General features: G+C 37.4%; 47 protein-coding genes, 2 tRNA genes and 2 pseudogenes. 36 read left to right on the plus strand and 15 right to left on the minus strand.

All coding sequences use genetic code 11. The features are described from left to right. Positions 1-721: 721 nt before the first annotated feature. From DW152_RS12900 to dnaA, 13 genes are all read right to left on the minus strand, one after another. A tRNA-Ser gene (locus tag DW152_RS12900) sits at positions 722-809 on the minus strand. A gap of 187 nt (positions 810-996) precedes the next feature. Then, positions 997-1710 carry a lysophospholipid acyltransferase family protein gene (locus DW152_RS12905; RefSeq protein WP_117538463.1) on the minus strand — a complete coding sequence of 238 codons (714 nt, stop codon included), beginning with the start codon at positions 1708-1710 and terminating at the stop codon, positions 997-999. Between the two features lie 152 nt (positions 1711-1862). After that, positions 1863-3362 carry a DUF4153 domain-containing protein gene (locus DW152_RS12910; protein WP_117538464.1) on the minus strand — a complete coding sequence of 500 codons (1500 nt, stop codon included), beginning with the start codon at positions 3360-3362 and terminating at the stop codon, positions 1863-1865. 32 nt (positions 3363-3394) lie between these two features. Next, a complete protein-coding gene (locus DW152_RS13215) occupies positions 3395-3586 on the minus strand; it encodes a hypothetical protein (protein ID WP_117538465.1) in 192 nt (63 codons plus the stop codon). Between the two features lie 101 nt (positions 3587-3687). Further along, on the minus strand, positions 3688-3894 hold the full coding sequence (locus tag DW152_RS12915; RefSeq protein ID WP_117538466.1) for a helix-turn-helix domain-containing protein: 207 nt from the start codon (positions 3892-3894) through the stop codon (positions 3688-3690). Between the two features lie 11 nt (positions 3895-3905). Continuing rightward, a complete protein-coding gene (locus DW152_RS12920; RefSeq protein ID WP_118288800.1) occupies positions 3906-4355 on the minus strand; it encodes a DUF2975 domain-containing protein in 450 nt (149 codons plus the stop codon). 263 nt (positions 4356-4618) lie between these two features. Then, positions 4619-5065, minus strand: a complete 447-nt coding sequence (locus tag DW152_RS12925; protein ID WP_118288801.1) for a C-GCAxxG-C-C family protein — start codon at positions 5063-5065, stop codon at positions 4619-4621. Positions 5066-5368: 303 nt separating this feature from the next. Beyond that, positions 5369-7894 carry a DNA gyrase subunit A gene (gene gyrA, locus DW152_RS12930; protein WP_118288802.1) on the minus strand — a complete coding sequence of 842 codons (2526 nt, stop codon included), beginning with the start codon at positions 7892-7894 and terminating at the stop codon, positions 5369-5371. Positions 7895-7910: 16 nt separating this feature from the next. After that, positions 7911-9845 carry a DNA topoisomerase (ATP-hydrolyzing) subunit B gene (gene gyrB / locus DW152_RS12935; RefSeq protein ID WP_021859828.1) on the minus strand — a complete coding sequence of 645 codons (1935 nt, stop codon included), beginning with the start codon at positions 9843-9845 and terminating at the stop codon, positions 7911-7913. A 10-nt stretch (positions 9846-9855) separates the two neighbouring features. After that, positions 9856-10941: a DNA replication/repair protein RecF gene (gene recF, locus DW152_RS12940; RefSeq protein ID WP_117538469.1), complete on the minus strand. Its 1086-nt coding sequence runs from the start codon at positions 10939-10941 to the stop codon at positions 9856-9858. Continuing rightward, complete coding sequence (locus DW152_RS12945; protein WP_118288803.1) at positions 10931-11140, minus strand: RNA-binding S4 domain-containing protein; 210 nt, start codon at positions 11138-11140, stop codon at positions 10931-10933. Before DW152_RS12945 ends, recF begins: the two co-directional genes overlap by 11 nt. An 11-nt stretch (positions 11141-11151) precedes the next feature. After that, on the minus strand, positions 11152-12261 hold the full coding sequence (gene dnaN, locus DW152_RS12950) for a DNA polymerase III subunit beta (RefSeq protein WP_021859825.1): 1110 nt from the start codon (positions 12259-12261) through the stop codon (positions 11152-11154). Between the two features lie 287 nt (positions 12262-12548). Continuing rightward, entirely contained in the window at positions 12549-13943 is a 1395-nt protein-coding gene (gene dnaA, locus DW152_RS12955) for a chromosomal replication initiator protein DnaA (RefSeq protein WP_021859824.1), read from the minus strand. A gap of 407 nt (positions 13944-14350) precedes the next feature. On the opposite strand from dnaA, the gene rpmH reads away from it, so the two are divergent. The 8 genes from rpmH to rsmG all read left to right on the plus strand — a co-directional run bounded on the left by rpmH (position 14351) and on the right by rsmG (position 21284). Continuing rightward, positions 14351-14485, plus strand: a complete 135-nt coding sequence (gene rpmH, locus DW152_RS12960) for a 50S ribosomal protein L34 (protein ID WP_021859823.1) — start codon at positions 14351-14353, stop codon at positions 14483-14485. Between the two features lie 49 nt (positions 14486-14534). After that, the gene (gene rnpA, locus DW152_RS12965) at positions 14535-14870 is read left to right on the plus strand and encodes a ribonuclease P protein component (protein WP_021859822.1); all 336 of its coding nucleotides are present in this window, start codon (positions 14535-14537) and stop codon (positions 14868-14870) included. A gap of 11 nt (positions 14871-14881) precedes the next feature. Continuing rightward, positions 14882-15094, plus strand: a complete 213-nt coding sequence (gene yidD / locus DW152_RS12970; RefSeq protein WP_021859821.1) for a membrane protein insertion efficiency factor YidD — start codon at positions 14882-14884, stop codon at positions 15092-15094. A gap of 29 nt (positions 15095-15123) precedes the next feature. After that, on the plus strand, positions 15124-16185 hold the full coding sequence (locus tag DW152_RS12975; protein ID WP_021859820.1) for a YidC/Oxa1 family membrane protein insertase: 1062 nt from the start codon (positions 15124-15126) through the stop codon (positions 16183-16185). Between the two features lie 11 nt (positions 16186-16196). Next, the gene (jag, locus tag DW152_RS12980) at positions 16197-17045 is read left to right on the plus strand and encodes an RNA-binding cell elongation regulator Jag/EloR (protein ID WP_117538470.1); all 849 of its coding nucleotides are present in this window, start codon (positions 16197-16199) and stop codon (positions 17043-17045) included. Positions 17046-17126: 81 nt separating this feature from the next. Then, positions 17127-18548: a tRNA uridine-5-carboxymethylaminomethyl(34) synthesis GTPase MnmE gene (gene mnmE, locus DW152_RS12985; protein ID WP_118288804.1), complete on the plus strand. Its 1422-nt coding sequence runs from the start codon at positions 17127-17129 to the stop codon at positions 18546-18548. Next, a complete protein-coding gene (mnmG, locus tag DW152_RS12990; RefSeq protein ID WP_118288805.1) occupies positions 18514-20424 on the plus strand; it encodes a tRNA uridine-5-carboxymethylaminomethyl(34) synthesis enzyme MnmG in 1911 nt (636 codons plus the stop codon). The genes mnmE and mnmG overlap by 35 nt, the downstream gene beginning before the upstream one ends. 143 nt (positions 20425-20567) lie before the next feature. Then, entirely contained in the window at positions 20568-21284 is a 717-nt protein-coding gene (gene rsmG, locus DW152_RS12995) for a 16S rRNA (guanine(527)-N(7))-methyltransferase RsmG (protein ID WP_117538473.1), read from the plus strand. Between the two features lie 84 nt (positions 21285-21368). Here rsmG and DW152_RS13000 read toward each other — a convergent pair whose 3' ends face one another. Then, on the minus strand, positions 21369-22343 hold the full coding sequence (locus DW152_RS13000) for an alpha/beta fold hydrolase (RefSeq protein WP_118288806.1): 975 nt from the start codon (positions 22341-22343) through the stop codon (positions 21369-21371). 816 nt (positions 22344-23159) lie between these two features. Between DW152_RS13000 and DW152_RS13005 the strand changes: the two genes are divergently transcribed. The 27 genes and pseudogenes from DW152_RS13005 to DW152_RS13150 all read left to right on the plus strand — a co-directional run bounded on the left by DW152_RS13005 (position 23160) and on the right by DW152_RS13150 (position 47103). After that, positions 23160-23921 carry a ParA family protein gene (locus DW152_RS13005; RefSeq protein ID WP_021859814.1) on the plus strand — a complete coding sequence of 254 codons (762 nt, stop codon included), beginning with the start codon at positions 23160-23162 and terminating at the stop codon, positions 23919-23921. A gap of 31 nt (positions 23922-23952) precedes the next feature. Next, positions 23953-24867 carry a ParB/RepB/Spo0J family partition protein gene (locus DW152_RS13010; RefSeq protein WP_021859813.1) on the plus strand — a complete coding sequence of 305 codons (915 nt, stop codon included), beginning with the start codon at positions 23953-23955 and terminating at the stop codon, positions 24865-24867. Positions 24868-24873: 6 nt separating this feature from the next. Then, the gene (locus DW152_RS13015) at positions 24874-25401 is read left to right on the plus strand and encodes a DUF4446 family protein (RefSeq protein WP_021859812.1); all 528 of its coding nucleotides are present in this window, start codon (positions 24874-24876) and stop codon (positions 25399-25401) included. 90 nt (positions 25402-25491) lie between these two features. After that, on the plus strand, positions 25492-26778 hold the full coding sequence (gene serS / locus DW152_RS13020) for a serine--tRNA ligase (RefSeq protein ID WP_021859811.1): 1287 nt from the start codon (positions 25492-25494) through the stop codon (positions 26776-26778). Positions 26779-26855: 77 nt separating this feature from the next. Continuing rightward, positions 26856-27734, plus strand: coding sequence for a DUF3881 family protein (locus tag DW152_RS13025; protein WP_118288807.1), 879 nt, complete (start codon positions 26856-26858; stop codon positions 27732-27734). Positions 27735-28110: 376 nt separating this feature from the next. After that, a tRNA-Arg gene (locus DW152_RS13030) sits at positions 28111-28184 on the plus strand. Positions 28185-28534: 350 nt separating this feature from the next. After that, on the plus strand, positions 28535-28783 hold the full coding sequence (locus tag DW152_RS13045; protein ID WP_117538435.1) for a hypothetical protein: 249 nt from the start codon (positions 28535-28537) through the stop codon (positions 28781-28783). Positions 28784-28796: 13 nt separating this feature from the next. After that, complete coding sequence (locus tag DW152_RS13050; RefSeq protein ID WP_330411929.1) at positions 28797-29195, plus strand: hypothetical protein; 399 nt, start codon at positions 28797-28799, stop codon at positions 29193-29195. Positions 29196-29259: 64 nt separating this feature from the next. Continuing rightward, positions 29260-29784 (plus strand): flavodoxin family protein, encoded by a 525-nt coding sequence (locus DW152_RS13055; protein ID WP_118288808.1) that lies wholly within the window; start codon positions 29260-29262, stop codon positions 29782-29784. A 127-nt stretch (positions 29785-29911) separates the two neighbouring features. Next, positions 29912-30349: a radical SAM mobile pair system MarR family transcriptional regulator gene (locus DW152_RS13060; protein WP_008392846.1), complete on the plus strand. Its 438-nt coding sequence runs from the start codon at positions 29912-29914 to the stop codon at positions 30347-30349. Next, entirely contained in the window at positions 30346-31008 is a 663-nt protein-coding gene (locus DW152_RS13065) for a radical SAM mobile pair protein A (protein ID WP_118288809.1), read from the plus strand. Before DW152_RS13060 ends, DW152_RS13065 begins: the two co-directional genes overlap by 4 nt. 14 nt (positions 31009-31022) lie before the next feature. Continuing rightward, entirely contained in the window at positions 31023-31931 is a 909-nt protein-coding gene (locus tag DW152_RS13070) for a radical SAM mobile pair protein B (RefSeq protein ID WP_117538433.1), read from the plus strand. 363 nt (positions 31932-32294) lie between these two features. Beyond that, complete coding sequence (locus DW152_RS13075; protein ID WP_243059954.1) at positions 32295-33539, plus strand: site-specific integrase; 1245 nt, start codon at positions 32295-32297, stop codon at positions 33537-33539. An 87-nt stretch (positions 33540-33626) separates the two neighbouring features. Beyond that, complete coding sequence (locus DW152_RS13080; protein WP_242992997.1) at positions 33627-34727, plus strand: Fic family protein; 1101 nt, start codon at positions 33627-33629, stop codon at positions 34725-34727. 721 nt (positions 34728-35448) lie between these two features. After that, positions 35449-35688 (plus strand): hypothetical protein, encoded by a 240-nt coding sequence (locus DW152_RS13840; protein WP_330411928.1) that lies wholly within the window; start codon positions 35449-35451, stop codon positions 35686-35688. A gap of 293 nt (positions 35689-35981) precedes the next feature. Beyond that, positions 35982-36170 (plus strand): annotated as a pseudogene (locus tag DW152_RS13090) (linear amide C-N hydrolase); the annotation flags it as partial. Positions 36171-36320: 150 nt separating this feature from the next. Further along, on the plus strand, positions 36321-37001 hold the full coding sequence (locus DW152_RS13095; protein WP_117538431.1) for a GTP pyrophosphokinase: 681 nt from the start codon (positions 36321-36323) through the stop codon (positions 36999-37001). Between the two features lie 35 nt (positions 37002-37036). Beyond that, entirely contained in the window at positions 37037-38596 is a 1560-nt protein-coding gene (gene cls / locus DW152_RS13100) for a cardiolipin synthase (protein ID WP_117538430.1), read from the plus strand. Positions 38597-38794: 198 nt separating this feature from the next. Continuing rightward, the gene (locus tag DW152_RS13105; RefSeq protein WP_117538429.1) at positions 38795-40228 is read left to right on the plus strand and encodes a phospholipase D family protein; all 1434 of its coding nucleotides are present in this window, start codon (positions 38795-38797) and stop codon (positions 40226-40228) included. 18 nt (positions 40229-40246) lie between these two features. Further along, positions 40247-40918 (plus strand): response regulator transcription factor, encoded by a 672-nt coding sequence (locus DW152_RS13110; RefSeq protein ID WP_117538428.1) that lies wholly within the window; start codon positions 40247-40249, stop codon positions 40916-40918. Then, entirely contained in the window at positions 40918-41961 is a 1044-nt protein-coding gene (locus tag DW152_RS13115) for a sensor histidine kinase (protein ID WP_117538427.1), read from the plus strand. The genes DW152_RS13110 and DW152_RS13115 overlap by 1 nt, the downstream gene beginning before the upstream one ends. 33 nt (positions 41962-41994) lie before the next feature. Next, positions 41995-43059 carry an FUSC family protein gene (locus DW152_RS13120; RefSeq protein WP_117538426.1) on the plus strand — a complete coding sequence of 355 codons (1065 nt, stop codon included), beginning with the start codon at positions 41995-41997 and terminating at the stop codon, positions 43057-43059. Next, the gene (locus DW152_RS13125) at positions 43049-43621 is read left to right on the plus strand and encodes a CDP-alcohol phosphatidyltransferase family protein (RefSeq protein WP_117538425.1); all 573 of its coding nucleotides are present in this window, start codon (positions 43049-43051) and stop codon (positions 43619-43621) included. Before DW152_RS13120 ends, DW152_RS13125 begins: the two co-directional genes overlap by 11 nt. Before the next feature lie 52 nt (positions 43622-43673). After that, positions 43674-44186: pseudogene (locus DW152_RS13130) on the plus strand (ParB/RepB/Spo0J family partition protein); the annotation flags it as partial. A 454-nt stretch (positions 44187-44640) separates the two neighbouring features. Further along, positions 44641-45066 (plus strand): GNAT family N-acetyltransferase, encoded by a 426-nt coding sequence (locus tag DW152_RS13140; RefSeq protein WP_118288810.1) that lies wholly within the window; start codon positions 44641-44643, stop codon positions 45064-45066. A 25-nt stretch (positions 45067-45091) separates the two neighbouring features. Beyond that, positions 45092-45535, plus strand: a complete 444-nt coding sequence (locus tag DW152_RS13145; protein ID WP_117538423.1) for a GNAT family N-acetyltransferase — start codon at positions 45092-45094, stop codon at positions 45533-45535. A 314-nt stretch (positions 45536-45849) separates the two neighbouring features. Next, on the plus strand, positions 45850-47103 hold the full coding sequence (locus DW152_RS13150; RefSeq protein WP_118288811.1) for an ATP-binding protein: 1254 nt from the start codon (positions 45850-45852) through the stop codon (positions 47101-47103). A gap of 188 nt (positions 47104-47291) precedes the next feature. Here DW152_RS13150 and DW152_RS13155 read toward each other — a convergent pair whose 3' ends face one another. Continuing rightward, positions 47292-47645 (minus strand): cupin domain-containing protein, encoded by a 354-nt coding sequence (locus DW152_RS13155; RefSeq protein WP_118288812.1) that lies wholly within the window; start codon positions 47643-47645, stop codon positions 47292-47294. Positions 47646-47785: 140 nt separating this feature from the next. Here DW152_RS13155 and DW152_RS13160 point away from each other — a divergent pair, with 140 nt between their 5' ends. Next, entirely contained in the window at positions 47786-48118 is a 333-nt protein-coding gene (locus DW152_RS13160; protein WP_008373705.1) for a winged helix-turn-helix transcriptional regulator, read from the plus strand. Positions 48119-48252 lie beyond the last annotated feature (134 nt).

Genomic DNA, 48252 nt, shown 5'->3' on the forward strand with positions numbered 1-48252 from the left:
TTTCAGGGTTGTTGTCTATTGTTTAATTATCAAGGTTCTTATCTGTTGTCTCATCGACAGCTATATTAGATTATCACATCTTCAAGCGTTTGTCAACAACTTTTTAAATTTATTTTGCTATTCGTTTGAACCGTTGTTCTTGCGAGTCAGCTTAGATATAATACCATTTACGCAATTACATGTCAATAGTTTTAGTAATTTTTTTTACACTTTTTTACATTTTCTTTTCTAATGCTGCACAAAGTATTAATTTAATGCTTTTATACTATATATAGGTCTTTATATTCCCATATCATAACTGTACACTCTACATTCTTACTTCTTATTTTATATATCTTTTCACATTATATTTTTGTAACACAATTTTTTGCATTCGATTATTTATAATAATACATATAATATTATATTTTCTATAGCTTTCATTTTATTTGCCATTACAATTAATGATGCTTTCTCTGTTAAATAATAAAACCGGTAAACCTGACATTAATAATTCTAAATTCTAGTGCAAATCAACTTCATATGAGATATACTTTAAAAATCTTATTCTGATTAGATGGCGCAGAATGAATCTACATATATGTTTTTTCCTGTTTCCATAGAAAACACTTTGCGAGTTTTATTCGCTGATTAGCGGTCGACAAATGCTGTCATAAAAGCATGGCGTATTTTCCTCATCGCATAACAAAAAATCGCAATTCAATGAATTGCGATTTTCTTACGGAGAAAGAGGGATTTGAACCCTCGCGCCGGTCACCCGACCTACACCCTTAGCAGGGGCGCCTCTTCAGCCTCTTGAGTATTTCTCCAGCACGCATTATTATACTAGAGTTTATATTTATTGTCAATATAGTATTTCCATTTTTTTATTTTTTCTCAATTATGTCATTGTGAAACTAAATAAGCCCTTTTTACTTTCCCATTTGTAAAACCAACTTCTACTCTTTTTCTTCACTTCGTAGAAAAACAAGTTTCTTTACGTTGCACTATTTCTATTTAAAATCCAGCTTCTCTAATTGTACTCTGAATTCTTTCTCTGACTAGCGCTGCTATTTCTTTTGTATTCATATCTTTATAATCTTCATAATAAAGAGGTTTCAGAAAATGTACCTGAACTGTTACCTGACTTGTAGTATTTGTGTCAAATGGTTTAAATGAATCTATTAAAGCTACCGGAATGATTGGACATTTCGCTTTTGTAGCAGCTTTAAAGCTTCCACCTTTAAACTCCAGAAGCTCATTTCCATTTTTAGATCTTGTTCCTTCTGGGAAAATTAAATAGTTTCTTCCCTTTTTTACTTCATTTGTTACATTGATAATTACCTGAAGTGATTGCTTAATGTCATCTCGATCTATCATATATGCTTTCATACAGGCAAATACTTGTTTCAAAAACTGAATGTTCGCAATTTCCTTCTTAGCTACAACTGAAAATGGCTTCGGGCATACATCCAGAATAGCCAATACATCATAAAGCCCCTGATGATTCGGAAAGAACATAAATCCATTTTCATCCGGAATATTTTCCACACCGTATGCATCAATCGTAACGTTTCCACCTTTATTTGCTCTGTGAGTAATATACTTTAGTAACTCGTAATGTTGTTCTTCTTTGTATTTATCCACATGTGATGCATGATAGCACAATCTTATCCACATATAAGGAACTAGAAACAGATTCCGAAATACCATCATTATGATCCTTTTCATTGTAAACTCCTCTCCTTATTCGTTTCCCCACTGTTGGGGAATATTATCTATTTTAGTATAATGTTTTGTGGATAAAATGTAAAGTTAGTAAAAAGGGGACGGGGATTTTTTTTAAAGTGCCAGGTGCATGTCCAAAAGGGGACGGGGATTTTCTAAAAAATCCCCGTCCCCTTTTGGAAGTTTTCTACTGCTTTTTTCGCTTTATACCTTCCTAAATTCCAATTTCTTAAATTTAGATCACTTTGGTCTTTTTTCACTTCCCGGAAATATTCCGCCAGTACATCTTTTACATTATCTCTGTCTTCACTGTCCAGATCTTCCGATTTCAGATCTGCTAATACAGGAGCAGCATCTTCTGACCACATATCTGTCAGCTCTGCTATATCATTAAATTTCAGTTTTTTATTTTCTGCCTGTATATGAGCAATGTTATATTTTGAAATCATCCAGTCCGGTTGGCTGAATGACAAAAAAATATATAATCCAAATGCAATCACCATTGTATAACGAAACATTGGAAAGTTTCTTTTATATATCGAAATCACGACGCCACACATAACAAGTCCAAGTACCAACAATGACCATAATACAAGTATTCTTAAAAATGTAAGATGATAAACTCCGATATAAAGTAACATCCGGTATGCCGCTGAAATGATCATTATAAATGTACAACTGCAGACTATGGTTAGTATAATATTTAAAATTTTATTTTCTTTGAATATATAAAGGCATAATATAACAATTATAAAATTAAGTGCACTGACAAACAATAACTGCCAGAAGCCGCCTCTTGCATATTCCGCATAGGTTGTATTTGCCGGAAGACCTTTTTGCACTCCGATGAATAGATAAAAAATCTGTATTATACAATATAATACATAAATTGCGCTGATGATTCCTGTGAATGTGATCGCAATTACTGCATTTCCATTTTTCTTCTTTTCTTTATCCGTTTCCGCAAAATTTTTCTTGCTTGCTGTATAGAAAAATGTGTAGCATAAATGTACACCTGCTATAAATAAAACGATATATCCAGGTACCCTGCCTATTTTTATATGCTTTAATACATTCCCAAATATCCCTGCAAATATTGCATCCGAACTGAACAGCACCGGAAATATGATGAGAAGCAACAATGCTGCAATTACTATTCCAACTAAAACTGCAATCAACATATTTTTCTTTTTTGCTTTATCTTCTCCGGTGTGATCTCTTGTTAGATATCTTACTCCTCCAACATACAGGGCTGGCGTACTTTCGATCATTCCAATTCCAAGTAAAATGATTCGTTTCAGATAGCCGCCGAAATTCCAGCTTGTATCATCATAAAACTGATGCAGCATAAATACGGTTAATAAAATTGCTGTTCCTACCCAGTTGAAAAATATAAAAAAGTACGATGTTGTACATGCAGTTGATATTCCTAAAAGCAACATTCCTGTTATGTATATCCAGGAATCCTTTTTTAATTTCAGACCCAGTTTCTTTAAAAAAATTTTTATAAAAATAATTGTGATTCCGATGCATATTGGAAATGTGATTCCGGAAATATTTTCATACAATGATACTGTGAAAATAATTCCATATAATAAACTTAATGCTGCAAAAAACGGATATTCTTCTTTTATTTTTTCAATATATCGATCCATATTAAACGCTCCTTCAATATCCACAATCTTAATTACCAATTTTCGTAAAAATATACAATTGTATGAATTTCATCATTGGCTGCCCATCCACATACATAACCATGATTCCATTCGTATTCTTTTTCTTGTGTTCCACTACATTTTACAAAACTATATGTCCACTTTACTTTTGTTTTTGGCACATGGAATCTTCTCTGGGAAACTTTCTGATACTTCTCCGCCATATGTCTTAATAATGCTATTGTAATTTGTTTGATAAATACCCAATAGAACAGCAAAAAAGAATATTACAATTAAAATGGCCGAAATTAATTTCTTTCGCATATTACTCCTTCGTATACTCGATAATATCTCCTGGCTGGCAGTCGAGCTCTCTGCAGATAGCTTCTAATGTTGTAAAACGAATTGCCTTTGCCTTGTTATTTTTCAAAATTGACAGATTTGCCGGCGTAATTTCAATTTTATTCGCCAGTTCAACGAGTCCGATTCCTTTTTGTGCCATCATTACATCCAAATGTACTTTAATTCCCATTGTGACACCCCCTAAATCGTAAAATCATTTTCTTCTTTGTATGCGATTGCCTGATTGAATACACATGCAAGTACCTGACTGAACAGAGCTGCGATAAAGAAAACGATTATAATTACAAGTGCCGCCGGTGTCGGATTGAAAAATAGTTTTATAATCCATAAAATTGTAATTCCAAAACTTAATCTTGCCATATGTCTGAGGTTCGTTACATTAGCGGTTACAAAACACTCTTCTTCCATTACGGTTTTCATCATTCTGCGGAGTTCATATATGATCGTCACTCCAAGGATTCCTGATATTCCGAAAATAATAAGCATTGGTATATACTGATTCATAAATACCTCAATCTTGAACTTTGCAAGATATCGTAAACTGATTGGCAATGTCAGAATTACAATAATTCCACTTACAAACATTACATCCAGAATATGTTTTGTAAATTTAACTGTCTTTGTATTCATAATTAGATTGCTCCTTCTTATTTTATTTTCTATAAAATAGCATATTGTTTATTGTTTTTCAATATGTCTTTATTGTTTTTCAATATTTTTTTATCTTTTTTCGATATTTAAAGGGTGGATTTTGGGTAAATAGCTTTTTATATTTTTATATTTTTATATTTTTATATTCAACAAAAAAGACCTACCTCTGCAGGTAAGCCTTTTTTATACTCGCTTCTTAAATTTATCTTTGCTAAAAAGTGTAACTTTAATCTTTCCAGAATCTATGCTTCCAGTTCTCGCAGAATAATTTCTGCTGTTTTCTTTACAGTTGCTGCTACAAAGTCTGTACACTGTGCCTTACGTTCCGGAGAATTTTTCTCTTTTCCTTTTGTAAGTACACGACAACAGGTTGCTCCGCAATATTCTTTGAAGAAATCATGTAATTCATTTGTCAGGGCAAAACATTTGTTGATCTTTGGATCTCCCGGTGTGGTACGTCCAAAGAAATACCCAATCATCATTGTTGCTCCGGCAAGCGCTCCGCATATACAGCCGCCTCCTCCAAGTCCCCATGGAAATCCTGAGCTCATCGCAATTGCATCATCCGACATATCCAGATCAAAATTCTTGCGGATAGCATAGATCAGCGATTCTGAACAGGCGAACCCCTGATTGAAAATCTCTACTGCATCCTTCTGTAATTGCTCCATATTAATATCCGTAGTCATAATAACGACCTCCTTTATTTTCCTCTTTTTATCTTACATCATTATTGATAAAAATTCTACGAAAATAAAATGTTCTCTTCCTTTCACTCTATTTTCACAGATTTTATGTACTATTGACAATCAGGGAATATTAAGAGGCGAAGTCCCATAACAACACTGTAGTGGAATCCGGATTCCAGAGGATTTTTGCAGAATATGACAGCAGTCATAATAAAATAAATAAAACTGACGTACTTCAGATCTTCCTGAGATTCTTTCTGCAGATACGTCAGTTTTTCTATTTACTTAATCAATATAATATTTCTATTCTTCAGATGTATCGTTTTCTGTTACATCTGCTTCTTCAGATTCGGAAGTGCTCTCCTGCTCCTCCTCAGAATCGTCCTCGTCGCCTTTTCTTACTTTCGCAATACTTGCAACGATGTCTTTATCTTTAAGATTGATGAGCTTCACTCCGGATGTAATTCTTCCAAGTACGGAAATTCCTTCACACTTCATACGGATGATAATTCCTTCCGTATTGATGATCATGATCTCATCTTCTTCGTTGACAGCTTTTACGCCAACTACGTTACCTGTCTTTTCTGTGATCTTATAGCATTTCACACCTTTACCGCCACGGTTCTGTGGTGTAAATTCATCCATGTCAGTACGTTTTCCCATACCTTTTTCAGATACAAACAGAAGCTCACTTCCCTGGGAATCTAACTGCATACCGATGACTTCATCTCTGTCAGAAAGATTCATTCCGCGTACTCCCATAGATGTTCTTCCGGTAGAACGGACATCTGTTTCTTTGAAACGGATACACTGACCATACTTGGTAACAAGCAGGATATCCTGATTATTGTCTGTGTATTTTACTTCAATCAATTCATCTTCTTCACGAAGAGTGATTGCTGCAAGACCTGTCTTTCTTACATTTGCATAATCTGTAATAGGCGTCTTCTTAACAAGACCTTTCTTCGTAGCCATGAACAGATACTCACCTTCTCTGTACTCCTCAATCGGAATGACAGCACTGATCTTCTCACCCGGCATCAACTGCAGCAGATTGATGATCGCAGTTCCTCTTGAAGTACGGGAAGCTTCCGGGATTTCATAGCCTTTCAGACGGTAAACTCTTCCGGTATTTGTAAAGAACATGATGTAATGATGTGTATGCGTCATAAACAGTTCTTCTACATAATCTTCATCCAGTGTCTGCATTCCCTTGATACCTTTGCCACCACGGTTCTGTGCTTTGAATGTATCATTGGACATTCTCTTGATATATCCTAATTTGGTCATTGTAATAACAACATCTTCTCTTGGAATCAGATCTTCCATGGAAATATCAAACTCATCAAATCCGATGGATGTTCTTCTCTCATCACCGTATTTATCACGGATAACAAGAATCTCTTCTTTGATCACGCCAAGAAGTAACTTTCTGTCAGCAAGGATTGCTTTTAATCTGCTGATCTGCTCCATCAGTTCTTTGTATTCAGCTTCAATCTTCTCTCTTTCCAGACCTGTCAGCGCACGCAGACGCATATCTACGATTGCCTGTGCCTGTACTTCGGAAAGTCCGAACCGTTCAATCAACTCTGCTTTGGCGATCTGGACATTCTGCGAACCTCGGATGATATTGATTACTTCATCGATATTATCAAGTGCGATCAGCAGTCCTTTTAAAATATGTGCTCTTTCTTCTGCTTTGTTTAACTCATACTGTGTACGTCTTGTCACTACTTCTTCCTGATGATTCAGATAGTGATTTAACATCTCAAGAAGATTCATGACTTTTGGCTGGTTGCCGACAAGTGCCAGCATGATCACACCAAAAGTATCCTGTAACTGTGTATGTTTGTATAACTGATTCAGGATGACATTTGCATTGACATCTCTTCTGAGTTCAATGACAATTCTCATTCCTTCACGGCTGGACTGGTCACTCAGATCTGTAATTCCATCGATTCTCTTATCTCTGACCATCTCTGCTATTTTCTCAATCAATCTCGCTTTATTTACCATAAACGGAAGTTCCGTTACAATAATACGGCTCTTGCCATTTGGCATAGCTTCAATATCTGTGATTGCTCTGACACGGATCTTGCCACGGCCGGTACGATACGCTTCCTCGATTCCTCTTGTTCCAAGGATCATACCGCCTGTCGGGAAATCCGGTCCTTTGATGATTTTCAGGATCTCTTCAATCGTTGTCTCTTCTCTGTCTTCGATCTGATCATCAATGATCTGAACAACTGCATTGATGACTTCTTTCAGGTTATGCGGCGGAATATTTGTTGCCATACCTACCGCAATACCGGAAGTACCATTTACCAGAAGATTCGGAAATCTTGCCGGAAGTACTGTCGGCTCCTTCTCTGTCTCATCAAAGTTCGGCGCAAAATCAACGGTATTCTTGTTGATATCTGCTGTCAGTTCCATGGAAATCTTACTTAATCTTGCCTCTGTGTATCGCATGGCGGCTGCACCGTCACCGTCTACAGAACCAAAGTTTCCATGACCGTCTACGAGTGGATATCTGGTAGACCACTCCTGTGCCATATTAACGAGTGCTCCGTAAATAGAACTGTCACCGTGCGGGTGATATTTACCCATGGTATCACCAACGATACGGGCACATTTTCTGTGTGGTTTATCCGGACCGTTGTTCAGCTCGATCATAGAGTATAAAATTCTTCTCTGTACCGGTTTCAGACCGTCTCTTACATCCGGAAGTGCACGTGAAGCAATAACGCTCATCGCATAGTCAATGTAAGATGTTTCCATTGTTTTTTTCAAATCCACTTCATGGACTTTGTCAAAAATATTATCTTCCATTTATCCTTTTCCTTTCCTACACGTCCAAATTCTTCACGTATTGTGCATTTTCTTCGATAAACTCACGTCTTGGCTCTACTTTATCTCCCATCAAGGTTGTAAATGTCAGATCCAGTTCACTTGTTGTCTCTTCATCCATCTTAACTTTCAGAAGTATTCTGTGCTGCGGATCCATTGTTGTATCCCAGAGCTGTTCTGCATCCATCTCTCCAAGACCTTTGTAACGCTGAATCTTGTTGTTTCCGTCTCGTCCAACTTCCTGCAGGATACTGTCTAATTCTTCATCGCTGTATGCGTACCATACTTTTTTGTTCTTCTCCAGCTTATAAAGCGGCGGCTGCGCCAGATATACATATCCTTCTTTGATCAGATCCGGCATAAAACGATACAGGAATGTCAGAAGCAGTGTACTGATATGTGCACCGTCGACATCGGCATCTGTCATGATGATGATCTTGTGATAACGCAATTTTGAAATATCAAAATCATCATGGATACCTGTACCAAATGCAGTGATCATTGCCTTGATCTCGGCATTGCCATAAATCTTATCCAGTCTTGCTTTCTCAACATTCAGAATCTTACCACGCAGTGGAAGGATTGCCTGTGTCGCACGGTCTCTCGCTGTCTTCGCAGAACCGCCGGCAGAGTCTCCCTCTACGATATATATCTCACAGTTTTTCGGATCTTTGTCAGAACAGTCAGCCAGTTTACCGGGAAGCGACATACCGTCTAAAGCAGATTTTCTTCTCGTAAGATCTCTTGCTTTTCTTGCTGCTTCTCTTGCACGCTGCGCCATCACAGATTTCTCGACTGTCATCTTTGCCACAGATGGATTCTGCTCCAGATAAATCTCAAGCTGTTTGCTTACAACACTGTCAACGGCACCTCTTGCTTCACTGTTACCTAATTTCTGCTTTGTCTGTCCTTCAAACTGTGGATCTTCAATTTTTACACTGATGATTGCAGTCAGTCCTTCACGGATATCTTCGCCGGACAGATTCGGCTCGCTGTCTTTTAGTAATTTATTCTTTCTTGCATAATCATTAAATGTCTTTGTAAGCGCATTACGGAAACCAACTACATGGGTTCCTCCTTCCGGAGTCGTAATGTTATTTACAAATCCATACGTATTATCGCTGTAAGAATCATTGTGCTGCATTGCAACTTCCACAGATACATTGTTGACATTTCCTTCGCAGTAAATGATATCTTCATACAGCGGAGTCTTGCTCTTATTCAGATATTTTACAAATTCGCGGATACCACCTTCGTAGTGGAATGTCCGTTCTATCGTTTCTTCTTCCGGACGTTCATCTCTTAATACAATCTTCAGTCCGGCTGTTAAAAATGCCATCTCGCGGAAACGCTGTTTTAAAATATCATACTCGAAAACAGTCTCTTCAAAAATCGTATCATCCGGTAAAAATGTAACCTTTGTTCCCGTCTTTTCCGGAGCACAGGAACCGATCACTTCCAGCTTCTGAACGACTTTTCCTTTCTCATAGCGCTGTTTATAAACCTTGCCTTCTTTACAGATTTCAACTTCCAGCCAGTTGGAAAGCGCATTTACGACAGAGGCTCCTACACCATGAAGCCCACCGGATACTTTGTATCCTCCACCGCCGAATTTACCACCGGCATGCAGCACGGTAAATACAACTTCAACTGCAGGAAGACCCGCTTTATGATTGATTCCGACAGGGATTCCACGTCCATTATCTACAACGGTAATCGAATTATCTTTATTAATGCTCACAAAAATCGTGTCACAGAATCCTGCAAGTGCCTCATCTACGGCATTGTCTACAATCTCGTATACGAGATGATGTAAACCTCTCGATGATGTACTTCCGATATACATTCCGGGACGCTTTCTGACAGCTTCAAGCCCTTCCAGTATCTGGATTTCATCTGCACCATATTCGTGCTGTACTTTTTCTGTACTCATTCTATTCCTCCTAGTTTTCTTTCTTTACCTGTCCGCTCTGGACATGGAATACTTTATTTATAGAAAATCGATGATTTACAAACTCATCCATCCCCGTACAGGTAATGAGCGTCTGTATATCATGAATACTATCCAGTAAATAGTTTTGCCTGTGTTTGTCAAGTTCAGACAATACATCATCCAGTAAAAGAACCGGCGTATCATGAATCGACTGTTTTACCAGCTCTATTTCTGATAATTTGAGGGACAATGCCGCAGTCCGTTGCTGTCCCTGGGAACCATATTTACGAATATCGATATCGCCGATCATAAATGCAATATCATCCCGGTGCGGACCTACAGATGTGCTTCTGATACGCAAATCTTTTTCTTTGTTCTTGTTCAGCGCCTGCTCCAGCGTCAGATAGCTATTGCTTGGCTCATATAAAATCCGGATGGATTCTTTTCCTCCGGTCAGTTTGTTATGGATTCCGGAAATGATCTCATTCATCTGTTCTACAAATTCCTGCCTTCTCTGAATGATCAGATTGCCATAATGAACAAGCTGCATATCCCAAATATCCAGTGTTTTCAGTACATCACTGTTGTATGCCGCCTCTTTCAGCAGATGATTCCGCTGATTCACAATTCTGTTATAATTTGCAAGATTGCTCAGATATACTTTATCCAGCTGAGAAAGTTCCAGATCCACAAACCTTCTTCTCTCTCCGGGACCATTTTTAATAATATTCAGATCTTCCGGCGAGAAAAATACAATATTGACAATTCCGAATAATTCACTGGCTTTTCTGATCGGCATCTTATTGATCGCAATTCCTTTTGGACTGTTCTTCTTCAGATGCATGTCGATCTGATAATTAATGCCGTTCTTCTCTACAACTGTCTCAATGTGGGACTCATTCTGTTCAAAACGAATCAGATCCTTGTCTTTGGCTCCTCTGTGGGATTTTGTTGTTCCTGAAAGATAGACAGCCTCTAAGATATTCGTCTTTCCCTGGGCATTATCACCGTAAAAGATGTTTGTTGCTTTGTCAAATTCAAGAGATAACAGCTCATAATTTCTGAAATTTTTAAGCTTTAAAGACTCAATCTTCAATTCTTATCTCTTCTCCACCAAATAATACCATATCCCCGGCATATAATTTTCTGCCGCGTCTGGTATCTGTTTCTCCATTTACTGTTACGAGTCCTTCTGTGATTACTTCCTTTGCTTCCACTCCGGACTCAACAAGACCGGCAGCTTTCAGTGCCTGTCCGAGTTTAATATATTCATCTCTCAGTCTTATAACTTCCATCTTTTCACCTCTTAACCAGCCGCATTAAAGTTTACCGGAAGAATCAGGTAAATATAAGTCTCATTGTCATCCTTGATGAAGCACGGAGCTTTCGCATTCATCAGATAAAGTGTTACTTCCTCGTCATCAATAACTCTTAATGCATCAATCAGAAACTTCGGATTGAATCCGATCAACAGATCCTTACCTTCTTTGTTGATCATAATCTCTTCATTCATGGAGCCAATCTGTGATTTGATCTTCAGTTCCATGATCTCATCACCAATATTGATGATAATTGGCTTCTTATCACCTTCTTTGACGAGAAGAGTAGCACGGTCAATACAGTTTAACAATTCTTTTTTGTTAATTCTGACCTTAGTATCATAATCGCTGGATAGCATCTGATCAATTTTAAAATATTCTCCCTCCAGAAGTCTGGATACAACAACTGTATTATCAAACTCAAATACAATGTGATTGCTTGTGTAAGAAATATTTACTTTGCTTTCAGCTTCTCCGGATAAAATCTTACTGATCTCGATCAGTGTCTTACCTGGAACAACAAGTTTCTTGTCTGTAACATCTGCATCCAGAGCAATCTTACGGATGGAGATACGGTGCCCATCCAGAGATACAACCCGAAGCATATTATTCTTAATCTCAAAAAGTTCTCCTGTCATCAGTTTATTACTGTCAGAATCAGCAATAGAGAAAATAGTCTGTCTGATTACTTCTTTCAGCGTAAACTGTGATACTTCAATCGATTCGTCTTTTTCGATGATTGGAAGATAAGAAAATTCATCGCCCGGTTTACCGGAAATATTGAATTTTGCTTTCTCGCAGACAATCGTAGTTTGTAAAGATTCGTCTGTTTCGATAATGACATCACTGTCTGGAAGTTTTCTTACGATTTCGGAGAAAAACTTCGCGTCAATAGCGATCATACCTCTTTCGATGATCTCACCTTCTATGTCTGTCTGGATACCAAGTTCCATATCGTTGGCAGTCAGACGGATAATATCTGTTGTAGCATCGATCAATACACATTCAAGGATTGACATTGTTGTTTTTGAAGGTACCGCTTTTGAAACAATGCTAACCCCTTTTACAAGATTACTTTTCGTGCAAACAATTTTCATGTGTGTAAAACTCCTTTCGCGGTGCGCAATATATATTATGTCTATGAAATGCTTCCGTATCCGTCGCCTTAGGGGGTGTGGAAAAGGGGAAAAACCCTTCAAGCCCTCTGTTTATCGGCGTTTCCGGAATTAAAAACTCTGTGGATTTCGATGAGAATTCATGGGGATTGCATTGGGATAAAAAAATTCTATCCACCGCGTTGGTTAAAAATCCACATATAATCCCATAATTATCCACAATTATATGAAAGTTATCCCAAGCCAGTCCACATAATAATTCACATAAACTAAGCCGGATTGATTTTCTTCTTAATGATATTGACAGTATTTGCCAGTGTTTCGTCGGTCTCCATCTCGGATTCTACCTTTTCAATACCGTATTTGATAGTAGAATGGTCCTTTCCACCAAAAATAGCACCAATTGCTTTTAAAGAAAGCTCTTTGGTAGACATCGTACGCATCAGATACATCGCTACCTGACGAGGATTGGCAATTTCTGCGTTTCTTTTTTTGCTCTTAAGATCAGCAATACTGATATTGAAGTGCTCTGCAACAATATCCAGTATGAGTTCCGGTGTAACTTCTCGGTTATTATCAGAAGAAATAATATCTTTCAATGCTTCGGCAGCGAGAGATATGTCAATCGTTCCTTCATTATTATTCAGTCTGTAAAGAGCAATCAGTTTATTAAGAGAACCTTCCAGTTCTCGGATATTTGTCTTGATATTTGTGGCAATGTACTGGATTACATCTAATGGGATGTTGTATTTTTCAAGCTTGTCCAGTTCGATCTTCTTCTGAAGGATTGCCATACGTGTCTCATAATCCGGAGAAGAAATATCTGCAAGCATACCCATCTCAAAACGGGAGCGCAGTCTGGCTTCCAGTGTCTCGATATCCCTTGGCGGGCGGTCACTGGAGATAATGATCTGCTTTCCGGAAGTATGTAAATGATTAAAAGTATGGAAAAACTCTTCCTGCGTACTTTCTTTACCAATAATAAACTGGATGTCATCGATTAACAGTACATCAATATTCCGGTACTTTTCGCGGAACTTTGTCATAGAAGATTCGTTGCCGGATGATTTACCGTTCTTTAATGATTCAATCAGTTCATTCGTAAATGTCTCACTTGTTACATATAAAATCTTTTTCTTTGGATTCTGATCTAAAATAAAATGTGCAATGGAATGCATCAGATGAGTCTTTCCCAGTCCGACACCTCCGTAGAGAAATAGAGGATTATAAACCTGTCCCGGCGATTCCGCTACCGCAACGGAAACTGCATGGGCGAAACTGTTATTTCCGCCTACAACAAAAGTGTCAAAAGTGTACTTAGGATTCAGCCCGGCTCTTTCGGCTACGGACTTCGTACGTTTCTTTTGACTTGCTTCAACTGCCATATTCTGTATTTCATTCAATCGGTCATCATCTTCGGATATGAAAGAAACTTCGTATTCTTCTCCTGTGATTTCAGCAATGCATACCTTCAAAGGAAGAAGATATTTTTTTTCAATGTATTCAACACTTGAATTCATATTTACCATAATAAATACAGTGTTGTTGATGACATCATATACTTTCAGCGGTTTAATCCATGTCGAGAATGATACATTGGATAATTCGTGTTCCACGCGCAAATGTTCTATTATTTGCGGCCATTTTTCCTCTACTGTGTTCATTTTATAAAACTCCTAATCTTCTATATACTCTATTATAGTTTACATCAAAATGGGGGATTAGGCAACGTTTAATCAATGTGGATAACTAATTTCCCCATTGAAAACGGCATATTTGCGTTCGATTTGTGGAAAAAAAAGTTAAAATCCACAAGTTATCCACTGAAATCCACAAAGTTTTCCACATTTAGTGGATAATTCCATGATAAATAAGTTCTTACCTATTTATATAAGGCGAAGTGAAAAATGTGGAATACCGGCATATTTATCCCCATTAACTAAAATACAAAGAAAAAGTCTATAAACTCGCAGGTTTTGCTTGACGTAAAGGAATTTTATGAATATAATAAAAAATGATGTCTATAGAAAACTGAGGGATAACCCTTAAAAATATAAGGAGGTGGATATCAATGAAAATGACATTCCAGCCAAAAAAGAGACAAAGAGCTAAAGTTCATGGTTTCAGATCAAGAATGAGCACTGCAGGCGGAAGAAAAGTTCTTGCAGCAAGAAGAGCAAAAGGAAGAAAGAAATTATCAGCGTAGGCCGCATATATGTGGCCTTTTCTTCTCTCAAAATTAGGAGAAAATGAAAATGAAATATTCCGAATCATTAAAAAAAAACAGGGATTTCCGTTTAGTATATAAGGAAGGAAAATCCTGTGCAAACAAATATCTGGTCATGTATATTCGAGAGAATCATTCAGATGTAAACAGATTGGGAATATCTGTAAGTAAAAAAGTTGGAAATAGTATAGTACGTCATAGAATAACGAGATTAATTAGAGAGAGTTATCGACTACAAGAAGAGCACTTCAAGTGTGGATGGGATCTGGTTGTAATTGCTAGAGCCGGTGCGAAAGGAAAAACATATCGAGAAATAGAGAGCGCATTGATCCATCTTGGAACTCTTCATGAATTATATATATGAGGTAGCGTGTTATGAAAAGAATTCTGTTGGCATATATCAGATTCTATCAGAAATATTTATCGAACCTCAAAGGATCATCGACCTGTAAATATTATCCGACCTGCTCCTGTTATGCAAAAGAAGCAATTGAAAAATACGGAGCATGGAAAGGCGGAAGACTTGCGTTATGGAGAATATTGAGATGCAATCCATTTTCAAAGGGAGGCGTTGATCCAGTTCCATAAAAAATGTAGTTACGATGGAGGAAGAACGAATGACTGTAAGTTTACTGACTGCAGCAAACTGGCCGCTCGTAGGACAGTTATGCTGGCTATTAGGTAAAGTAATGAGTTTTATCTATGACTTCTTAGATAAGGCTCTGCCCTCAGATAATGGGCTTGTAGGATTATCAATTATCATCTATACGATTCTGGTATATACTTGTATGCTTCCATTGACGATCAATCAGCAGAGATCATCTAAAATGATGGCTGTGATCAACCCGGAAGTACAGAAAATTCAGAAAAAGTATAAAAACAAAAAAGATCAGGCTTCTATGATGAAGCAGCAGGAAGAAATCCAGCAGGTATATGACAAATATGGAACTTCCATGATGGGAGGATGCCTTCCGCTGTTAATCCAGATGCCGTTCCTGTTTGCATTATATCCGGTTATTTATAATATTCAGCAGTATGTACCGGCAATCAAAGGAGCTCCGGCTGCAGTAAACAGATTTATCACAATACCGGATCTTACCGTATCTCCGGCTGCTATGCTGAAGAACAGTGGATCATACGGAATGCCGGCAATTGTGATCATGATCACGGCAATCGTGCTTCCGCTTCTTTCAGCCGGAACACAGTATGTAAGTATGAAACTGTCCCAGGCAATTTCCGGACAGCAGCAGATGGATAAAGATAATCCGATGGCAGGAACTATGAAGACAATGAATATGACAATGCCTCTGTTCTCTGTATTCATGGTATTTACATTGCCGACTGGTATCGGTATTTACTGGATCATCAGTGCGTTAGTACGTTGTGTACAGCAGGTATTTATCAACAAACACCTGCAGAAGATGTCTGTTGAAGATCTGGTAGAAAAGAATAAAGAAAAAGCAGAAAAGAAACGTGCAAAGAGAAGCGAGAAAGCAGAGAAGATCAATGCAATGGCTCAGATGAATACGAAAAACATTTCTGAGAAATCAAGTCTGGGTGTTTCTGATGCTGAAAAAGAGAAAAAGCTTGAAAAAGCAAGAAAGAATGCAGCGAATGCAAAAGAAGGAAGTCTTGCAGCGAAAGCCAATATGGTTAGAAAATTCAATGAGGACAAATAGGGGGCGCTATTATGGACGGTTACATTACTGTATCAGCTAAAACATTGGATGATGCGATTACAGAAGCATTGATCCAGCTTGGTGTGACAAGTGATCATTTAGATTACGAAGTAATTGAGAAAGGAAGTGCCGGATTTCTTGGAATCGGCATGAAGCAGGCAGTAATAAAGGCGCGCAGAAAACAAGAGGAACCTGTAGAGGAACCGGTTGTTGAAGAAGTAGAAGAAAAGCCTGTTAAAAAAGAAGTAAAAGAATTTAAAGAAGAGAAAAAAGATTTTCATAAAAAAGAATTCCACAAAAAAGAGCATGTGAAAAAAGATAATTTCAAAAAAGAGGCTCCAAAGAAGGAATTCGTGAAAAAAGAAGTTCCGAAGAGAGAAGTTGAACTTGCTCCTGTTGAAGATGCAACAAAAGAAGCATGTGTGAAATTTGTAAAAGATGTACTCGCTGCAATGGATATGAACGATGTTGAAGTGAAAGCAGAGATTGATGAAGAAGGTGCTCTGAGCATCACGATGGACGGAAAGAATATGGGTATTCTGATTGGAAAACGTGGACAGACACTGGATTCCCTGCAGTATCTTACAAACAGAGTTGCAAACAAAATGCAGGATGGTTATGTCAGAGTAAAACTCGATACAGAAGATTACAGAAGAAGAAGAAAACAGACATTAGAAAATCTTGCAAAGAACATTGCAAGCAAAGTAAAGAGAACAAGAAGATCTGTTTCTCTTGAGCCGATGAATCCTTATGAAAGAAGAATTATTCATTCTGCTCTTCAGTCTGATTCTGCTGTATCTACACATAGCGAAGGTGAAGAACCGTACAGAAGAGTTGTAGTAACATTGGTAAGAAGATAAAGAAAGAAAAAATAGGGGTTTTGATGACCTCTATTTTTTATATAACGAAAAATGCAATTTTATGTTATTAGGAGGAATTCGATGAATTATAATGAGCAGACCACTATTGCTGCTATTTCAACGGCTATGAGTAATTCCGGAATCGGTATTGTACGAATGACAGGAGAAGATTCTGTTGAAATTGCAGATCGTATTTATCGTGGAAAAAAGAATAAAAAGCTTAGTGGGCAGATGTCACATACCATTCATTATGGCTATATATGCGATGGTGACGAGGTGATCGATGAAGTCCTTGTAATGCTGATGCGTGGTCCACATACTTATACAGGAGAAGATACTGTGGAAATCAACTGCCATGGCGGTGTGTATGTGGTGAAAAAAGTGCTAGAGACAGTGATCAAATATGGAGCAAGACCGGCGGAACCAGGTGAATTTACAAAAAGAGCATTTTTAAATGGAAAAATGGATCTTTCCCAGGCAGAGGCAGTAGGAGATCTGATTACTGCTCAGAATGAATATGCATTGAAAAGTTCTGTTAGCCAGTTGAAAGGAAATGTAAAAGAGAAGATTTCAAATATCAGACAGAAAATTATTTATCATACTGCATTTATTGAAACAGCGTTAGATGATCCGGAACATATCAGTGTGGATGGATACGGAGAAAAGTTGAAAGTAACAGTGGACGAACTGATCGGTGATATCAGACATCTGTTGGACACATGTGATGATGGAAGAATTCTGAAAGAGGGTGTGAATACTGTAATTTTGGGAAAACCGAATGCCGGAAAATCATCGCTTATGAATGCATTTCTTGGGGAAGACAGAGCAATTGTAACGGATATTGCCGGTACAACAAGAGATGTACTGGAAGAACATATCAATTTGCAGGGAATTTCTCTGAATATCATGGATACTGCAGGAATCCGTGATACAGAAGACATTGTTGAGAAGATTGGTGTAGATAAAGCAATCAATTATGCAAAAGATGCGGATCTGATTTTATTTGTAATTGACGCGTCATCTGAACTTGATGAAAATGATATCGAGATTCTGAAGATGATACAGGGAAAACAGGCAATTATCTTGCTAAATAAGTCAGATTTAGATATGATAGTTACGAAAAAAGTAATTGAAAATAAAGTGAATGAATTACAGCCTGTAAATTCGAGTGAGACAGAAAATCATAATCCGATCATTGAAGTTTCTGCGAAAGAGAAGAGTGGAATTGCGGAGTTTGAGCAGATTTTAAAAGACATGTTCTATGATGGAAAACTGACATTTAATGACGAGATTTATATTACAAATGTTCGTCAGAAAACAGCACTTCAGGAAGCGTACAGATCACTTCAGAAGGTAAATGAAAGTATTGAAATGGGAATGCCGGAAGATTTTTATTCCATTGATCTGTTAGATGCATATGAATCACTCGGCAGTATCACAGGCGAGACAATAGGAGAGGATCTTGTAAATGAAATATTCAGCAAATTCTGTATGGGAAAATAAAGATCAATATGATGTAGCAGTGATCGGGGCCGGTCATGCAGGGTGTGAGGCGGCTCTGGCGTGTGCACGACTTGGTTTTCGTACAATTGTATTTACTGTCAGTGTAGACAGTATTGCACTTATGCCGTGCAATCCGAATATTGGAGGAAGTTCTAAGGGACACCTTGTAAAAGAAGTGGATGCACTCGGTGGAGAGATGGGGAAAGTCATTGACCAGACATTTATCCAGTCCAAAATGCTAAACAAATCCAAAGGACCTGCAGTACATTCACTGCGTGCACAGGCTGATAAGAATGAATACAGCAAAACGATGCGCCAGGTTCTGGAAAATCAGGAGAATCTGGAGATTAAGCAGGCCGAGATTGTGAATATTCTTACTGAAAATGATGAAGTGACAGGAGTTCAGTTGTATTCTGGGATGATTTACCGGTGCAAAGCTGTTATTTTATGTACAGGAACTTATTTGAAATCACGCTGTGTTTACGGTGATGTGAGCATGAGTACAGGACCAAATGGATTACAGTCAGCAAATTATCTTACGGATTGTCTGAAAGAGCTTGGAATTAAGATGTATCGTTTTAAAACGGGAACACCGGCGAGAATTGACAAAAATTCCATTGATTTCAGTAAAATGGAAGAGCAGTTTGGTGATGAGAGAATTGTTCCGTTTTCATTTACAACAAATCCAAACGATGTGCAGATTGATCAGGCATCTTGCTGGCTGACTTATACAAATGAAGAGACTCATCGGATCATTCGTGAAAATCTCGATCGTTCACCACTATATTCGGGAATGATAGAGGGAACAGGACCAAGATATTGTCCTTCAATTGAAGATAAGGTTGTAAAATTTGCCGATAAAAATCGTCATCAGGTATTTATCGAGCCGGAAGGACTTGGAACAAATGAGATGTATGTAGGTGGAATGTCCAGTTCGTTGCCAGAAGATGTGCAATATGCGATGTACAGATCAGTTCCGGGACTTGAAAATGCAAAAATTGTTCGAAATGCATATGCAATTGAATATGATTGTATTGACGGAAGACAGTTAAAACCGTCTCTTGAATTCAAAAATATTCATGGGCTGTTCAGTGCCGGACAGTTTAATGGAAGTTCAGGATATGAAGAAGCAGCGGCACAGGGAATTGTTGCAGGTATTAATGCAGCGAGAATGTTACAAGGAAAAGAACCAATGATTTTGGACCGTTCAGAGGCGTATATTGGTGTGCTGATCGATGATATTGTTACAAAAGAAAGTCATGAGCCATATCGTATGATGACATCAAGAGCAGAATACAGATTACTGCTTCGTCAGGATAATGCAGATCAGAGGTTAACAAAAAAAGGTTACGAAGTCGGTCTGATCAATGAAGAAAGATATCAGCGTTTACTGAAAAAAGAAGAGTTGATTAAAAACGAAATAGAACGTGTAGAACATGCAAATGTCGGCGCAAATGAGAAAGTACAGACATTATTAAAAGAATGTGGAAGTACACCACTTTCTTCTGGTTCCACAATTGCGGAACTGATCCGAAGACCAGAGCTGACATATGATATGTTAAAGCCGATTGATAATGCAAGACCGGATTTTCCGAAAAATCTTGCAGAAGAAGTAGCAGAGCAGGTTAATATTTGCATTAAGTATGCTGGATATATTACAAGACAGATGCGACAGGTAGAGCAGTTTAAGAAGCTGGAACGTAAGAAAATACCGGAAGATATTGATTATGATAAAGTAAACAGTTTGCGTATCGAGGCGATTCAGAAGCTGAAAGAACACAGACCAGCATCAATCGGACAGGCATCCAGAATTTCCGGAGTATCTCCGGCAGACATATCAGTTCTGTTAATATACCTTGGAGGGGTATATAAGTAGCATGGTAGCTGTTGTTTAAAAGAGTGTTTAATGGTATATAATATATATAACATTAATAACATCCAAAGAAAAATATATGTATCATAAGTTTGGGATAATATCTCAAACATTGTATATGAGAGTTGAGAGTAAAGGTAATATATATGCATAAAGAAATATTAAATAAAAAAATGGAAGAAATAGGGATACAGTTAAGTGATATGCAAACAGAGCAATTTCTTACTTATTATGATATGTTGATCGAACGTAATAAAGTAATGAATCTCACTGCAATTACGGAATATGACGATGTAGTAGAAAAGCATTTTGTGGATAGTGTATCTCTGATCAAGGCATTGGATGAAGAAGAAGTTAAAAATGTAATTGATATAGGGACAGGAGCAGGATTTCCGGGGATTCCATTAAAAATTGTGTTTCCACACCTTAAAGTGACATTATTGGACTCACTAAATAAAAGAATAAAATTTCTGAATGACGTTATTGGAGCATTAGAATTGGAGAATATTGAAACAATTCATGGAAGAGCTGAAGATTTTGCAAAGCAGGAAATATATAGAGAACAGTATGATCTGTGCGTGTCCAGAGCAGTAGCAAATCTTGCTACTTTATCTGAATACTGCTTGCCTTATGTAAAGGTAGGGGGATATTTTATATCCTATAAGTCCGGTGAGATAGAAGAGGAATTACAGCAATCGAAACGTGCAGTAAGTATACTTGGAGGTACACTGGGTGATGTTATAAAATTTGCACTTCCGGGAACAGATATCGGTCGTTCTTTTGTGAAAATAAAGAAAGTAAAGAATACCGGTAAGAAATATCCAAGAAAAGCAGGATTGCCATCGAAGGAGCCATTGGTGTAAAAAGAATATAGGATAATAAAAAAGATGAATGTACGTAGCGCATGGGGCAGGCACATTCATCTTTTTGCTTTACCTTGTATAATACTAAATTGTCGTTTCATCTTCGTAGGAAAGTATTACAGCTAATTGCTCAATGAAAGCATCAGGTCTTTCTAATTGAGGAAGATGTTTGGTATCTTCTATTTTCATAATCTCGATAGATGGAAGAATACTTTCATATTTGCACGCAATATCAGCATTTCGGGAATCTTCATCTCCAGATATAATGAAAATACTATTTGTTAACGATTTCATACAATGATAGACATTAACAGTTGTATAATGGCCAAGCAGACTGGATAGCAAATATTTGGATGAAGAGTGGTCCAGATGAGCTGTTTCGTAGTAGTTGTTAATATATTCCTCTTTTAATTTGTAATGATCATAGAAATATTCGTTCTTGAATTTATCTGTAATAAGTCTCCTTTTTACTAATATATTATAGAAATAAGTGCCGAATACAGGCATATTTAGAAACCATGTCAGAGATTTACTTCTCTTTGATGGCATCTTATTTAATTTATTCACATCTTCAGGATTTACAAGTATAATGCGATTTATAAGATTTTTGTTGTTCTGTACAGCTGCAATTGCGAATGATCCAGAAATACCGGTTGCTATGACATCACAAGGTGAATCAATAACTTGATTAATGAAGTCTGTGATTAATTGCACATATAAATAATTAGTATAAGTGATGGATGGTTTCTCGGATCTTCCGCATCCAAGCAGATCAATTGTATAAACAAGATGGCTTTTTGCCAGTTTATCAATGATTCTGTGCCATTCATAAGATGAACTTCCGACAGAAAAATCATGAATCAGAAGAACAGGCTCACCTTCGCCATATTTCTCATAATATATATTTCCAAATTTCCAATCAAAGTAAGAACCGGCTGTGTTTTGCTCGTGATTTTCAGAAGTCGCGGAAATATCAATTATTTTATTAGCCAAATGTATAGTAAATGTTGTCAATGCAGATAATGCAGATATAGTAATAGCTTTCTTTTTCCAACTCATGAGTATTACTCCTTTTGCTTATATATTGTCACATCAAATGTTGATCTTCTGATTAATGGAATCAGTGAAAACGTTTGATACTACAATATAAATAATACCACATGCTAAAATTAAAGTAAATGTTTCACGTGAAACATAGTGATACAGATGCTTTTTGGAAAATATCGTAATATATAAATGAATAGTTGTTGTGAAACATTTATTGCAAGAATTTAAAGAATGAAAGAAAACATTATTTCATAAATATTGCTGCAAGAATAATATAACGTTGACAGTTAGAAAATTATTTTGGTTAGTCATAAATTATTCTAATATTATAAGTAATATGTTTCACGTGAAACATATACAATATGGGACGATGAATTTTATAATTTGAAGAAAGAATATGTAATTGTAAATTATATGTAATTATAAATAAATCATCATAAAATCAGGACGTTAATTTTCTTTACTTGCTTATAAATAAATTGATATGTTTAAAACAATTACAACAGTATAAGACAAAATTAAGATAATATTAAAGATACGAATAAAATTTAATGATATAATATGATACCGGAATCAAAAGTTGCTTGTAAATTGTTCTATGCTGTGTGCCGCCAAAGAGATCAGTCTTAAACGTTATATTCTAAAGACAGTCTAATTATTATAGTAAGCAGGTAATATTCATTAAGATTATAAATAGACAAAAATATAAATGTTTCACGTGAAACAATTATAAAAAAGTGAAAAATTATGTTTCACGTGAAACATTTATAGAAAAGTAAAATAAAAAATGCTATACTAGAAGAAGCTCAAAATAGAAAGGTGATAAAAATGGGAAGAGTTATAGCTATTGCCAACCAAAAAGGTGGAGTGGGAAAAACAACTACAGCTATCAACTTATCGGCATGCCTTGCGGAAAAAGGACAGAAAGTTCTGGCGGTGGATATGGATCCGCAGGGAAATATGACAAGTGGATTAGGTGTTGATAAAAATAATGTTGAAAACACAGTGTATGATTTGATTATAGGAGAATCATCAATTAATGAAGTGATTGTGAGGGATGTTCTGGAAAATCTGGATATAATACCAACAAGTATTGATTTGTCCGGAGCGGAAATTGAGCTTCTTGATGTAGATGAAAAAGAGTATATTATAAGAAATGCGATTGCAAATATTAAAGAAGACTATGATTATATAGTAATTGACTGTCCACCATCTTTGAGTATGCTGACAATTAATGCAATGACTACAGCAGATTCTGTATTAGTTCCTATTCAGTGTGAATATTACGCGCTGGAAGGGTTAAGCCAGCTGATTCATACAGTCGAGTTGGTTCGTGATCGTCTGAACCCGCAACTGACAATAGAAGGTGTTGTGTTTACAATGTATGATGCAAGAACTAATCTTTCGTTGCAAGTCGTTGAAAATGTAAAAGATAACTTAGATCAGACAATATATAAAACAATTATTCCTCGCAATATTCGATTGGCAGAAGCACCGAGTTATGGTATGCCGATTAACAAATATGATCCAAAATCTGCAGGTGCAGACAGTTATATGCGCCTGGCGGATGAGGTGATGGAAAAAGAATAATACGGAAAATAATGCAGGAGGCGAATGAGAGATGGCGGTTAAGAAAAAAGGTCTTGGAAAAGGTCTTGATAGTTTGATACCGGATAATAAACCGGCTAAGAAAAATACAGAGACGGTACAAAAAGCTGAAGAGAAAAAAGAAGAAATGAAAGACGGCGTTCAGATGATGAAAATCAGCATGATCGAACCAAACCGAGAGCAGCCGAGAAAGAAGTTCGAGGAAGATGCATTACTTGAGCTCGCTGATTCTATCAAACTTCATGGGGTTTTGCAGCCGTTGCTTGTCAGAAAAATTAAAGATTATTATGAGATTATTGCAGGCGAAAGAAGATGGCGTGCAGCAAAGTTGGCCGGTATCAAAGAGGTACCTGTAATAGTAAAAGAATACAGTGAACAGGAAATTGTGGAAATTCGTTTGATTGAAAATATTCAGAGAGAAAATCTGAACCCAATCGAAGAAGCTATGGCATTTAAAAAACTTCTCGAAGAATTTCAATTGAAACAGGATGAAGTCGCAGATCGAGTTTCAAAAAGTCGTACCGCTGTAACAAACTCTATGCGCTTGCTGAAACTGGATGATAAAGTACAGCAGATGATTATTGATGAGATGATTTCTACAGGACATGCAAGAGCGCTGCTGGCAATTGACGATAAGAAATTACAGTATGAGCTTGCAAATCGTATTTTCGATGAAAAATTAAGTGTACGTGAAACAGAAAAGCTGGTTAAGGAGATTAAGAATCCGAAAAAACCAAAAGAAAAGAAAGCAGTAGAGAATGAATTTGTTTATAAAGATCTGGAAAACCGTATGAAAGAAGTTATGGGAACGAAGGTCAGTATTGCATCAAAAAGCAATGGAAAAGGTAAAATAGAAATAGAGTATTATTCAGAAAAAGAATTAGAACGTATGTTCGAGATGATTATGACAATAGGAAAGGAAGAATAAGAACTTATGGAAAGCAAAATCTTAAGTACAATAGGGATTGATCCGGGAATCATTATTATCTTAATGTTGATTTTGATTATTGTGTTGTTTATCCTTACTGTAAATGTTACAATGAACTACAATAGGCTAAAAAGCAGCTATCAGACGTTTATGAAAGGAAAAGACGGTAAAACTCTTGAAGAGAGCATGAAAGAACGCTATACAGATCTTGAATCCGTAGTAAAAGTTGTAAAACAGAACCGTCTTGACATTCGTGAACTGAACCGGAAGATGGATAGAAATTACCAGAAGATTGGTGTTGTGAAATACGATGCATTTAACGAAATGGGAGGTAAACTTAGTTTCGTACTTGCACTGTTGGATAATCGTAATAATGGATTTATCCTGAATGCAATGCATAGTAGAGAAGGCTGTTACACTTATGTAAAAGAAATTGTTAAAGGTGAGAGCTTTGTTGAACTTGCTGAGGAAGAGGCAGAAGCACTGGATAAAGCGATTTTCCAGGAATATACACCGGAAACTGTAGAAAAATAGCAGTAAAATGTAAAACTATTATATAAGGTAATTATAAAACTAAAGGATAATAATAAACCTATATTAATTACAAAATGAGGAGGATACAATATGTTAGACATTAAATTTTTAAGAATGAACCCAGATGTGGTGAAGCAGAATATTAAGAATAAATTCCAGGATGAAAAACTTCCATTAGTGGACAAAGTAATCGAGCTGGATCAGAAAAACAGAGATATCAAACAGGAAGTAGAAGCTCTTCGTGCAGAGAGAAATAAAATTTCCAAAGAAATCGGTGCATGTATGGCACATGGTAAGAAAGAAGAAGCAGAAGAACTGAAGAAAAAAGTACAGGCAAATGCAGATCGTGTAGAAAGCCTGTCAGCTGAAGAAAAAGATGTAGAAGCTGAAATTAAGAAGATCATGATGGTCATCCCGAACATCATTGATCCGTCTGTTCCGATTGGAAAAGATGACAGCGAGAATGTAGAGATTGAGAAATTTGGTGAGCCGGTTGTTCCAGATTACGAAATCCCGTATCACACAGATATTATGGAAAGTTTTGATGGTATAGATCTTGAGGCAGCAGGAAAAGTAGCAGGAAACGGTTTCTACTACCTGATGGGAGATATTGCAAGACTTCATTCCGCAGTAATATCTTATGCACGTGATTTCATGATCGACCGTGGATTTACTTACTGTATCCCGCCGTTTATGATCAGAAGTAACGTTGTAACAGGTGTTATGAGTTTTGCAGAGATGGATTCCATGATGTATAAGATCGAAGGAGAGGATCTTTACCTGATCGGAACAAGTGAACACTCTATGATCGGTAAATTTATTGATACAATGACTAAAGAAGAAGAACTGCCAAAGACACTGACAAGTTACTCTCCATGCTTCCGTAAAGAAAAAGGTGCACACGGTATCGAAGAAAGAGGTGTATATCGTATTCACCAGTTTGAAAAGCAGGAAATGATTGTTGTATGTAAACCGGAAGAAAGCAAACAGTGGTATGATAAGTTATGGAAAAATACAGTAGATCTGTTCCGCTCTATGGACATCCCGGTACGTACACTGGAATGTTGCTCTGGTGACCTTGCAGACCTGAAAGTAAAATCATGTGATGTTGAAGCATGGTCTCCAAGACAGAAAAAATATTTTGAAGTAGGTAGTTGTTCAAACCTTGGAGATGCTCAGGCAAGAAGACTTGGTATCCGTGTTAAAGGAGCAGATGGAAGCAAATATTTCGCTCATACATTAAATAATACAGTTGTTGCTCCACCGAGAATGTTAATCGCGTTCTTGGAGAACAATTTACAGGCTGACGGATCTGTCAAGATTCCGGAAGTTCTCAGACCGTATATGGGTGGTAAGAGCGAGATCAGACCAAAATAATACCGGAATAAATGTGTAAATTGTGGATAAATAAGTCCACAGCGAATGACTCCGGGGATAATTAATGAGGAAGTAAAATGCATCAATATTTAACTGCAATTGGAATGGAAAGTGTAAAGTCAAAACAAGAACTGGATCGTTTATTGCAGGGGCTGGAGCAGGAGAATAATGAACGTGCTGTAATGTCTGTAACTGCAGATAAATATGACCGGTGCGAGTATAAAAAAGAATTTGCAAAAAATATTGGAATTGCAGCGGGTGGATTTCAGGACAGTAATGGAATATTTGAAAGAGAATATATATATCCTTATTTTTACGGAACCGGAATTACAACATATGCAGATGTAACGGTGGAAAGAACAAAGGATCAACAGTCCTACATCGGCATCTGTGAAGATGTGAAAATAGGTGTTACATTAATGTTCCGGATTCAGAATTATATGGAATATCTGAAAAAGAAATGGCATCCGCAGGAGCCGGGAGGTTATGACTCTATTACATTATCCGGGCTGTGCAATGAGGGAAAGATTCTCCTGCCGGTAATGAAGGACGAATCACAGAAACAGCAGCAGTCGGAAGATGTGCATAACCGGATGATGCTTGTCAGTGCTGCAAGAGCCGGAGATGCGGAAGCAATCGAGAATCTGGCGTTGGATGATATAGACATTTACACAAAAGTATCAAGAAGGCTGATTAAAGAAGATGTATTCAGTATTGTAGATACATACATCATGCCTTACAGTGTAGAGTGTGACCGGTATTCCATCCTGGGTGTGATAACAGGTGTGCAGATTGTGGAAAACATTTACACAAAAGAGGAACTCTATGTGATGAATCTGGAAGTAAATGACCTAAAATTCGATGTCTGCGTGCCGGTTCACCGAGTATTTGGAGAGCCGAAAGCCGGACGCCGGTTCAAAGGAAAAATCTGGATGCAAGGGCGGATTAATTTTTAGTTGTTTGTGGGCAATTCTGCAGGTGATTTATTTGCAATAAGATCTGTTTAGAAAGAAATGTAGATTTTTATATGCCAGAGTGTTATAATAACATTCTGGCAATAAGTCTTGTTAGTTTAACTGATAAAATAAGCGCCTCCTAAGAGAAAGCCGAGGCATTCCCCAAAGGGAAAAAATGAAAAACAACTTTCAGTTCGAATCTATTCTGAAAAATGCTAATGGTGACAACAAAGCATTCCCCAAATTGGGGAACGTTCTAATGTTACCAAATCGAAAAAATCTGTAGATTGACAACTCGAAAAAGAGTTGATAATCTTATATATGGCCGAAGGGAAAAATCCCAGAAACCCAGTAAAATCAAGGGTTTGCGGCATGTGTCGTCATAGCTCAGCTGGATAGAGCACTCGCCTCCTAAGCGAGGGGTCGGAGGTTCAAATCCTCTTGGCGACGGGCTTCAAAGCGTTCGAAAATGTTAGCTGGATTAGCTGACAGCGAACGCTTTTGTTATTTTCTAATCACGTTCGTGACATGAAATTCCATTCAAAATGATCAATTTCTAGCTAACATTTGGGTTCCACTCTGTTGTCACCCCTTATTCGGGGATGTAAATCAGAGAAAAGGCGGGAAAAGAAACAAACTCTCCCAAACTTGCAAACATGAATTAGCTGAAACAGTATTCAATTCTATTAGCTACAGCTAATGGTCAAACAGCAATGTCTGTTTGGAACTTTACTATCTGTAAAAGTTCCAGGCAGGCATTTTTTAGTGTCCTGAATCCTGGAGGAAAGGAGTCAAGATAGCTGATACTTTTTGTGATCGGCCTGGCAGTGAAGATGACAGTACAGACTTATGCGGTTGTCAGAGGGATCCTTGGATTTATATTCACTTTGTTGATTATAGCGACTGCATACTGTTACCATGATTGGGTACAGGTTGCATTCCTGTTTTCGCTGAGTGTAATTCTGTATCTGATCCTGTTTGCAGGAGTGTTTGTAGATACTGTACTGGACATGACAAGAGAACGTATTATTGATTTTATTATATCGTGAGGAGGATATGAAAATGAGTGAAAAGAATGATTTTATACAATTACCACCAATCAAAAAAGACACACCGTCCGAAGTGGTCTCAATGATCTGGCAATATTTGAAATTACCTGAGGAATCCAGAAAGAGAGTGACGGCAGATCTAATTGATGTGGATGAAAATTGTGAGAAGGAAGATTTTCAGATTCCAGATCTCTATGACATCGTTCCAAAAGAAGAAATCGCGGAATTTGAAGAAACTATGCGTAAAATTATAGTAGGAATTATCTCTCAGGCCAGCAGTGTTGCCACCTGGGTGTATGTACAGAAATATGTGAAGCACAAAACTCTGGATGAAATGCTGCAAGAATGGAAAGGGGTAAGCCAGTTTATTATTGTCATGGATACCTGGTTCGAAAGATTGATGGCAGAATAATAGATGCTGTGATAGAATGAAGAAAACGATTTGAAGTGCAAATCGGAAGTTGGAGGATACACGCATGAAAATTGTAATTATTAATGGAAGTGCCAGAAAAGGAAATACGCTGGCAGCAATCAATGCATTTATAAAAGGAGCGTCAGAAAAGAATAAAATTGAAATCATTGAACCCGACAAACTCAACATTGCACCATGCAAGGGATGTGGTGTCTGTCAATGCTCTAAGGGATGCGTCGATAAGGATGATACAAATTCTACAATTAATAAAATTGCTGCCGCAGATATGATTCTTTTTGCTACACCAGTTTATTGGTGGGGAATGTCAGCACAATTGAAACTTATCATTGATAAGTGCTACTGCCGTGGATTGCAGTTAAAAAACAAAAAAGTTGGCATAATTGTTGTAGGTGGTTCTCCCGTAGGCAGTATCCAGTATGAGCTGATTGATAAGCAGTTTGACTGTATGGCAAAATATCTTTCATGGGATATGCTTTTCAAAAAATCATATTACGCAACAGCCAGAGATGAACTTGAAAAAAATAAGGATTCCATGAACGAACTTGAGTGGATCGGAAAAAATTTATAAAGCACACACCAAATTCCAGTTTGGAGAATTGAAAAAAACGGAATTTACCTATTAGGACATATAAACTCTTGACAATAAAGCTCCTATATAGTATGTTTTTAATAAACTACTATATAGGAGCTTTTGTATGGAAATGAATGGAGGATTTCTTGTCACCAAAATAAAACAGCTTGGAGACCGGATTTTCGAGAAGATTCTCAGTGAAAAGAATATTGATGCGTTTAATGGAGCCCAGGGACGTATTCTTTATGTGCTGTGGCAGGAGGATGGTATCTCAATCAGGTCACTCTCGACTAAATGCGGATTAGCGATAACATCTCTTACTACGATGCTGGAAAGAATGGAAAATCAAGGGCTGATAAGCCGTGTTCAGTCTGAAACGGACAAAAGGAAAACACTCCTGTTTCTGACTGAGAAAGCACATGCCTTAAAGGGCGAGTACGATTCTGTATCTGATGAGATGGGCAATATTTACTACAAAGGTTTTTCAGAGGAAGAAATTACCCGGTTTGAGGAATGCCTCGACCGCATCAGAAAGAATCTTGAGGAGTGGCAGAAGTCATGAGTATTTGTATCAAAGATCAGATTCAGAACATGAATATCGTCATCGGCTGCACAGTGGGGTGTACATATTGCTATGCCCGCAACAACGTGAAACGCTGGCATATGATTGATGACTTCGCTGACCCTGAATTCTTTCCGGGTAAGCTCAAGATGATGGAAAAGAAACGTCCGCAGAACTTTCTTCTTACCGGGATGAGCGATCTCTCCGGATGGAAGCCGGAATGGAGAGACGAGGTGTTTGCAAAGATCCGTGAAAATCCACAGCATCAGTTCCTGTTCCTTACCAAGCGACCTGATTTGCTGGATTTTGATACCGATCTGGAAAACGCATGGTTTGGCGCTACGGTGACGAGGAAAGCAGAACTGTGGCGTATCGACGCCCTTCGGAAAAACGTCAGAGCAAAACATTACCATGTTACCTTTGAGCCGTTATTCGACGATCCAGGCACAGTTGACCTTTCCGGAATCAATTGGATCGTTGTCGGCACCATGACCGGAGCTCAGAGCAGGAAGATTCATACGGAGCCGGAATGGGCATGGTCTCTGGCGGACCAGGCACATAAGTTCGGTATTCCGGTGTTTATGAAGGAAGACCTTGTCCCTATCATAGGGGATGAAAATATGATTCAGGAAATGCCGGAAGAATTTAATAAAGTGTAAGAGGTACAGAAATCATGGAAGAAGTAATAAATGGAATCCTCATTCGTGAGGTGGAAACAAAGAACATCATGACTAAGTCTAGTCTGCCGGTAGGCGGTTACTCGGTCAATCCCTATGTGGGCTGTACACATGCCTGCAAGTATTGCTATGCTTCTTTTATGAAGCGCTTTACCGGGCACAAGGAGGAATGGGGCACTTTCCTTGATGTGAAGCATTGGCCGGAAATTAAAAATCCGAAGAAATATGCCGGACAACGGGTGGTCATCGGTTCTGTGACAGATGGATACAATCCACAGGAGGAGCAATTCGGGAATACCAGAAAACTTCTGGAGCAGCTGATCGGCAGTGACGCAGATATTCTGATCTGCACAAAGTCTGATCTTGTGGTACGGGATATTGATCTGCTGATAAAGCTTGGACGAGTGACCGTTTCATGGTCGATCAACACACTGGATGAAAATTTCAAGAACGATATGGACTCTGCTTCAAGCATTGAGCGTCGTATCGCTGCTATGAAGCAGGTATATGAAGCAGGGATCCGTACAGTCTGTTTCGTATCCCCGGTATTTCCCGGTATCACGGACTTTGAAGCGATCTTTGAGCGGGTAAAGGATCAGTGCGATCTGTTCTGGCTAGAAAACCTCAATCTTCGGGGCGGCTTCAAAAAGACGATTATGGATTACATAGCAGAGAAACATTCTGACCTTGTGCCGCTTTATGACGAAATCTATAACAAGCACAACCGCAGCTATTTCAAAACTCTGGAAGAAAAAGCCGAAGAAATGGCAAAGCAATATGACTGTTCCTTTGTTGATAATGAAATGCCCTACGGCAGGGTGCCACAGGGACATCCAATCATCGTAGATTATTTCTATCATGAGGAAGTCCGTGGAACAGAGAATACCGGAAAAAGAAATCGCTAAATTCCAGTTTGTTGAATTAAAAATGAAATAAAGTTCCAGTAATCATAGAGTGTATGGATTCAATTCCATATGCTCTTTTTCTTTACTTAATTTCATGAAAAATGTAAAAATCTAATGTTACGAGTTTCTTGCGAATTGCATTAAAAAAACTCGCAAGAAAACTCGTAAGAAAAAAAGTAAAAAAATTTGCTTTTGACCACTGTAAAACATGCTCTGAGCGTTTCGTTATATGAAGGAATAATTTTTCTTTCATATTTCAAGGAAAAGAGGATAAAGAAATGTCAGAGAAAACAGAAATGGGAAACCTATGAAACGAAAGCCGAAGCAAAGAGAAGAAAAAAAGAAATTGAATATAAAAAAGAGATGGGATCATTTGTCGTCCGTAAATGCAAAACACTGGACGAGCTTATTACAGAATATGTTGCACTTTATGGCAAAGAAAACTGGGCGCTTTCTACATATGAAGGAAATGTCTCTCTTATCAATAACTATATTCTTCCGATCATTGGTGATACGAAACTCTCAGAGATCAATACCAGATTCATCGAAAGATATTATCAGAGTCTTTTGAAGAGACGTGCAGTTATCAATCCATTGAATAAAACCAGTCGAAATGAATTTGTATCTTCCAGTACGGTCAGGGATATTAATAAGTTGCTTAGAAACTGTTTTGAACAGGCAGTGAAATGGGAGTTAATGGAGAAGAATCCTTGCACCCATGCGACTGTACCAAAACATAAATCACAAAAAAGAGACATCTGGACAGCGGATACATTAATGTATGCGCTCAGTGTCTGTGAAGATGAGCGATTAAAGCTTGCAATAAATCTATCCTTTTCATGTTCCTTACGACTTGGTGAGCTGCTTGGTCTTACCTGGGATTGTGTAGATATTTCTCCTGAGGCAATTGAAGAAAACCGTGCATATGTCTTCATCAACAAAGAATCACAGCGTATAAGAAAAGAATCGTTGAATGCATTGGATGGAAAAGATGTGTTGTTGGTATTCCCGACAAATCATAAGAAGAATTCTACGGTCCGTATTCTGAAAACACCAAAGACAGAAAGCAGTGTGCGTAAGATATTCTTACCAAAGAGTGTCGCTAATATGTTGGTAGACTGGAAAGCGGAACAGGATGAAATGAAAGAAATCCTTGGTGATGAATATATGGACTATAACCTGGTTATGGCAAGTACCTTTGGGCTTCCTCTAGGAGATGGAGCAATACGTGGTCCTTTAAAAAAACTGATCGAGGACTATAATCTCCCACCGGTTGTATTTCACAGTTTTCGTCATAGCAGCGTTACTTATAAGCTGAAATTGAATGGTGGAGACATCAAGGCGGTACAGGGTGATTCCGGCCATGCTCAGGTCAATATGGTTACGGATGTGTACTCTCATATTCTGGATGATGACCGAAGGAAAAATGCAGAGCTTTTTGAAGAAGCGTTTTATGAGAAAAAGAATCTGGATCCACAGATGCATGTACAGCAGGAAAATAATAATACTACTGTTGCTGATGAAGTCGATCCGGAACTTCTGGTAAAAGTGTTGGCTAATCCAGAGATGCGGGCGTTGCTCAATTCACTGGCGAAGACGATGAAGTAATGAAAAATAGTGAAAAAATAGTGTAATTTTAGTGGAAAAACGATTCATAAAACGATATAATATATGGATGAAATGGAGGTGGATCATGTGATTAAGGTTACGCTAACAAATGAAATTTTAAAAAGAATATCGGAAATAGACGAAAAGCGTTTTTCTCTTAGTACGATAGAAATGCCACCTGTTATAAAAAACAGACTTAGAAAAAACTCTAAGAAAAAAAGTTCCTATGCTTCTAATAAGATTGAAGGAAATCCATTAACTGAAAAACAGGCAAATGAGGCTATTGATAGTGATCCTCACAAACATTTTTTAAAGCCAGAACAGGAAGTTCGTAATTACTTTTTAGCTTTAAATTTTTTAGAAGAAAAACTGAAAAAGAAAGAAGTTTTTTCAAAAGAAATGATTTTAGAAGTGCAGGCAATGGTTGAAAAAGGTGCGTCAAAAGAAAAGATAGGCTTAAGAGGCCCTATGCCACCTGGAATGTTATTTGCAGTATATGATTCCGAAACAGGCGCAGCGGAATATATTCCACCAGAGTATATTGATATTCCAGACTTGTTGGATGAACTTGTTGAATATGTAAATACTACAGATGATCATCCGCTGATTATTGCTGCTGTAGTTCATTATCAATTGGTTACCATTCATCCTTTTGAAGATGGAAATGGAAGAACCGCCAGATTAATGTCAGGCTATATTCTTGATTATTATGGATATGGTTTTAATGGAATAGGTTCTCTGGAAGAATATTTTGCCTATGATCCAGATGAGTATTATGCATCACTGCAAATGGGGTTACCGGCGTTATATTATTCAGGAAGAGAAAACCCTCCTCATCCGGAAATATGGATCAATTATTTTTTGCGGATGATGGAATTGTATTCTAAAAAGGTATATGAATTATCAAAAACATCCGAAAACGACGAGTTAGATGGAAGTCTATCTTATTTAAATGCAAAAGAAAAAGAATTCTTAGCATTTCTGTTAAAAAAGCGATTATATGAGTTTACACCAATTGAAGTAAGCAAAATGCTTGGTGTAACCAACAAAACGATTATTAATCGATGTGCAAAGCTGGTAAATAATGGTTTGTTAATTCCAATCATTGTAAAGACACGAGTCCGATCTTATCGGTTAAGTGATTTTTCAAAGACAAATGAGAAAAAGATTTTGAAAAAAATATCGTAATAAAATATAAAATTTGCCAGTCAAAAACGCATGGACAAACCGTCTCGTATGCGTTATATTATTTATAGACAAGAAAATATCTCGTGCTTTCGATAGGAAGTTTAATTGAATACTGTTTACCATGATCGAACGTACGAAGCATGGTGGTCATATAACAGATGTCGATGGTAATATCAAGGCATTCCCCAATTATTAGCTGGAGCAAACAATCAGCTAACTTTCAGAGCTTTACAGAGCTTGACAGAGGGGGTATTCAGAATAACTCAAATTGAATAGGAAACAGTTTCTAATAGTATCTCATATGGGTTTACCTTACCTCAGATTGACAGAGAGTGACAATAGGTTGGAGCTCTCCTAAGCGAGGGGTCGGAGGTTCAAATCCTCTTGGCGACGGGCTTCAAAGCGTTCGAAAATGTTAGCTGGATTAGCTGACAACGAACGCTTTTGTTATTTTCTACTCACGTTCGTGACACAAAATTCCATTCCAAATGATCAATTTCCAGCTAACACAATCCGATTTTTGTTAGCTGACAGCTAATCAAAATTACCGGTTTGCAAACATGGGTTTTAGAAAGTCCAGCTTACATTTGGGTTGCATTCCTGTTTTCGCTGAGTGTTATTCTGTATCTGATCCTGTTTGCAGGAGTTTTCGTAGATACTGTACTGGATATGACAAGAGAACGTATTATTGATTTTATTATATCGTGAGGAGGATATGAAAATGAGCGAAAACAATGATTATATTCAGTTACCACCACTAAAAAAAGACACACCAGCCGATGTGGTAGCATTTATGTGGGAGTACATGAAAGTACCGGAGGATTCAAGAGAAAAAGTTAAGAATCTGCTTAAAGATGCAAATGAAAATGGAGTAAAAATAAGTCATCAGGCACCACACTGTATGATGTTGTTCCGAAAGAAGAAATTGCTGAATTTGAAGAGCTTATGCGCAAAACCATAGCTGAAATTGTATCAGAAGCCAGTAGCGTTGCCTGTTGGGTGTATGTGCAGAAATATGTGAAGCACAAAATCCTAAATGAAATGCTGCAAGAATTGCCAGATGTAGGTCAATTCATCCTAGCTATGGATACCTGATTTGAAAAACTGATGGAGAAATAATCTAGGAAAATAGTTTAAAGTTTACATGTTATGATCATGTATGAAGTTGGAACGAAATAAAAGAATTGTGCTATACTATTGTTTAAGAAAAAAACTCATTGACATATTTCAATCTATTTAGGAGGATAAACGATCATGTGTACAGCAGCAACTTATAAAACAAAAGATTTTTACTTGGGACGAACCCTCGATTATGAATGCTCTTATGGTGATCAGATAGTAATTACACCACGTAATTATGCGTTTAATTTTCGCCATGTTGGCGATATGAAAAATCATTATGCAATTATTGGAATGGCTCATGTTGCAGAGGATTATCCTTTATGAAAACCATCAGATCAGTGCAGTAGATATGCATGTAGAAAATCTGGATAGTGATAAAATAATTTGTTATCCAGTAATTCAAGGAGAACGAATCAACTATCAAAATAAATAATGTTTTGAAATCAGGGATGAGGTAGAAAGGAAAGTTCCATGACAAAAGATAAAGTAAAAAAACTCAGGATGGACAGTCCGGAATCACTACAGTTTTTAAATAATGCTACAAAATTTTATAATTTAATGATGATGTATCGTTGTGCTATTCGGGAGATACAAACTAAACTTGAGGTTTTGGATGATGAATTTTCAGTTGAGAACAATCGAAATCCTATTTCTTTTATAAAAACAAGAATTAAGAAGCCCAATAGTATTTACGATAAACTGCAGAAGATGGGATATGAATTTACAACAGAAAATATACAGACATATCTCAATGATGTAGCAGGCGTTCGAATAGTTTGTGCGTTTATTGACGATATTTATATGATATCAGATTTGATTACCCAACAGGATGATATTAAAGTTATTGAAATAAAAGATTATATAAAAAATCCAAAATCGAATGGTTATCGAAGCTATCATATGATTGTTGAAATACCAGTATTTTTTGCTAAGGGTAAAACACCTATGCGTGTAGAATTACAGATTCGAACCAATGGTATGGATTTTTGGGCAACATTGGAACATCAACTTCGCTATAAAAAAGGAATTGAAGAAATGCCTGGCTATGATGAGATAAGTGAAGAATTACTTCATTCTGCAAGAGCTATCATTGAAGCAGATAATGAAATGCAGAGAATAAAAGACAAAATTGGTATGTTCCATGAAATTTAGGGAGAAAACTAAGCAAGTAGGAAGGTGGAATATATATGAAACAAGATACTTTAGAGGGCAAAGCAAAAACAAAAAATGGGGTAAAGCGGCTATGTTTTTCCATAATCTGCATTCTTCTGGAAGTGATTTTTATTATTACTATCGTAACACGCTTGAATGAATATGCAGAAATCATAAATTTATTTACAAGGATTTTGAGTGGGATCTTGGTTTTGGGATTGTACGCATCAAATAAGACATCCTCTATGAAAATGCCTTGGGTCATCTTAATTCTAATTTTCCCAATTATGGGTGTAGGCCTGTATTTGTTGATTGGTTTGAATGGTGGCACACATAAAATGCGTGAGCGATATGCAGAAATTGATAGCAAATTGTTACCAATGCTTCCGGACAGTCAGGAGTGTTTGAGCAGAATAAAAGAAGCAATTCCGAAAGCAGGAAATATAGCAAGTTACATACAAAGAAATTCGCAGTATCCAATCTATCAGAATACGGATATTGTGTATTTTGATGAAGCAGTGAAAGGATTAGAGGCACAGCTTAAGGATTTGGAGAAAGCACAGAAGTTTATCTTTATGGAATATCATGCGATAGAAGACGCTGAAGCATGGCATAAGATTCAAGATGTTCTGGAAGAGCGAGTAAAAGCAGGTGTGAAAGTTAGAGTATTCTACGATGATATGGGTTCTATAGGCTTTATTAACACAGATTTTGTGAAAAAGATGGAGGCAATAGGAATTCATTGCCGTGTATTCAATCCATTTGTGCCAGGTTTAAATCTGTTTTTGAACAATCGTGATCATAGAAAAATAACAGTTATTGATGGAAAAGTCGGATTTACAGGTGGATATAATCTAGCAAACGAATATTTTAATTACACACACCCGTATGGACAGTGGAAAGATACAGGTATTCGTTTAGAAGGAGATGCTGTTCAGTCGCTTACGGTGACATTTTTGGAAATGTGGAATGCAGTAAGTGATAAGGATGCTAATGATTCTGATTTTAGTAAATACCTTTTCCACTATGATTATGCGGCACAGCAAACTGGGTTTGTTCAACCTTATGCAGACAGCCCTATGGATAATGAACAAGTAGGAGAAGAAGTTTATATCAGTATGATAAATAAAGCTGAAAAATATTGTTGGTTTATGACTCCATATCTAATCATAACAGATGAAATGACGCATGCGTTATGTCTGGCTGCTAAGCGAGGGGTAGACGTAAGAATTATCACACCTGGTATTCCTGATAAAAAATTCATTTATAATATAACTCGTTCTTTTTATCATGGATTAGTTAAACATGGTGTTCGTGTTTATGAGTGGACTCCTGGTTTCTGTCATGCAAAAATGAGTGTGGCAGATGACTGTATGGCAACTTGTGGAACAATTAATCTGGATTATCGAAGTTTATATCACCATTTTGAAAACGGCTGTTTTATGGCAGATTGTCAGGCAGTTGTGGAAATAAAAAATGATCTGATAAGAACGATGGGAGAATGTCGTGATGTGACAGACCAATATCAAACCGGACAAGGTGCATATTTGCGACTGGGACAATTATTTATGAGATTATTTGCTGGATTGCTATAAGAATCTGATGAAACGACCTTTCAAAAAACAGTTGATTTAGAAGTTAACTGTTTTTGAAAGGCCGTTTTTGCTATATCTAACAGTCTGTTGTACAAAGAAGATTTTGCATGGATGAAAAAAATAAACCTTGTTGAGGTTAAATTGAGATTGACTTTGTATTGTATAAGTATGAAATAAAAAGGAATCAAGTGATGTACAATGAAAAAGCATAAAATATGTAAAATCCTTCTTGTTATACTGGCAATTTTTTTATGTGTGGCTTTTTATGAATTGCTCGGAATCTGCGTTGCATATAAAAAGCAGCCGGAAGTGTCCAATACAACCAAAAAAGAAACAAAAAATGGGTCACGGAACGAATGCAGTGAAAATACAGAACGGGCAGTAATCATAGAAAAGAATCCAGAAGCGCTTTTACAAAGAGTGCGTTTGATCAAGAATGCAAAAAAGGAAATTATTCTTTCTACTTTTGCATTTCAATCCGATGAAAGTGGAAAATTGATTTTAGGAGCACTGCATGATGCGGCAGACAGAGGTGTACATATTCGTCTGTTAGTAGATGGAATGGAGAGCTGGATTGATATGGAAGGAAATCCGTATTTCTATGGATTATCTTCCCATGAGAATGTTGAAATTAAACTGTATAATAAGGCCAATCCGTTGAAACCGTGGAAAATGATGGGTAGAATGCATGATAAATATTTGATTACGGATGGAAAGAGATATATTCTTGGGGGAAGAAATACATACAATTATTTCCTGGGTGATTTTCCGGGGCATAAGAACTATGACAGAGACGTGTTAGTGGTTTGCGATGAACCTGAGAAAGAAAATTCAGTTAACCAGTTGTCAGAGTATTTTGAAACCATATGGAAGCAGGAAGACAGTGGTTATTTTCATAACAATAAAAAACTGGCAAATAGAAAATCTGTAAAGAACGCAGTTTTAGAGCTGCAGAACAGCTATCAGAAATATTTTGAAGAGAATAAGGAAAGAATCTGCGAGACCGATTATACGGACGAAACTTTTGAGACAGAAAAGATTACATTAGTGTCAAATCCTATTCACACAGGTTCCAAAGAACCAGTAGTGTGGTATCAGTTGGGAGAATTGATGAAAAATGCAAAAAATCGTGTGAAGATCCACACGCCATATATTATCTGTAATGATATGATGTATAATACATGGGAGGAGATTGCAGAGACCGTTTCAGATTTTTCTATCATGACAAATTCAGTTGCGAATAATGGGAATCCATTTGGGTCTGCCGATTATGCGAAAAACAGAAATAGAATCTTAAGTACAGGAATTAATATCTGGGAATATGAAGGTGGTTATTCATACCACGGAAAAAGTATTCTGATTGACGATGATCTGTCTGTAATCGGTTCCTTTAATATGGACATGAGAAGTGCTTATCTGGATACGGAACTGATGCTTGTAATACGCAGTAAAGATATTAATAAACAGTTAGAAGAAGGCATGATGGAATATGAAAAAGTGTCCCGCCAGATATTAGAAGGCGGAACTTATAATGATCCGTATCATGTAGAGCCAATTGAATTAACAAAGAAACGTCAGAGAAATATATTTTTGGTACAACATCTGCTTGGATGGGCAAGGTACCTGTTTTGATGAAGGAGGAAGAAAAACGTGTTTCAAATATTAATTGTAGAAGACGATAAAGAATTAAGTCAGCTATTCCAAAAAGTGCTTGAGAAGAATGGATATCAGGTCAAAAGTGCATCAGATGGGGCACAGGCATTAGAGGTATTGGATAGGGAATATATTGATCTGATCATTTCTGATATTATGATGCCGGTTATGGATGGTTATGAACTGGTATCGGAACTTCGTTCAGCAGGATATCAGATACCAGTACTTATGATCACTGCAAAAGGTTCCTTTGATGATATGCGCCAGGGATTTCTTTCGGGAAGTGACGATTATATGGTAAAACCGGTAAATGTGAATGAAATGGTTTTGAGAGTCGGGGCATTGCTTCGTCGTGCGCAAATATTGAATGAACACAAAATTGTGATCGGTTCAACAGAGTTTGATTACGATGCAATGACGGTTGCAACGGATAAGGAAAGTCTTGTTTTACCTAAAAAAGAATTTCTACTTTTGTACAAGCTTGCAGCTTCGCCAGGCCGAACATTTACAAAACAACAGTTAATGGATGAAGTATGGGGATATGAGACAGAGGCAGACCCACATACAGTAGAGGTACATATAGGAAGAATCAGAGAGCGTTTGAAAGACAATCCGGATTTCGAAATTGTAACCATGCGTGGAATTGGATACAAGGTGGTGAAAAAATAATGGAACAAAAGAAAAAAAAAGAATTGCGGATCCGATCCTGTCTGACTGGTGCAATCTGGCTGGCACTTGTATTTTCAACAGTCATATCTGCTTTATTATTTGCTTTTTTGAATCATTTTTTTAATCTGCCGGGCAGCATATCTGTGCTTGGCTGGCTTTTAATTTTCAATACATTGATTGCAGGGCTGATCACTTCCTTTATCAATGCAAAGTTACTGGAACCAATTACCAGACTTAGTAAAGCAATGAAGGAAGTTTCTCAGGGAGATTTTGAACAGCATTTGGAAACGAACAGCCGTATAGCAGAAGTTGGAGAATCTTATCAAAGTTTTAACGTTATGACAAAAGAACTTCGTGCAACAGAGGTGCTGCAGATGGATTTTGTATCTAATGTTTCTCATGAGTTTAAGACCCCGATTAATGCCATTGAAGGATATACAATGCTACTTCAGGGAGAAGAACTGTCTCCGGATCAAGAGGAATATGTAGAAAAAATCTTATTTAACACCCAAAGACTTTCCGGATTGGTTGGTAATATTTTGCTGTTATCCAAGTTAGAGAATCAGAATATACCAATGAAAAAAACAGAATATCGTCTGGATGAACAGATCCGCCAGGCATTTCTTTCATTGGAAACAAAATGGACAGAAAAAGAAATTGGTTTTCAGGTAGAATTGGAGGAAGTTAAATATACTGGGAATGAAGGACTTTTTATGCATATCTGGATAAATCTTTTGGATAATGCGATTAAGTTCAGCCCTTCAAAGGGGACAATTACGATGTTTCTGAAACAAGAACAGGATTCTGTTAAGTTCATTTTGGAAGATGAAGGACCAGGAATAGAGGATGATGTAAAATCCAGAATATTTGACAAGTTCTATCAGGTAGATGGATCTCATAAAGCAGAAGGAAATGGCCTAGGTCTTGCACTTGTAAAACGGATTGTAGATAGTGCCGGAGGAACAATTAAAGCAGAAAACCGTGAATATGGTGGATGCAGATTTGTTATAGAGCTGCCAAAGCAGAAAGATGAGATTATATAGTTTTAAGATAAATTAGAAGATGGGAGAATTTATATGACATTTTATCAGGAGTTGCAGTTAAATCAGGCAGGTTCTAAAAACCTGTTGAAAAAGAGTGAAACATTAAAAGAAAAATTATATCATATGTGGGTATATCTGGTGAAGATAGCTGTTACAATGGCATTTTGTTTTTTCTTTGTTAGTATTTTCAGCATCCTATTTGGAAATGAGAACAGCATTGTAGGTGTAGTAGTCTTATTATGTCTCATGGTGTTTAGAAATGCGGATCTGGGGATCCACACCGGACAATCTACGATGCTTTTGGCTTTGTTCTTTGTAATTATGACTGTATGTCCGCATTTAGCAAATCAGTTTTCACCGGTATTGGGAATGCTGTTAAATATTGCGGCACTGGCTGTGTTGATTCTGTTCGGATGCCATAATCCATTCATGTTTAATCAATCTACATTGGCTCTTGGGTATCTGCTGCTATATGGTTATGATGTTACGGGAAAAAGCTATCAGATGCGATTAGTCGGAATGGCTTTAGGTGCAGCACTTACCTGCTTTGTATTTTATCGAAATCATAAAAACAGAACTTATAAAAGAAATCTGAAAGATCTGATACAAGAATTTGATATCACTTCTTCCAGAACAAAATGGCAGATATGTCAGATTTTATGCGTACCGATTGTCCTTTGCATTGCAGAACTTTGTAATATGCCACGTGCAATGTGGGCTGGTATTGCGGCCATGTCCGCGATTTTGCCGTTTATGGAAGATATGCACTACAGAGTCCGTAAAAGGATTGTCGGAAATATTGCAGGTGTTATATGTTTTACAGTATTATATTTTCTGCTTCCTTCGTCAATCTATGCATATATAGGAATTCTTGGTGGAATCGGTGTAGGATTTTCAGCACAATATGGCTGGCAGGCATTATTTAACACATTTGGTGCTTTAGCCATTGCTGCAGAGACTTATGGACTACAAGGAGCGGTTAGCCTTAGAGTGATTCAAAATGTTTTTGGTGTTGTATTTGCTTTAGCATTTTGTGTTATATTTTATTGGTTTATGTCTAAAAAAAAGGAAAGTGAGGTGACCGTACATGCAGAGTGAAGTGAATCAGGAAGAAAATTTGAATAGAATTATTACGGTTCCTAATCTTCTTTCTTTTTTTCGGCTTTGTCTGATTCCGGTAATTATATGGAGTTATTGTGTAAAGAAAAATCCTCTGTTAGCTGGTGAAATCTTATTGCTGTCTGGTCTTACGGATCTTGCTGATGGATATATCGCAAGAAGATTCCATAGGATTAGTAATTTAGGAAAAATACTTGATCCGGTGGCTGATAAGCTGACACAGGCAGCGATGTTAATCTGTCTGTTTACTCGTTTTCCGCATGTGCTTCTTTTAATCGTAATAATGGCAGGTAAGGAGCTGTATATGGCAGTTAGTGGATGTCTTGTGATACGAAAGACAGGAAAAGTACATGGTGCAGACTGGCATGGAAAGATAGTAACCTTTTTATTATATGGAACTGCAGCGGTGCATATTATATGGTTCCACATTACACCGATGGTATCAGATTTGTTGATTGGTTTGTGCGCTATAATGATGGTCATATCGGTCGCTCTGTATATTATCCAGAATACCAGGACTCTTAAGAGAGAGAATGTATAAGCAATTTTATATTGCAATGACTAGAAAAATATTTAGGAGAAGATAGATATAAACAGTAAGGATCAATGGAGTACTGACACCGGTACTGCTTCGCATGGATGATAATGAAGAATATGAAATGGTGTTCGGTCACAGAAGAATGCATGCAGCACAGCTGGCAGGACTTACGACAATTCCGGCAATCGTAAGAGAATTACCGAATGATGATGCCATTGTGGCAATGATGGACGCTAACATTCAGCGAGAGGAACTGTTGCCGAGTGAGAAAGCTTTTGCTTATAAGATGAAACTTGAGGCAATGAAAAGGCAGGGAATCAGAGCAGATTTAACTTTGTCTCAAAATGAGACGAAGTTGAGATCGGATGAAGTCTTGAGCAAGCAAGTTGGGGAAAGTAGAGCTCAGGTACAAAGATTTGTACGATTAACAGAGCCTATTCCGGAACTTCTTGATTTGGTAGATAACAAGAAGCTTCAATTCACGGTTGCCGTTGATATCTCTTACATCGATAAGGAAATACAGGAATGGATCTACGAATATATCAGTGATACTGGTCTAATAAATCCAGTTCGACATCTGTAAGACGTAATCCTATAAAATGTCTGTGATTCAGTTCTTTATCTTTTTTTTTGTTCTCATACTCCTCCTTCCGTTGAGACTATTCCTCCTACCGGGAGTCCACGTATTTTAATATCGGCTGCCCCTTCCGATATTAGAAATAGTGCTGTGAACACCTTTAGGTGGAACCAACAGACAAGTGAAACGTCTGTTATTGAGAGGGTATGGGGAGATCCCCATCAAGATAAATCCCATAGGAGAACAGGATGCCAAATGGCAATACTGTTAAACATGGGTGGATCTTGCTCTGTATGTGTACCCCTCTATATAACGAAACGCTCAGAGGCTGTTTTACAGTGGGGGAAAAGAAAAAATATCAAAAAAATGATGATTAATGGTGAGCTTGTGATAGAATGAAAAAAAGAGAAAAGCATAAAGGATGTAGTTGTGGAGAAAATTTGTTATGATTAGAAAGTTGCTAAACGGAGATATCGATAGAGTTGCTGACATATGGTTAAAGACAAATCTGAAAGCACATTATTTTATTTCCAATCAATACTGGAAGAGTAATTATGAATTAGTAAAAGAAATGATGTCACAATACGAAGTTTATGTGTTTGAAGCAGATAAAATGATACAAGGATTTGTAGGATTAAATGATGAATATATCGAAGGTATTTTTGTCTCTGATGAGATGCAGTCATGTGGCATAGGTAAGCTTTTATTGGATTATATTAAGGATAAAAAAGTCAGATTACAATTAAATGTATACCAGAAGAATATCAGAGCAATTTCTTTTTACCAAAGAGAAGGGTTCATTATTCAATGTGAAGGTTTGGATGAAGCTACTGGTGAAAAAGAGTACACCATGCTATGGAAACGAAAATAGAAATCGAAATTTGAAGGTGCGATTGATGAAAATTATTGAAGTTAAAGAGAATAAAAAACAATATCTTGATTTGCTCCTATTAGCAGATGAGCAGGAAGATATGGTTGACCGTTATCTTGATAGCGGCAAGATGTATGTACTTGATGATAATGGGGTCAAGTGCGAGTGTGTCATAACGGATGAAAAAAATGATATACTCGAAATCAAGAACATTGCTACAGTTCCAGAATATCAAGGGAAAGGTTATGCAAGAGCCTTAATTGAGTTTATTGTTAATAATTACAGAGAACAATACGCCATTCTGCAAGTCGGAACAGGCGATAGCCCACTGACAATACCATTTTATGAAAAGTGTGGTTTTGTCCGTTCACATATTATATCAAATTTCTTTATAGATAATTACGATCACCCAATCTACGAGAGCGGAGTACAGTTAGTAGATATGGTGTATTTGCAAAGACCTTTATAATTAACTTCCAGTTGTTGAACTGAATCCGAAAAGCATTAGGGCGCAGAGGAGATAGAATCCTTTGTGTAAAAGACTAACGAACATATTTAATGAAACATCGGAACCATCTTCTTTTTGTTGTCTACCTATAATAACGATTGGAGTAGTCGATTATAGACACTGCAATCAAAAAAATCTGAAAATATATTTATCAACATTACATAAAAGTGTGTAGATGCACATAAAATGGGAATACATATTGAAATTCAGGTCGTTCTGTGATAGAATCTCATTACTAAAAAGTGTGCAGATGCACGGAAATGGGGAGTGTAACGATGGAGATTAAAAGAGACGCTTACCTACAGCAGCTGATTGAGCGAAAAGATAATGGAATGATAAAGGTGATTACCGGCATTCGTAGATGTGGCAAATCCTTTTTGCTGTTTACCATCTTTAAGAGATACTTACTGGAGAACGGCGTTGATGTTGATCATATTATTGAAATTGCATTGGATGGTATTGAGAACGAGGAATTAAGAGATCCCAAGGCATGCTTCAAGTACATCAAGGATGCCATGAAAGACGACGGGAAGTATTATCTCCTTTTGGATGAAGTGCAGTTCATGCCACGATTTGAGGAAGTGCTGAACAGCCTGCTCCGCATGAGCAATATTGATGTGTATGTCACCGGAAGTAATTCCAAATTCCTGTCCAGCGACATTGTGACCGAGTTCCGTGGCAGAGGTGATGAGATTAGAATCTACCCTCTCTCCTTTGCAGAGTTTTATTCTGTCTATGACGGTGATTATGATGATGCCTGGGATGACTACATGATCTACGGAGGATTGCCGCAGATCGTAAGTTTCCAGAGCGAACGACAGAAAGCGGACTATCTGAAGAACATCTTTGCAAATGTCTATCTGAAGGATGTTATTGAAAGAAATAAGATTCAGAACGTGGATGAGATTGGGCTTCTGGTTGATGTGCTTGCATCTGCAATCGGTGCACCGACCAATCCTTCAAAGATTGCCAATACCTTTGCCAGTGAGCGGCAGATGACTTATGCTAATAAAACCATCTCCAAGCATATCGACCATTTGACAGATGCCTTTTTGATTTCCAAGGCAAGCCGATACGATATTAAGGGCAGAAAGTATATCGGTGCAAATCTGAAATACTACTTTACTGATCTGGGACTGAGAAATGCACGTCTGAATTTCAGACAGCAGGAGCCTACTCATATCATGGAGAACATTGTTTATAACGAGCTGCTGATCCGTGGCTACAATGTTGATGTGGGTGTCGTGGATATCTTCGATAAGGATAAAGAGGGCAAACGTGTTCGCAAGCAGTTGGAGGTTGACTTTGTGGTGAATCAAGGAAACCAGAGATACTATATCCAGGTTGCATATGACATGACTTCGGAAGAAAAACAGACGCAGGAGTTCAATTCTCTGCGTAATATCCCGGACTCTTTCAAGAAGATCGTCATTGTAAATGGCAGCAAAAAGCCTTGGAGAAATGATGAAGGTTTTGTCATCATGGGAATGAAGTATTTCTTGCTGAATGCGAATAGTCTGGAATTTTAAGTCGATTTGAGTTGTTGCTGTGGTGTTGTTCTATTTCAAAAAAGAGTGAAATGATATAAATAAGGCCACGGCTGATTTCGTGTTGGAACAGCCGTGGCTCAGTTTATTTTTTTATCCGTACAAACGAGACTGTTCCGCAGATTATGTAGAACAGACAATAAATAATTTTTGTAAATAAATACTTTTAATTAGCCGATTACGGCATCCTCTGCTGTAAAATGTTCCAGAGAATTTTCTTTTACCTGAATGCAGATATAAGTAATTCCAGAAATATCGGATGCAAAAAACTGACGCTTTGCAGCAGGTGCGATTTTTAGCCAGTCTCCAGTTGAAAGGCTAATTTCTTCTCCATCAATTACGGCTTTGCCGTTACCTGAAAGAATTCCATAGATTTCTTCATTATCTTTATGAGAATGAACAAATGGGACATTTGCTCCTGCAGGTAGTTCGTTTAAACTGATTTCTGCACCTGTTAAAGACAACTTTTCATGCAGCTCAATTCGGTTTTCCTTTCCAATAGTTGTTTTTGTGTAATTTGCCATAATAACCTCCATAGTTAATTTGTAGTTTCTGGTTGCTTGGTATTAGTATAGTGTGAGACACATACAAAAACAAGTACGCACCTTTTTGTAACTGTACACTCAAAAATGAATGTGTTACAATAGACTCGGAGGTGGGAATTATGCGAGCAAAAGAAGAATTACCGGAATGCCCAGTTGCAACAGCAGTATCTCTTATCGGAGGAAAATGGAAACTGCTGATTTTGCGTAACTTGAAAGAGCGTCCATGGAGATTCAATGAGCTACAACGAAGTATAGATGGTATTTCACAAAAGGTTTTGACAGATAGTTTAAGACAAATGATGAGTGATGGGCTGGCATATCGCCACGATTACCATGAGCAGCCACCGAGAGTTGAATACGGCTTAACGGAACTCGGAACAAAAATGCTTCCAATTGTTAATTCACTTGCTGACTTTGGTAACTACTATAAATCAATTATTGAACAGAATTAAGAACGTTAGTATTTGAAAAGCTTGAACAATTCTAGTTTGTATATATCTTTTAAAAGGTATATGATTAAGAAAAACGGCAGGATGAATATTACGGTGCGGCAGAGCCGCCAGTCCGGTGTGGCGAGAGCCACCTG

This window comes from Dorea sp. AM13-35 (genome assembly GCF_003473885.1).
Lineage (GTDB): Bacteria > Bacillota > Clostridia > Lachnospirales > Lachnospiraceae > Dorea_D > Dorea_D hominis.

What these genes read in the sequence shown, in the direction of transcription:
- DW152_RS12915 (WP_117538466.1), bottom strand. Translation starts at nt 3,894, where the DNA reads ATGGGAATTAAAGTACATTTGGATGTAATGATGGCACAAAAAGGAATC.
- DW152_RS12945 (WP_118288803.1), bottom strand. Translation starts at nt 11,140, where the DNA reads ATGGAAGTTATAAGACTGAGAGATGAATATATTAAACTCGGACAGGCA.
- DW152_RS13160 (WP_008373705.1), top strand. Translation starts at nt 47,786, where the DNA reads ATGCGAGCAAAAGAAGAATTACCGGAATGCCCAGTTGCAACAGCAGTA.
- gyrA (WP_118288802.1), bottom strand. Translation starts at nt 7,894, where the DNA reads ATGGAAGATAATATTTTTGACAAAGTCCATGAAGTGGATTTGAAAAAA.
- DW152_RS13150 (WP_118288811.1), top strand. Translation starts at nt 45,850, where the DNA reads ATGGAGATTAAAAGAGACGCTTACCTACAGCAGCTGATTGAGCGAAAA.
- DW152_RS13155 (WP_118288812.1), bottom strand. Translation starts at nt 47,645, where the DNA reads ATGGCAAATTACACAAAAACAACTATTGGAAAGGAAAACCGAATTGAG.
- DW152_RS12920 (WP_118288800.1), bottom strand. Translation starts at nt 4,355, where the DNA reads ATGAATACAAAGACAGTTAAATTTACAAAACATATTCTGGATGTAATG.
- DW152_RS13140 (WP_118288810.1), top strand. Translation starts at nt 44,641, where the DNA reads ATGATTAGAAAGTTGCTAAACGGAGATATCGATAGAGTTGCTGACATA.
- DW152_RS12975 (WP_021859820.1), top strand. Translation starts at nt 15,124, where the DNA reads ATGACTGTAAGTTTACTGACTGCAGCAAACTGGCCGCTCGTAGGACAG.
- DW152_RS13095 (WP_117538431.1), top strand. Translation starts at nt 36,321, where the DNA reads ATGACAAAAGATAAAGTAAAAAAACTCAGGATGGACAGTCCGGAATCA.
- DW152_RS13215 (WP_117538465.1), bottom strand. Translation starts at nt 3,586, where the DNA reads ATGGCGGAGAAGTATCAGAAAGTTTCCCAGAGAAGATTCCATGTGCCA.
- DW152_RS13060 (WP_008392846.1), top strand. Translation starts at nt 29,912, where the DNA reads ATGGAAATGAATGGAGGATTTCTTGTCACCAAAATAAAACAGCTTGGA.
- DW152_RS13840 (WP_330411928.1), top strand. Translation starts at nt 35,449, where the DNA reads ATGAGCGAAAACAATGATTATATTCAGTTACCACCACTAAAAAAAGAC.
- DW152_RS13105 (WP_117538429.1), top strand. Translation starts at nt 38,795, where the DNA reads ATGAAAAAGCATAAAATATGTAAAATCCTTCTTGTTATACTGGCAATT.
- DW152_RS13125 (WP_117538425.1), top strand. Translation starts at nt 43,049, where the DNA reads ATGCAGAGTGAAGTGAATCAGGAAGAAAATTTGAATAGAATTATTACG.
- DW152_RS13055 (WP_118288808.1), top strand. Translation starts at nt 29,260, where the DNA reads ATGAAAATTGTAATTATTAATGGAAGTGCCAGAAAAGGAAATACGCTG.
- jag (WP_117538470.1), top strand. Translation starts at nt 16,197, where the DNA reads ATGGACGGTTACATTACTGTATCAGCTAAAACATTGGATGATGCGATT.
- mnmG (WP_118288805.1), top strand. Translation starts at nt 18,514, where the DNA reads ATGAAATATTCAGCAAATTCTGTATGGGAAAATAAAGATCAATATGAT.
- rsmG (WP_117538473.1), top strand. Translation starts at nt 20,568, where the DNA reads ATGCATAAAGAAATATTAAATAAAAAAATGGAAGAAATAGGGATACAG.
- DW152_RS13025 (WP_118288807.1), top strand. Translation starts at nt 26,856, where the DNA reads ATGCATCAATATTTAACTGCAATTGGAATGGAAAGTGTAAAGTCAAAA.
- rnpA (WP_021859822.1), top strand. Translation starts at nt 14,535, where the DNA reads ATGAAATATTCCGAATCATTAAAAAAAAACAGGGATTTCCGTTTAGTA.
- DW152_RS12910 (WP_117538464.1), bottom strand. Translation starts at nt 3,362, where the DNA reads ATGGATCGATATATTGAAAAAATAAAAGAAGAATATCCGTTTTTTGCA.
- DW152_RS13000 (WP_118288806.1), bottom strand. Translation starts at nt 22,343, where the DNA reads ATGAGTTGGAAAAAGAAAGCTATTACTATATCTGCATTATCTGCATTG.
- serS (WP_021859811.1), top strand. Translation starts at nt 25,492, where the DNA reads ATGTTAGACATTAAATTTTTAAGAATGAACCCAGATGTGGTGAAGCAG.
- DW152_RS13120 (WP_117538426.1), top strand. Translation starts at nt 41,995, where the DNA reads ATGACATTTTATCAGGAGTTGCAGTTAAATCAGGCAGGTTCTAAAAAC.
- DW152_RS13010 (WP_021859813.1), top strand. Translation starts at nt 23,953, where the DNA reads ATGGCGGTTAAGAAAAAAGGTCTTGGAAAAGGTCTTGATAGTTTGATA.
- mnmE (WP_118288804.1), top strand. Translation starts at nt 17,127, where the DNA reads ATGAATTATAATGAGCAGACCACTATTGCTGCTATTTCAACGGCTATG.
- yidD (WP_021859821.1), top strand. Translation starts at nt 14,882, where the DNA reads ATGAAAAGAATTCTGTTGGCATATATCAGATTCTATCAGAAATATTTA.
- cls (WP_117538430.1), top strand. Translation starts at nt 37,037, where the DNA reads ATGAAACAAGATACTTTAGAGGGCAAAGCAAAAACAAAAAATGGGGTA.
- gyrB (WP_021859828.1), bottom strand. Translation starts at nt 9,845, where the DNA reads ATGAGTACAGAAAAAGTACAGCACGAATATGGTGCAGATGAAATCCAG.
- rpmH (WP_021859823.1), top strand. Translation starts at nt 14,351, where the DNA reads ATGAAAATGACATTCCAGCCAAAAAAGAGACAAAGAGCTAAAGTTCAT.
- dnaN (WP_021859825.1), bottom strand. Translation starts at nt 12,261, where the DNA reads ATGAAAATTGTTTGCACGAAAAGTAATCTTGTAAAAGGGGTTAGCATT.
- DW152_RS13075 (WP_243059954.1), top strand. Translation starts at nt 32,295, where the DNA reads ATGGGATCATTTGTCGTCCGTAAATGCAAAACACTGGACGAGCTTATT.
- DW152_RS13065 (WP_118288809.1), top strand. Translation starts at nt 30,346, where the DNA reads ATGAGTATTTGTATCAAAGATCAGATTCAGAACATGAATATCGTCATC.
- DW152_RS13070 (WP_117538433.1), top strand. Translation starts at nt 31,023, where the DNA reads ATGGAAGAAGTAATAAATGGAATCCTCATTCGTGAGGTGGAAACAAAG.
- DW152_RS13015 (WP_021859812.1), top strand. Translation starts at nt 24,874, where the DNA reads ATGGAAAGCAAAATCTTAAGTACAATAGGGATTGATCCGGGAATCATT.
- DW152_RS12925 (WP_118288801.1), bottom strand. Translation starts at nt 5,065, where the DNA reads ATGACTACGGATATTAATATGGAGCAATTACAGAAGGATGCAGTAGAG.
- DW152_RS13005 (WP_021859814.1), top strand. Translation starts at nt 23,160, where the DNA reads ATGGGAAGAGTTATAGCTATTGCCAACCAAAAAGGTGGAGTGGGAAAA.
- DW152_RS13145 (WP_117538423.1), top strand. Translation starts at nt 45,092, where the DNA reads ATGAAAATTATTGAAGTTAAAGAGAATAAAAAACAATATCTTGATTTG.
- DW152_RS13050 (WP_330411929.1), top strand. Translation starts at nt 28,797, where the DNA reads ATGAGTGAAAAGAATGATTTTATACAATTACCACCAATCAAAAAAGAC.
- DW152_RS12905 (WP_117538463.1), bottom strand. Translation starts at nt 1,710, where the DNA reads ATGAAAAGGATCATAATGATGGTATTTCGGAATCTGTTTCTAGTTCCT.
- dnaA (WP_021859824.1), bottom strand. Translation starts at nt 13,943, where the DNA reads ATGAACACAGTAGAGGAAAAATGGCCGCAAATAATAGAACATTTGCGC.
- DW152_RS13115 (WP_117538427.1), top strand. Translation starts at nt 40,918, where the DNA reads ATGGAACAAAAGAAAAAAAAAGAATTGCGGATCCGATCCTGTCTGACT.